The organism is Microbacterium sp. ZW CA_36 (genome assembly GCF_044987475.1).
In the GTDB taxonomy this organism is placed as follows: Bacteria; Actinomycetota; Actinomycetes; order Actinomycetales; family Microbacteriaceae; genus Microbacterium.
Map to the genome: position 1 here is coordinate 1 of NZ_JBJDRL010000034.1, position 45,063 is coordinate 45,063.

General features: G+C 71.1%; 38 protein-coding genes and 1 pseudogene. 15 read left to right on the forward strand and 24 right to left on the reverse strand.

Features of this window, described 5'->3' with window-relative positions:
• Window positions 1–250 precede the first annotated feature (250 nt).
• The 3 genes from ACI3KX_RS14255 to ACI3KX_RS14265 all read left to right on the forward strand — a co-directional run bounded on the left by ACI3KX_RS14255 (window position 251) and on the right by ACI3KX_RS14265 (window position 2,825).
• Window positions 251–1,660, forward strand: a complete 1,410-nt coding sequence (locus tag ACI3KX_RS14255; RefSeq protein ID WP_404910158.1) for an aspartate aminotransferase family protein — start codon at window positions 251–253, stop codon at window positions 1,658–1,660.
• A 144-nt stretch (window positions 1,661–1,804) separates the two neighbouring features.
• Window positions 1,805–2,212, forward strand: coding sequence for a transferase (locus ACI3KX_RS14260; RefSeq protein ID WP_308867754.1), 408 nt, complete (start codon window positions 1,805–1,807; stop codon window positions 2,210–2,212).
• Window positions 2,213–2,255: 43 nt separating this feature from the next.
• Window positions 2,256–2,825, forward strand: a complete 570-nt coding sequence (locus ACI3KX_RS14265; protein WP_404910159.1) for a thermonuclease family protein — start codon at window positions 2,256–2,258, stop codon at window positions 2,823–2,825.
• A gap of 150 nt (window positions 2,826–2,975) precedes the next feature.
• Here the strand turns inward: ACI3KX_RS14265 and ACI3KX_RS14270 are convergent, their stop codons facing one another.
• Window positions 2,976–3,374 carry a DUF1304 domain-containing protein gene (locus ACI3KX_RS14270; protein WP_404910160.1) on the reverse strand — a complete coding sequence of 133 codons (399 nt, stop codon included), beginning with the start codon at window positions 3,372–3,374 and terminating at the stop codon, window positions 2,976–2,978.
• A gap of 35 nt (window positions 3,375–3,409) precedes the next feature.
• Here ACI3KX_RS14270 and ACI3KX_RS14275 point away from each other — a divergent pair, with 35 nt between their 5' ends.
• On the forward strand, window positions 3,410–4,165 hold the full coding sequence (locus ACI3KX_RS14275; RefSeq protein WP_363356859.1) for a LysR substrate-binding domain-containing protein: 756 nt from the start codon (window positions 3,410–3,412) through the stop codon (window positions 4,163–4,165).
• 206 nt (window positions 4,166–4,371) lie between these two features.
• On the opposite strand, the gene ACI3KX_RS14280 is transcribed toward ACI3KX_RS14275, so the two are convergent.
• From ACI3KX_RS14280 to ACI3KX_RS14295, 4 genes are all read right to left on the reverse strand, one after another.
• Window positions 4,372–6,864 carry a CHAT domain-containing protein gene (locus tag ACI3KX_RS14280; RefSeq protein ID WP_404910161.1) on the reverse strand — a complete coding sequence of 831 codons (2,493 nt, stop codon included), beginning with the start codon at window positions 6,862–6,864 and terminating at the stop codon, window positions 4,372–4,374.
• A 69-nt stretch (window positions 6,865–6,933) separates the two neighbouring features.
• Complete coding sequence (locus ACI3KX_RS14285) at window positions 6,934–8,646, reverse strand: S8 family peptidase (protein ID WP_404910162.1); 1,713 nt, start codon at window positions 8,644–8,646, stop codon at window positions 6,934–6,936.
• A gap of 73 nt (window positions 8,647–8,719) precedes the next feature.
• Window positions 8,720–9,187, reverse strand: a complete 468-nt coding sequence (locus ACI3KX_RS14290; protein WP_349426261.1) for a hypothetical protein — start codon at window positions 9,185–9,187, stop codon at window positions 8,720–8,722.
• Entirely contained in the window at window positions 9,177–9,794 is a 618-nt protein-coding gene (locus tag ACI3KX_RS14295) for a sigma-70 family RNA polymerase sigma factor (protein ID WP_349426260.1), read from the reverse strand. The genes ACI3KX_RS14290 and ACI3KX_RS14295 overlap by 11 nt, the downstream gene beginning before the upstream one ends.
• Window positions 9,795–9,918: 124 nt before the next feature.
• Between ACI3KX_RS14295 and ACI3KX_RS14300 the strand changes: the two genes are divergently transcribed.
• A complete protein-coding gene (locus ACI3KX_RS14300) occupies window positions 9,919–10,662 on the forward strand; it encodes a glutamine amidotransferase-related protein (protein ID WP_363356856.1) in 744 nt (247 codons plus the stop codon).
• 2 nt (window positions 10,663–10,664) lie between these two features.
• Here the strand turns inward: ACI3KX_RS14300 and ACI3KX_RS14305 are convergent, their stop codons facing one another.
• The 4 genes from ACI3KX_RS14305 to ACI3KX_RS14320 form a co-directional block, all read right to left on the reverse strand.
• Window positions 10,665–11,465: a tryptophan-rich sensory protein gene (locus ACI3KX_RS14305; RefSeq protein ID WP_363356855.1), complete on the reverse strand. Its 801-nt coding sequence runs from the start codon at window positions 11,463–11,465 to the stop codon at window positions 10,665–10,667.
• A 76-nt stretch (window positions 11,466–11,541) separates the two neighbouring features.
• Window positions 11,542–12,027 carry a glutaminase gene (locus ACI3KX_RS14310; protein WP_404910163.1) on the reverse strand — a complete coding sequence of 162 codons (486 nt, stop codon included), beginning with the start codon at window positions 12,025–12,027 and terminating at the stop codon, window positions 11,542–11,544.
• Complete coding sequence (locus ACI3KX_RS14315; RefSeq protein ID WP_404910164.1) at window positions 12,024–13,223, reverse strand: cation:proton antiporter; 1,200 nt, start codon at window positions 13,221–13,223, stop codon at window positions 12,024–12,026. The genes ACI3KX_RS14310 and ACI3KX_RS14315 overlap by 4 nt, the downstream gene beginning before the upstream one ends.
• A gap of 45 nt (window positions 13,224–13,268) precedes the next feature.
• The gene (locus ACI3KX_RS14320) at window positions 13,269–14,444 is read right to left on the reverse strand and encodes a hypothetical protein (protein ID WP_363356853.1); all 1,176 of its coding nucleotides are present in this window, start codon (window positions 14,442–14,444) and stop codon (window positions 13,269–13,271) included.
• Between the two features lie 65 nt (window positions 14,445–14,509).
• On the opposite strand from ACI3KX_RS14320, the gene ACI3KX_RS14325 reads away from it, so the two are divergent.
• Window positions 14,510–15,100 carry a TetR/AcrR family transcriptional regulator gene (locus ACI3KX_RS14325; protein ID WP_349426254.1) on the forward strand — a complete coding sequence of 197 codons (591 nt, stop codon included), beginning with the start codon at window positions 14,510–14,512 and terminating at the stop codon, window positions 15,098–15,100.
• Between the two features lie 27 nt (window positions 15,101–15,127).
• Here ACI3KX_RS14325 and ACI3KX_RS14330 read toward each other — a convergent pair whose 3' ends face one another.
• The 6 genes from ACI3KX_RS14330 to xylA all read right to left on the reverse strand — a co-directional run bounded on the left by ACI3KX_RS14330 (window position 15,128) and on the right by xylA (window position 22,552).
• Window positions 15,128–15,913, reverse strand: coding sequence for a GTP pyrophosphokinase family protein (locus ACI3KX_RS14330; protein ID WP_363356852.1), 786 nt, complete (start codon window positions 15,911–15,913; stop codon window positions 15,128–15,130).
• A gap of 73 nt (window positions 15,914–15,986) precedes the next feature.
• Window positions 15,987–16,832 (reverse strand): transposase, encoded by an 846-nt coding sequence (locus ACI3KX_RS14335; RefSeq protein ID WP_404910165.1) that lies wholly within the window; start codon window positions 16,830–16,832, stop codon window positions 15,987–15,989.
• Between the two features lie 79 nt (window positions 16,833–16,911).
• The gene (locus ACI3KX_RS14340) at window positions 16,912–18,024 is read right to left on the reverse strand and encodes a class I SAM-dependent methyltransferase (RefSeq protein ID WP_404910166.1); all 1,113 of its coding nucleotides are present in this window, start codon (window positions 18,022–18,024) and stop codon (window positions 16,912–16,914) included.
• A 174-nt stretch (window positions 18,025–18,198) separates the two neighbouring features.
• Window positions 18,199–19,824, reverse strand: coding sequence for a LuxR C-terminal-related transcriptional regulator (locus ACI3KX_RS14345; protein ID WP_404910167.1), 1,626 nt, complete (start codon window positions 19,822–19,824; stop codon window positions 18,199–18,201).
• 121 nt (window positions 19,825–19,945) lie between these two features.
• Window positions 19,946–21,250 carry a xylulokinase gene (xylB, locus tag ACI3KX_RS14350; RefSeq protein ID WP_363356848.1) on the reverse strand — a complete coding sequence of 435 codons (1,305 nt, stop codon included), beginning with the start codon at window positions 21,248–21,250 and terminating at the stop codon, window positions 19,946–19,948.
• 114 nt (window positions 21,251–21,364) lie between these two features.
• Complete coding sequence (gene xylA / locus ACI3KX_RS14355) at window positions 21,365–22,552, reverse strand: xylose isomerase (protein ID WP_363356847.1); 1,188 nt, start codon at window positions 22,550–22,552, stop codon at window positions 21,365–21,367.
• A gap of 100 nt (window positions 22,553–22,652) precedes the next feature.
• Here xylA and ACI3KX_RS14360 point away from each other — a divergent pair, with 100 nt between their 5' ends.
• The gene (locus tag ACI3KX_RS14360; RefSeq protein WP_404910168.1) at window positions 22,653–23,816 is read left to right on the forward strand and encodes an ROK family protein; all 1,164 of its coding nucleotides are present in this window, start codon (window positions 22,653–22,655) and stop codon (window positions 23,814–23,816) included.
• Between the two features lie 16 nt (window positions 23,817–23,832).
• On the opposite strand, the gene ACI3KX_RS14365 is transcribed toward ACI3KX_RS14360, so the two are convergent.
• A complete protein-coding gene (locus tag ACI3KX_RS14365) occupies window positions 23,833–24,828 on the reverse strand; it encodes a LacI family DNA-binding transcriptional regulator (RefSeq protein WP_349426246.1) in 996 nt (331 codons plus the stop codon).
• 175 nt (window positions 24,829–25,003) lie between these two features.
• Between ACI3KX_RS14365 and ACI3KX_RS14370 the strand changes: the two genes are divergently transcribed.
• The 4 genes from ACI3KX_RS14370 to ACI3KX_RS14385 are packed head-to-tail and all read left to right on the forward strand — an operon-like array spanning window position 25,004 to window position 30,502.
• Window positions 25,004–26,293: an extracellular solute-binding protein gene (locus ACI3KX_RS14370; RefSeq protein WP_363356845.1), complete on the forward strand. Its 1,290-nt coding sequence runs from the start codon at window positions 25,004–25,006 to the stop codon at window positions 26,291–26,293.
• 17 nt (window positions 26,294–26,310) lie between these two features.
• Window positions 26,311–27,309: a sugar ABC transporter permease gene (locus ACI3KX_RS14375; RefSeq protein ID WP_349426244.1), complete on the forward strand. Its 999-nt coding sequence runs from the start codon at window positions 26,311–26,313 to the stop codon at window positions 27,307–27,309.
• Window positions 27,310–27,323: 14 nt separating this feature from the next.
• Window positions 27,324–28,202: a carbohydrate ABC transporter permease gene (locus tag ACI3KX_RS14380; RefSeq protein ID WP_363357054.1), complete on the forward strand. Its 879-nt coding sequence runs from the start codon at window positions 27,324–27,326 to the stop codon at window positions 28,200–28,202.
• Window positions 28,199–30,502, forward strand: coding sequence for a glycoside hydrolase family 3 N-terminal domain-containing protein (locus ACI3KX_RS14385; protein WP_404910169.1), 2,304 nt, complete (start codon window positions 28,199–28,201; stop codon window positions 30,500–30,502). Before ACI3KX_RS14380 ends, ACI3KX_RS14385 begins: the two co-directional genes overlap by 4 nt.
• Window positions 30,503–31,214: 712 nt before the next feature.
• Here ACI3KX_RS14385 and ACI3KX_RS14390 read toward each other — a convergent pair.
• From ACI3KX_RS14390 to ACI3KX_RS14405, 4 genes are read right to left on the reverse strand one after another with little or no spacing between them, the layout of a single operon-like run.
• A complete protein-coding gene (locus ACI3KX_RS14390) occupies window positions 31,215–32,720 on the reverse strand; it encodes an alpha-L-arabinofuranosidase C-terminal domain-containing protein (protein WP_349426241.1) in 1,506 nt (501 codons plus the stop codon).
• Window positions 32,717–33,826 (reverse strand): Gfo/Idh/MocA family protein, encoded by a 1,110-nt coding sequence (locus ACI3KX_RS14395; protein ID WP_404910170.1) that lies wholly within the window; start codon window positions 33,824–33,826, stop codon window positions 32,717–32,719. Before ACI3KX_RS14395 ends, ACI3KX_RS14390 begins: the two co-directional genes overlap by 4 nt.
• The gene (locus ACI3KX_RS14400) at window positions 33,823–34,515 is read right to left on the reverse strand and encodes a ThuA domain-containing protein (RefSeq protein ID WP_363356842.1); all 693 of its coding nucleotides are present in this window, start codon (window positions 34,513–34,515) and stop codon (window positions 33,823–33,825) included. The genes ACI3KX_RS14395 and ACI3KX_RS14400 overlap by 4 nt, the downstream gene beginning before the upstream one ends.
• On the reverse strand, window positions 34,512–35,729 hold the full coding sequence (locus ACI3KX_RS14405; RefSeq protein ID WP_404910171.1) for a Gfo/Idh/MocA family protein: 1,218 nt from the start codon (window positions 35,727–35,729) through the stop codon (window positions 34,512–34,514). Before ACI3KX_RS14405 ends, ACI3KX_RS14400 begins: the two co-directional genes overlap by 4 nt.
• Window positions 35,730–35,936: 207 nt before the next feature.
• Here ACI3KX_RS14405 and ACI3KX_RS14410 point away from each other — a divergent pair, with 207 nt between their 5' ends.
• The 3 genes and pseudogenes from ACI3KX_RS14410 to ACI3KX_RS14420 form a co-directional block, all read left to right on the forward strand.
• Entirely contained in the window at window positions 35,937–36,923 is a 987-nt protein-coding gene (locus ACI3KX_RS14410; protein WP_404910172.1) for a LacI family DNA-binding transcriptional regulator, read from the forward strand.
• A gap of 242 nt (window positions 36,924–37,165) precedes the next feature.
• On the forward strand, window positions 37,166–38,587 hold the full coding sequence (locus ACI3KX_RS14415; protein WP_331906688.1) for an aspartate aminotransferase family protein: 1,422 nt from the start codon (window positions 37,166–37,168) through the stop codon (window positions 38,585–38,587).
• A 37-nt stretch (window positions 38,588–38,624) separates the two neighbouring features.
• Window positions 38,625–38,927, forward strand: a pseudogene (locus tag ACI3KX_RS14420) (hypothetical protein); the annotation flags it as partial.
• Window positions 38,928–39,149: 222 nt separating this feature from the next.
• Here the strand turns inward: ACI3KX_RS14420 and ACI3KX_RS14425 are convergent.
• Together ACI3KX_RS14425 and ACI3KX_RS14430 are read right to left on the reverse strand one after the other, a co-directional pair.
• Window positions 39,150–39,476: an ATP-dependent DNA ligase gene (locus ACI3KX_RS14425; protein WP_349426235.1), complete on the reverse strand. Its 327-nt coding sequence runs from the start codon at window positions 39,474–39,476 to the stop codon at window positions 39,150–39,152.
• 20 nt (window positions 39,477–39,496) lie between these two features.
• Window positions 39,497–40,072 (reverse strand): helix-turn-helix domain-containing protein, encoded by a 576-nt coding sequence (locus ACI3KX_RS14430; protein WP_363356840.1) that lies wholly within the window; start codon window positions 40,070–40,072, stop codon window positions 39,497–39,499.
• Window positions 40,073–40,179: 107 nt separating this feature from the next.
• Here ACI3KX_RS14430 and ACI3KX_RS14435 point away from each other — a divergent pair, with 107 nt between their 5' ends.
• The gene (locus ACI3KX_RS14435; RefSeq protein ID WP_404910173.1) at window positions 40,180–41,211 is read left to right on the forward strand and encodes an SDR family NAD(P)-dependent oxidoreductase; all 1,032 of its coding nucleotides are present in this window, start codon (window positions 40,180–40,182) and stop codon (window positions 41,209–41,211) included.
• 117 nt (window positions 41,212–41,328) lie between these two features.
• Here ACI3KX_RS14435 and ACI3KX_RS14440 read toward each other — a convergent pair whose 3' ends face one another.
• Both ACI3KX_RS14440 and ACI3KX_RS14445 read right to left on the reverse strand, forming a co-directional pair.
• Window positions 41,329–42,888, reverse strand: coding sequence for an SLC13 family permease (locus ACI3KX_RS14440; RefSeq protein WP_404910174.1), 1,560 nt, complete (start codon window positions 42,886–42,888; stop codon window positions 41,329–41,331).
• 73 nt (window positions 42,889–42,961) lie between these two features.
• Complete coding sequence (locus tag ACI3KX_RS14445) at window positions 42,962–45,004, reverse strand: NAD(P)-binding protein (protein ID WP_404910175.1); 2,043 nt, start codon at window positions 45,002–45,004, stop codon at window positions 42,962–42,964.
• Between the last annotated feature and the right edge of the window lie 59 nt (window positions 45,005–45,063).

The following is a 45,063-nucleotide window of genomic DNA, read 5'->3' on the forward strand; positions in this document are numbered from 1 at the left end:
GGCGACGCCAAGGCCTACGGCGTCCACGGCTTCGACTTCTACACCCGCGAGAAAGCCATCACCAGCCGCTGGCTCGACCCCGCCCACCACGGCGGCATCAACCTCGGCTTCCCCCAGAACAACTGACGCGCATTCGGTCGTTGAGCGAGCGAAGCGAGACGAAACGCGCCTGACATTGCTCGCGATCAGCACGCGTTTCGTCTCGCTCGTTCCTCGCTCGCTCAACGACCGCAACAGGAGAGGACTCCTCATGACCGACACGCTCGCCGACGCCGCCGTCTACACCGACCCGGCGGGTGTCCGCCGCACGCTGCCCGACCGCGAGGCCGACGCACGCGTGCGCGCCGACGACCGCGGACACGTGTTCCACTCCTGGAGCGCGCAGGCGCTCATCGACCCGCTGCCGATCGCAGCGGGCGAGGGCTCGACGTTCTGGGACTACAGCGGCAACGCCTACCTCGACTTCAGCTCGCAGCTGGTGAACCTCAACCTGGGCCACCAGCATCCCGATCTGGTCGCGGCCATCCAGCGGCAGGCGGGCCGCCTCGCGACGATCCAGCCGTCGATGGCGAATGACGTCCGCGGCGAGCTCGCCCGCCGCATCGCGGAGGTGGCCGGCGACGGCTTCGACAAGGTGTTCTTCACCAACGGCGGCGCCGACGCGAACGAGAACGCCGTGCGCATGGCTCGTCTCGTCACCGGTCGCCGCAAGGTGCTGTCGATGTACCGCAGCTATCACGGCAACACCACGACCGCCATCTCACTGACCGGCGACCCGCGCCGCTGGCCGAACGAACCCGGCGACGGCTCGACGGCGAAGTTCTTCGGGCCCTACCCCTATCGCTCGGCGTTCCACTCGTCGAGCGCCGAGGAAGAGACGCAGCGCGCGCTCGAGCACCTCGAGCAGACCATCGTGCTCGAGGGTGCGTCGACGATCGCCGCCATCCTCATCGAGACCATCGTCGGCACCAACGGAGTGCTCGTTCCGCCGCCCGGGTACCTCGCGGGCGTCCGCGAGCTGTGCGACCGCTTCGGCATCGTCTACATCGCCGACGAGGTGATGGTGGGCTTCGGCCGCGTGGGCGAGTGGTTCGCGTTCCAGGCGTTCGACGTGCAGCCCGACCTCATCACCTTCGCGAAGGGCGTGAACTCGGGCTATGTGCCGCTGGGCGGGGTCGTGATCTCGGACCGCATCGCGGCGCACTTCGACACCGTGTCGTTCCCGGGCGGCCTCACGTACTCCGGGCATCCGCTCGCGTGCGCAGCGGGCGTGGCGACGTTCGAGGTCTTCGAGCGCGACGGCATCCTCGAGCGCGTCCGCGATCTCGGTTCGCGCGTCGTCGAGCCGCGACTGCGCGACATCGCGTCGCAGCATCCGTCCGTCGGCGATGTGCGGGGGATGGGCCTCTTCTGGGCGATCGAGCTGGTCAAGGACCGCGACACGCGCGAGCAGCTCGTGCCGTTCAACGCGAGCGGAGCGGATGCCGCGCCCGTCGTCGCCGTCGCCGCCGCGTGCAAGCGCGAGGGCGTGTGGCCCTTCACGCACTTCAACCGCGTGCACATCGCGCCGCCGCTCGTGATCAGCGAGGACGAACTGGTGCGCGGTCTGGACGTGATCGACCGCGCTCTATCGGCCGCTGACGCGTTCGTGGAACGCTGATCCGAACCGGCTTCCGGCCCCGCATTCCTCGGGATGCGGGGCCTCTTTTCCGCCGTGACCGGATCGTTCCGATGCGCGGGAATGAATCACCGCTCCCCTCGGTTATTTCTGTACTCAGCACTATGTGCTGCTCAGGAGGGGATTGTGGGCAAGAACTACATCGACATCGAGAACGACCGGGGCGAGACGCTGCGCTACCGCAAGCACGTCAACGGTCGTGGCCTCATCGCGCATGGAGCGAAGGTGCACCCGAGCGCCGTCGTCGAAGCGGGGGCGTATGTCGAACCGGGGGTTCAGATCGCCGCGGGCGCGCACGTCGGCCGTGGGGTGTGGGTCGAGACGGATGCCGTGATCGGCCCTGACGTCGAGATCGCCCCGCACGCCCACATCGGTCCGCGGGCCGCCATCGGCCCGCGCGCCAAGATCGGCGTGCGCACGCAGGTCGGCCACGATGCTCGTGTCGCCGGGGGCTCGCTCATCGGCGACGACCAGACGATCGCGGACGGCGAGCGCGTCGCCACCGACAAGCGGGGACTCCGACTGGCCGCCTGACCTCCGACCGCGGAGCGTCGCGAGCACGGCATAGGCTCGCGACGTGTTCAGACGCGTCCTCATCGGCATCCTCGTGCTCGTCCTCGCGGGCGCGGCCGTGTGGTGGTTCGCGGGGCGCGACCATGATGCAGCCCCAGTCGCCGTCGCACCCCCCGGCGCTGCTGCGACGATGCCCGCGATTCCCGCTGACGCGTTCGAGATGACCGTCGAGAGCGTGCACGACGGGGACACCCTGCGCGCCCATGTCGCGGTGCCGAACGCCGTCGTCGGTGACCTCGAGTCGACGCGCGTCCGCCTGCTCGGCATCGACACCCCCGAGATCTCTCCTGTCCTCGACTGCTGGGGCGCGGAGGCGACCGCGAACCTCTCGGCACTCGTACCGGCGGGGTCGACGATCTGGGTGGCGTCCGACGCGGAGGTGCACGACCAGTACGGCAGGACTCTGCTGTACATCTGGACGCCCGACGGCCGCTTCGTCAACGGCGAACTCGTGGCGCAGGGCGACGCGCGCGTCGAGGTCTACTCGCCCAATCGCAGCCAGGAGGCGCTGCTGCGATCGCTCGAGAAGGTTGCTGTCGCGTCGGGGTCCGGTCAGTGGGGCGCGTGCGATTGAACCCCGCGTCCGCGCATCGGCCGCGGCGAATCGGCGACGTGACACATCTCCATTTCGTCGATGAACTTCCGGTTCACACACCACGAGGCTGTGTGAACCGGAAGTTCATCGATGTTTCGGGGATGCCGTCGCCCGAGGTGAGCAGGCTCGTCAGGCGAAGAGGAACAGCACGAACCCGATGAGCGGCAGCGTCCCCTGGATGAGCGCCGGCCGCAGATACTTCATGCCTGTGGTCAGCAGCACGAGAGCGGCAGCCAGCATCGACCCGAGGCTGAACAGCACGAGCGCGAGCCCGGCCGCGCGCACGGGGGCGGCATCCGATCCCGCAAAGATCAGCACCAGACCGATCACGACGCCGATGGCGAGGAACAGGTTGTAGAACCCCTGGTTGTAGGCCATCGGCTTGGTCGTGTCGGCCGCGGCCTGGTCGGCGACGCCGAAGCGCTTCCAGACCTTCGGCTGCGTCCACTGCACGCTCTCCATCACGAAGATGTACACATGCAGCAGCGCCGCCAGCGCTGCGAAGACCGTCGCGAGGATCGTCACCATGAGCGAACGATAGCGCCCCGGCTACGCTGAACGGTATGGCGAAGGGCGGGCCGCGCGCAGGCGGGCGAGGACGAGGCGTCTCGGGCAAGCGTCCGGGCGCCGCATCCGGATCCGCAGCCAAGGGCAAGCCGACGAAGGCACGCCGGCCGCAGCCGTCGCCGGGCCCGTCGCCGACGCCTCCCGCCGAGCCGCCCATGCCGACGACGTTCCTCCTCGGCGCGATCCCCGGTGCCACACCGGGCAAGTGGATCGACACCTGGAAGGAGCGGATGCCGCACACGAGCCTCGAACTCGTCCCGCTGGCGGTCGCCGGCCAGCGTGATGCCCTCCGCGCCGGCGAGGTCGACGCGGCACTCGTCCGGCTGCCGATCGACAAGGATGGGCTCCACGTCATCCCGCTCTACGACGAGGTGCCGGTCGTCGTCTGTGCGAAGGAGTCGCACCTGACGACCGCCGACGAGCTCGATGCCGCCGACCTCGTGGGCGAAGTGCTGATCGTTCCCGAGGACGACGTGCTCGGCATCCGTCCGCCCGGCACCGTGGCACCGCGCTTCGCTCCCCCGGCCGACACGGCCGAGGCGATCGCGACCGTCGCCGCAGGGGTCGGGATCGTGGTGGTGCCGATGTCGCTCGCGCGGCTCCACCAGCGCAAGGACGTCGAGTACCGGCCCCTCCTGGACGGACCAGCATCCACGGTCGCGCTGGCGTGGGCCGCGGACCGCACCACGCCCGCCGTCGACGCGTTCGTCGGTATCGTACGCGGCCGCACCGCGAACTCCTCCCGCGGCTGATTCCGCCACGGTGCACGGATGAGGGGCGCCGCCCCCAGTCCCCGGTGCGGCACCCCTCGAAGATCGGCACCGAAGACCCGCTCCCGAGCAGCGTTTCCCCAGGAGGCCTTCTGTCCCGCTTCCCGGCCCCCAGGTCGGGCAGCGGGAGCCCATCCAGTGAGCAGGAGCCGCCGGCATCCGCCCTGATACACGCGGCGCGAGAAAAGTCAGAACCCGGCGCCGTGCACCTGGAACGGTGCGACGATGCCGGTGCTCTCGGATGCCGCAGCCAGCGCCTCGGAGGGCGCGACCCCGGCGGCGAGCCCGTGATGCATCGCCGCGAGGAGTTCGCACGCGACGTCGTCGGCGACGATGACCGGGGCGGCGACGACGCATCGAGTGCCGGCGTGCAACCACACCCGCGTCATGCCGATCGATTCGTCGCCCCAGCGCACGGCCGAACGGCCCACTTCGCAGGCGGACAGCACCACGACCTGGGGCGGACGCGTCATGAGGTCGATGTCGTAGCCGAACAGCGCGCCATCTGCGAGTTCGAGGCCCGAGAACAGAGGGTTGTCGGCCGCATGACGTCCGTGGGCAGCGATGTGCAGCACGTCGACCGTCGACGCGAGCGCCGTCACGGCGTCGGCGGTCGCGGCATCAGCGTGCAGCTGCTGTGCGTGCGCCCAGGCATCGGCTGCCATCGTGATCTCCTCATCGCCGCGTGCGACTCGCGGGCCGGCGGCGAACCCGGCAGTCGCGAGTCCTTCCGGCGCCGATCTGCGTGCCCGCACCCAACTGGATGCTGACGAGGCGAGGGTCACCGCGCGAGCGTTCAGCCCGGGAAGCATCGACCACGGGATGCCCGCGAGCACGCCGGGAGCGGTGATCAGGATGCGCCGTCCGTCCCCGTCACCGATCGCCGCGTCCACGAGCAGCCGCGAGAGCACCCGGAGCCGATCGTCGAGCGAGCTCCGCACCACTGCCGCCACCGGCCCCGTTCGGACGGATGCCGCCATGTCGAGGTCCGCACGCAGGCCCCGGAGCGCAGCTCGGACTCCGTGCCAATCCAGCGACAGGAACCGCGCTCCCGCCGCCGACGCGACCACGAGTCCGAGTCCCACACCGTCGAACACGTACGAGAGCGAGATCTCACCGGCGTCGAGCTCTCCGCGCAGGTCTTCGAGTTCTATCCGGTCGTTCAGCGTCCGTCCGGCGGTCGCGGACCATTGACGTTCCCGCGCCCGGTCACGGAGGAGAGAGGCGCGGGGCCCTGAGAGCCAGTCCGTCCCTCCGTCGTCCACGCGGAGGACCCGCAGCTCGGCGAGATCGGCGGCAAGCTCGGGGTCGGGCGGTGGTCGCAGTGGCACGATCTGCTGGTTCAAGTGACGGGCGCGCTCCGACCACTCGAAGACGACGCTCGGTCGGCCGGACCGCATCGCGGACGAGAGACCCACCGTGATGACCCCCAGCCCCTGCATCGTCGTCGACCCGGAGAGGTCGAGGCTGCCCACGGCGCGCCGAGTCGTCACCAGCAGGTCCAGGCCCCCCGCCGCGTGACGTCGGACTCCGCGTTCGTCGCCCCGAGCCCGTGCGCGCTCCGCACGGACTTCATGCACGAGCAGTCCGAGCTCCAGCGGCGCCCAGCGTGGCGTCCGGGGCACCCTGATGGTCTGCGGGTCGGCGCCCCGTCGCACGCGGGCGAGCAGCTCGCTCATCCGAAGCAGTGCCGCATCGCTGTGGTGCCCGTGTGCGTCGAGTGCATCTGCGACGTCCGCCACCGTCGTCGTGCGGGGCAGGGCTCGGGGCGTCGCCACCGGTGCACCGGACCGGTCGACACGGCCGATGGCCAGCTGCGCGCGCAGCTTGATCGCCTCCGCTCGCATCCCCCACCCGTCGCTGCCGATCGATCGGAATCGCCTCGCCGCCATCGACGCGACCCGTGCCGCACGTTCGGGCGAGTGGTTGAGCAGTGAGCGCGCGAGATGGAACTCCGCCTCGGCGCGGTCCTGTCGCGCGCCGTGCCGGGCGAACGTCTGCGCGACCGATTCGAGCGATCGCTCAGCCTCGCCGACCAGCCCGGCGTCTCGGAGCACCTCGGCGCGGTCGAGCTCATTGATCGCGGCCCACACATCAGACTCCTCATCCAGAGGCGCGCGGACTCCCTGCATCAGCCGCAGGGCGCCGACGAGATCTCCGCCGAGCATGCGAACGTAGGCACGGTTGTGCACCGCCTGGTCGGCATCGAGGTCGAGCGCGGCCCCCCGGTAGGCCGCCTCGGCGGCGAGCAGATCCGCTGAGGCGTCGTCGAGTCGTCCTCGCCGCATGTTCACCATGCTGCGGTTCATGCGCATGTTCGCCGCCCGCACCGGATCACCGCTCAATCCGTCGATGCTGCGGGTGAGCGAATCGGCGGCCGGATCCAGGTGGCCCCGCTCCATCTGAATCGAGCCGAGCTGCCCGTGGAGGATCGCCAGCGTCTCCGGGGCCAGTCCGGGCCGTGCGAGCGCTTCACGGCACAGTCGCTCCCCTTCGACCGCATCGGACTGCTGTGCGAGCAGGTAGGCGGTCGTTCCGGTGACGCGCGCCTCGAGATCCACATCGCCCGCGGCCGAGGCAGCACGGGCGGCGCGCGCCAGCACACGACGGGCGTCTGCGTAACGCCCTCGGTTCGCAAGGTGCACACCGCGCTGATACAGGTCGCGGGGGTCGGAGCTCACTCCCTCATGATGGCGAACTCCGCGCGGCTGCGGCATCCCCACGCGCGAACTGCGTGAGGATGCCGCGCTTCACGCTGTGCTGCCACCCTTGATCGAGCCATCCAATTCCTCGAGGTCGTCGATCGCCTTGCCCGTCGCGGCCTCCACGGCGGCGACACCACCCGCACCGCCGGCCATCAGCACGGGAGTGAGGTGCGCGGCGATCAACCCCGCCACATAGGGGGCCGCGAACGACGTGCCGCTCCACACTGCGTACCCGCCACGCATGTCGTCGGGGTCGATGGTCTCCCGGACGCGGCCGTAGAGATCATCGCGTGAGCCCGCTTGCACGCCGCCGTTCAAAGGCGGGACGGTACTGACCACGGATGTGCCGGGCGCGTAGGCCGTGACCCACGGGCCGATGTTGCTGTAGAGCGCGACGGATCGGAGGTTGGGGTTGAGCGCACCGATCGCGAGATGTCGTGCTCGCTCGCCCTCGGTCTCATCGATCCGCAGGTCGGTGTCGCCGGTCCACGGCCACAGCGCTGCGGGGAAGGTGGGGCGATCGGTCGCGTCATTGCCGGCAGAGCACACCACCGCGCAGCCCTGATCGCGCAAGCGCCGAAGTGCGCTGTAGAGGCGCGTGCTGTACAGACCGTCCTCCGGGGTCTCGTGGTAGTACCCCAGCGACAGATTGAGCACATCGATGTGGCGGTCCCCGCCTTCGCCGTCATGCTCGACCCAGTCGGCCAGTTCCTCGATCGCCTCGATCAACTCGCTCTCGAGGACGGTTCCGTTGCTGTCGGCGACCCGTATCGAAATGAGATCGGCGTCGGGTGCGAGCTGGCGGATGATGCCCGATACGAACGTCCCGTGTCCTGCCCCGCCATCCAGGTATCCGTCCAACGCACCTGCCTGATCTCCGTCGACCTCAGGATCCGTCGCAGGGTTCTCGACGCCCAGGATGGTCGTGCCGATGACGGTCGGCACACGCCTTCGCACGATCGGCCGGCCGGACGCTGCGACGCCTTCGCCAGGCTCCCCCGGCAGCCACTTGTGACTTCCGCAGCCGGTGTCGACGATCGCGACCACCGGCCGACGAGCGTCCTTCGGAGGGTCGTCGGACCGGCGGGGCACGGGACCGATGTACGAGACCATCTCGAGGCCGCCGGTGCCGGGGTCGGAGTATCCGCCCGTTCCACTCGGGTTGGTCTTGGAGTGCGGATTCGTCTTGGAATGCGGATTGGTCTTGGAGTGGGGGTTCGTCTTGGAGTGCGGGTTGATGCCGATGGGGTCGATCGACAGCACATGGTCGAGCCCGACCTGCCGCAGCGGGTGGTCGGCCGGCAGTTCGAAGCGCCGCCGATCCGCAGCGCGCGAGATCCCGCGCGCGGAGGCCTTCGCCGCGTCCAGCGACTGCTCTCTCCGCTCGCCGCCCCGCACCGCGAGCGCGCGCGCGTGCTGCAGCAGGCGCCACGCGTCCACCGGAGGGACGGGCTCGTCGTCGCGTCCTTCCTTCGGCGCTGGGAAGATGCGCGCGCGCGTCAGCTCGGCTCCGCTGCGTGTGCTCACGGCCTCCTCGGCCACTTCCCAGCCGAGTTCCGCTCCGGCTGCCGTGAGAGTCTCGATCGCGGCATCCGTGCGACCCGTGATGATGAGGTGTCCGGGCGCGTAGACGGTGCTGAACGCCTGGATGCCGGGCACCGGATCGCGGGTGGGCTCGAGCGGCACGCCCCTGGGCTCGTCCGCTGCCTCACGCTCACGCCACGGGCGCAACGGTCGTTCGCGGTCATCGTCAACCATGTCTTCTCCTCACACACAGCGGATCCGCGGCCCCCAGGCCGCGGCATCCGTCTCCCGTACTTCGAACTGCTTGTCAGACCTCGAACTGAGGCGTCTGGAAGTCGTGCAGCGCGCCGTCGGCGTCGCGCACGACGAGACGAAGTCGCGCCACCCCTGGCGTGACCTCGTCGAAGGCGAACCGTCCGTGCTCGCCCGGTTCGGCCGACCACTCGCGGTCGCCCTGCACCAGCCGGATGGCCAGAGCCGCGGCATCCACCCATCCGTCCACGCGCCGATCGCCGCTCTCGGTGGCGGTCACGTGCAGCAGCACGCTGGTCGTGCCGTCGCTGAACTGCAGCGTCGCGGTGTCGGTCTCACCGCGGACGGCGGCGAGGGTCCCTTCGACGAGCGTCAGCAGCGCGTACTCGCGCGACAGGTCCTCGACGGCGACGGCGGCGACCATGCGGTCGACCAGCTCGGCCGGCACCGGATCCACGTCCTCCCACATCCGGCGCATGCGTGCGAAGAGCGCGGCGTCGGCCGCGAAGTCCTCAGTTTCCATCGTCGTCACCTCTCCATCCGTCGTCCTCGAGGACGGCGCGAAGCTTTGCGAGGCAGCGCTGGCGGGTCGGTCCGATCGATCCGATGGGCATCGCGAGGTCCTCTGCGATGCGGGCATAGTCGGGGCGGTCCTCGAACGCGACGATCCGCAGCAGGCGCTGGCATCGATCGTTGAGCGTGGCGACCGCCGTCCAGAGGCGACGGTTCTCGTCGCCCTGCGCCGCGGTCTGCTCGGCGGATTCGTGGACAGGAAGGTGCGGTTCGAGCGACTCGGCCTCGGTGGCATCGGCGCGCCGATGCTGCTTGCCGACCCGCCACGCCTCGCGGCGCGCGCACATCGTGAGCCAACCCGACACCGCGAGCGGGTCGTTGATGGTCTCGTGACGGCGTACGAGCGTCAGCCAGGTCGTCTGCACGACGTCCTGGGCCAGCGCAGGGTCGACTCCGTACGCCCGCACGACGTGCCACAGCGGCGGCGTCATCAGGCGGACGAGCTCGTCCATCGCACGGCTGTCACCTTCACGCCACCGCACGAAGAGTGCGGCGGCGCGCTCCCATCGCGCCGGCTCCGCGGAGTCGACGGATGGCTCGGCGCCGGCCTGCGTCATAGCGCCCATTCTGTCCACACCATGCCCGAGCGCGATAGTGCGGGTTTGATACACGAATACCGGGCAAAGTCGGCGGATGTCGCCGCTTTCGCGCGTGCTCGGACCGGAGACCTAGAATTCCTGCATGACGACCGCGCCGCTGCTCTATGTCTGCGTGCGCCCGCAGCTGGGCGCGGCAGCCGCCGAGTACGAGTCGTTCCGGGCCGCGATGCGCCTCGACGAGAGCCTGCTCGGACGTCACGACCTCGTGCGCGAACCGCTGCCCGACGACGTCTTCGAGCGGTACTCGGGCTTTCTCATCGGCGGCAGCCCCTTCAACGTCACCGACCCGGAGTCGACGAAGACCGACGCGCAGCGCCGCCTCGAGGCCGACCTCGCGCGCATCGCCGAAGCCACGGCCGACGGCGCAGGGCCCGCGTCGCTGTTCACCTGCTACGGCATCGGCATCGCGACGCGCACGCTCGGCGGCACCGTCAGCCGCGCGTTCCCCGAAGACACCGGGCCGGTGGCCGTGCAACTCACCGCGGGTGCCGCGACCGACCCGCTGTTCGGCGCCCTGGCGCACCGCTTCACCGCGCTCACCGCGCACAAGGAGGGCACCGAGTCGCTCCCGCCCGGTGCGGTACTGCTGGCGCGGAACGACGGGTGCCCCATCCAGGCGTATCGCGTGGGAGACAGGCTCTACGCGACCCAGTTCCACCCCGAGCCGACCGCCAAGGCGTTCACCGAGCGCATGGCCGTGTACCGCGACGACGGCTACTTCGACTCCGCGGACTACGACGCGATCGCGGGCCGCGTGCTCGCGGCATCCGTCAGCCAGCCGGCGCGTCTGCTGCGTGCGTTCGCCGAGCGTTTCGGTCCCGCCTGACCTCACGCCTCGGCGTTGCGGACCGCCGTCGCCTCGCGCAGGATCGTGCCCACGACCGCCGAGCCGAGGATCAGGACGGCGACGACCACGGCCGTCCAGCCGATCGCAGCGCTGGAGGGCTCGCCCGTGAGGCGGCCCACCGCGAGCCAGATCAGTCCCCAGGCGAGGGCCAGCGCGGGGCCCAGCCGCCATCTGCTCGCGGCCTCGATGCCGAGCCCGACGACGGCGACGACGACGAGCACGATAACGCCCCACAGCGCGGCGGCGTCCTCCCACTCCGGCGGCGCGATGGACGTCAGCCACGCGGTGATGTTCGCGACGGTCGCCAGCGTCACCCACCCGAGGTGCAGGCCGGTGACGCCGTCGACGAGCAGCCGGTCGGCCCAGCCGTCGGCCGGTTCGATGACGGTGCGGTGGAAGGTGACGCCGAGGAGGGCCAGCAGCACGATGATCGCCAGCACGGTGAGTGCCAGCGAACCGAACTGGGCGGTCACCAGCCACAGGCCGTTGAGAGCCATGGTTCCGGCGATCAGCCAGCCGAGCGCGCGCTGTCGTTCACTGCCTCGCTGCCGCGGCAGCGCCTGCCAGATCGTGTACGCGAAGAGGCCGAGGTAGATCGCCGACCAGATGGAGAACGCGGGTCGCGCAGGTGCGAGGTAGGAGCCGTCCTGGTCCAGAGCGCCGTCCTGCAGATCCTGCACGGCGGTGCCGCCGAACAGCCCGGTGCCGACCATGGCGGCGACGATCATGAAGCAGAACGCGCTGATGACGACGATCTGTCGTGTGAGATCCCGTGCAGCCATGCTCACACGCTACGGCGCACCCCCATCCCGGACGAGCGCATTGACAGTCTGCCCTCCGGCCGATATCGGACCGGCGTCACGCGCCGGCCGGAGGTTCGAGCAGCAGTGCCACCCGCTCGGCGAGATACGCCTCCAAGGGCATGAGTCCTCCTGCCGCGCTCCACCGCACCTGCGCGACGCCGACGGCCGCGACGAGCGGTCCTGACTCTCCGCCAGCATCGACGAGGTCGGGCTGCAGCATCCGCCATCCGATGTGCACGGTCTCCCCCTCGGCGAACCCGCCCCGGCGCGCGGCCGCCGCGAGCTCGGCGCGCTGCCGCTGAGACTCGGCGGTGTAGCCGCGCCGGGCCTCCTGTCGGGCGCGGACGATGTCTCCCGTCGCGAGCACGCCGTCGTCGGTGAGCAGCAGCACACCCAGGTGCCACGCGGCACCGCGGCGCTCGACGCGGGGGGCGCGCGCGACCCCGAGGATGCGCCGCGGCACGACGAGCTCGCCGAGCGCTTCGCGCGGCGCCTCGGCGAGCCGCGCGCGGGCGGCGTTGAAGAGCTCGAGGGCCCTCACGCCATGTCGTCCTCGAGAGCCGGCGTGGCCTTCAGCCGCTCGCCGCGCAGCGCCATGCCGATGAGGGGGAACAGGAGGACCGACAGCATGCCGCCGGCGACGAGCACGGTCTGGTGCGAGGTCGTCAGGATGTCCTCGTCGACGCCGATCTGCGTGACCGCGACGATGATGGGCAGCCCGGTGGCGCCGAGCAGCGCGATGGACAGCCGATCGCGCCGTGACGATCCTTCGGGTGCGGCGAGGGTCGACGGCAGCCCACGCACCAGCAGCAGCGCCACGAGCACGACCGGGACCAGCAGGAACGTGGCCGGCTCCTCGAGGAGCGCCTCGAGGTCGAAGGTGACACCCGTGTAGATGAAGAAGATCGGCACGAGGAAGCCGAACGCGACGCCCTCGATCTTGCTCTCGACCGCCTCGCGGTCGGGTTCGGACGCATCGCGCATGAGGAGGCGCCAGATGATGCCCGCGGTGAAGGCGCCGAGCAGCATGTCGAGGTCGAGGACGATGCTGAGCGCGACGAGCGCCGCGAGGATGACGAAGACCACTCGGATCGCGAACTGCCCGGACGTGTGCAGGGTGGAGCTCACGAACGCGTGCATCGCGCCCCGCGGCACTCTGAAAGCGAGCAGGATGGCGAGTGCCGCGAACCCGGCGAAGACGGCGAGCACGACGGTGGACAGGCCGGGCTCGCGGCCGCCGAGGAAGATCGAGATCGCGATGAGCGGGCCGAACTCGCCGACCGCGCCGATGGCGGCTACGGCCTTGCCGAACGGCGTGGGCAGCTCGCCGGCGTCGCGGAGGATGGGCAGGAGGGTTCCGAGCGCCGTCGAGCACAGGGCGACGCCGATCACGATCGCCGCCTCCCCGGAAGCGAGCAGGAAGCCCGCGGCGATGCCGGCGGCGAGGCTGATGAGCCACCCGAGGGAGGCGCGGCGGCCCAGGCGGCCGCGGAAGGAGCCGAATTCGATCTCGGTGCCCGCGACGAAGAAGAGCATCGCGAGCCCGAACTCCGACAGCGCGTCGACGAACTCGCTCGGCACCGCCCACCCGAGAACGGCAGGGCCGACCAGGATGCCGAGCAGGAGCTCGAACACCACCACGGGGACGCGCATCCACCGACCGATCCCCCGCGCCAGCAGCGGCGCGAGGACCGCCAGGATCGGGATCACCAGCAGTGTCGGTTCGAGGTCGTCCACGCGAACAGACTAGCCAGCGCGAGGCGCTCGGATACGAGCGACGGGTCAGCGCACGAGCGGCTCGGCGGGTTCGAGCGGCGCCGCCGAGGTCGCCGGCTCCGCGGGCTCGAGCTGACGCTCGGGCGGCGTGAGCTCGGCGCGCGTGCGCTGGTGTCCGATGAGCGCGAGCACGACACCGCCCACGAGCCAGGCGCCCAGGATGATCCACTGCGCCGCGGTGGCGGCATCCGGGAAGTACATCACCGACCGCAACAGCGTCGCCGACGCGCCCGGCACGAAGAACTGGCCGACCGCACCCCACGGCTCGGGCAGGAACTGCGGTGGCATCGCGGCACCGGCGATCGGGTTGGCGATGAACATCGTGATGATTGCGCCGACAGCGATGCCGGGAGGACCCATCAGCGCCGCGAGGCCGATGATGAGCGCCGACGTGGCGCTCACGCCGAGCCCGATGACGGTGGCGTTCAGCAGCCAGTCGCCGGTCAGCATCCCGAACCAGGTCTGCATGACGAGCGTGATCAGCGCACCTGCGGCGATGCCGAAGACGACGAGGCCGATGAGGCGCCGCACGACGCCCTGCACGAGCAGCGTCAGCAGGATGCCGCCGAGCATGCCGCCCAGCACGAGCGGGAACACGGATGCCGCAAGCCCTGCACCCGTGCTGTCACCCTCGGCGAGAGGGACGACGTCGGTGACGGTCACGGTCGGGATCTCGGGCGGTGCGCCCGCAGCGCCCTCGGGCAGCTGCGGCCGCTCGCCGGATTGCAGTGCGCCGACGATCGCCTGCAGCTGATCGGTGAGCGCCGTCTTGGCCGCGGTGTCGATCTGCGACTGCAGCTGCGTCGCCACACCGCGCAGCGCTTGCGCGGCGACGGGGCTCGCAGCGGTCGCGATCAGCACCTCGGGCTCGTCGCCGAGCAGGATGGCGCCGTAGAGCTCGCGGGATTCGATCTGAGCCACGGCGTCGTCGCGGGAGTCGACCTCGCTGAGGTCGAAGGGCGCAGGGTCCTGCTCGGCGAGCTTGTCTTCGACGGCACTCACGGCCTCGGTCGGTCCGGAGATGCCGGCGGGCAGGTTCTGCGGCTGCGATGTGGCGGCCGGCCAGACGAAGGCCATCACGATGACGGCCACGATGACGGATCCGAGGAGCCCGAACGCCGCAGCGACGGGCCAGCGGGTGGGGCGCGCCGGGGTGTCCCGGCTCTCGCGATGAAGGGACATCGCGACCTCCTTAAAGAGAATGACGGTTCTGTTTGCAACCATAACAGAATCGCTATTCTGTTTCCATGCCCAGAGTCTCGGACGCGTACCGCGAAGCCCGCCGTGACGAGATCGCCCGTGCCGCCCTGCGGGTCCTCGAGCGCAACGGCGTGCGCGACACCTCCATCGCCGACATCGTCGAAGAGTCGGGTCTGTCGACCGGGGCGATCTACTCGCACTTCTCCAACAAGGCCGAACTCGCCCGCTACGTCGTGGGGCGCTTCCTGCTGCCTCGCATAGACGCCCTGGAGGCGGCCGGCGCTCGCGGCGAGATGGTCACGCCGCGCCAGGCGCTGCGCGGCATGCTGTCGACCTTCAGCGAGGCCGGGCTGTCAACCCCGCTCGTGCTCCAGTTCTGGGGCGAGGCGATGGTGGAGCCCGGACTGCACGAAGAGATGCTCCGCACCGCCGGGCGCCTCCGTGCGTCGCTCTCACTCGCCATCGGGCCATGGGCGCGTACGCAGACGACGGACGAGGCGGATGCCGAGACCCTGGCCGCCGACACCGCGCGGTCGATCGCGGCCCTGGCGCAGGGCTACATCGCGAACACCGCGGTGTTCGGCGCGCGCGCCGTCGACGACTACCTCACCAGCGCCGGCGCCGTCCTCGCGAGCTGACCTCGCCCGCCGGTCCGTCGACCGGTGTCAGACCGGGCGGACCTCGTCGTCGCCGTGCGGGGCCGCGGGCGACGGAGCGGGAGCGATGCGCTCGGTGATCTCGCGGACGGCCAGCGGTGCCGTCTGCCCGGCGCTGCCGCCGCGGATCTGCCGGTGCAGGCGCTCCATGCGGGCGTCGAGCTCGGCGGCGGTGTCGGCGGCGTCCTTGAGGCTCGCCAGCAGCTCATCGGGCACGCGCGTGGCGTACTTGTAGTAGATCTTGTGCTCGAGGCTCGCCCAGAAGTCCATCGCGATGGTGCGGAACTGCACCTCGACCGGCACCTCGATGCGCCCGGTCGAGAGGAAGACCGGCACCTCGAGGATCGCGTGCAGGCTCTTGTAGCCGTTGGACTTGGGCGAGGCGATGTAGTCCTTGACCTGCAGCACCCGCACGTCGTCCTGAGCGGTCAGCAGGTCGAAGAGACGGTACACGTCGGCGGTGAAGCTGCACGTGATGCGGATGCCCGCGATGTCGGTGATGCGCCGCCGGATCGACGCGAAGTCGCCGTCGATGCCCTTGCGCTGCACCTTCTCGACGAGGCTGTCGGGCGACTTCACGCGACTCGAGACGTGCTCGATCGGGTTGTAGTCGTGCGTGAGCAGGAACTCGTCGCGCAGGATCCCGATCTTCGTCTCGACTTCCTGCAGCCCGAAGCGGTACTCCATCATGAAGCGCTGCAGTTCGTCGCGCAGCTCCCTGAGCTCGCTCGGGGAGACCGTGATCTCACCCTCGTCGGACGCCGTCGCGGGCACCAGAGGTGCGGGAGTCGCCATGCGATTCACGCTAGGCGGCGGCCCTACGAGAGTCCTGTGAATGACGGATGCCGCGCCCCGGCGCCGCAGGACCTCACTCGTCGTCGAGGGCGCGCCGCGCGCGCTCCGACTCCTTCGCCGCATCGCGCGCCTTCGCCGCCGCGTCGGAGTGCTCGCGCTCGACGGCGTCGAGCTTCTCGGCGGCGGCCTGCTCGTCCTTCTCGAGTGCGGCGAGGTCACGGCGGAGGTCGTCGATGCGCTCGCGCACGTGATCGATGCGCTCCTGCGCCTTCGCGCGGCGGGCGTCGACGCGGGCGAGCTCGCGCTCGGCCTCGTTCGCCAGGCGCTCCGCCTCCCGTGCGGCCTTCTCCGCAGCCTTGCGGGCGCGGCGCTCCGCGAGGTCGTCGCGCGGCGGCGGCGTGACGACGCCGGGCACCGACCCGCCCACCGCGTCGGCGATCGTGTCGGGCTCGATGTCACCGGCCTCCAGCGGCGTGACGAGACGGCCCGTCAGGACGGCAGCGGCGGCTGCGGCATCCATCACCGCCGCATTGATGGTCTTCTCGACATCCTCGCGCGCGGCGGCACTCAGCGTGCCACCGGCGTCCTCGGCCAGGCCGACCGCCTGCTTCGCGAGCGCGGCGACGAGCTGGCGCCGCTGCTTGCCCAGGCGCGCCAGCTCGGCTCCGTCGAGATCGTCCTGCGCCTCGCGCAGGGCCGCCGACAGCTCGATCGCGTCGGCGAGCTGCCCATCGCGGGCGAGCAGGTTCACCGCCCACGCCGAGATCGTCGGCTTGCGCAGCGCCTTGATCCGCTTGGCGACGGCTCCGGCAGCCATGCCGGCGCGCGCATTGCGTTTGGCCGTGAACTCCGACGGCGGCAGGGCGTAGAGCTCGGCTGCTACCGCGTCGAGCTCTGCGTCTGCGTCGGCCTCCGGCATCCGTCCATTCTTGCGTTCGGAAACCGCCGAAGACCAGACCTCCGCACGTACTCGACGCGCGGAGGCCTGCTCTCCCGCGTCAGACGATCTCGTAGAAGCGCCAGAGCCCGAACTCGGGGACGAGCACGCGGATGTCGCTCCAGCCCGCCGCGTGCGCATACCCGCGCAGCGTGGCGGGACGCATCACGGTGCCCGTGGCGGCGCTCGGGCGATGCGACCTGCCATCGGGCAGGCAGACGAAGAGACTGAAGCCGTACAGCAGCCGCTCGAGCTCGCTCGCGTCGGGGCTGAAGCGCTCCTCGGTCGCCTCGTCCATGATCACCACGACGCCGTCGTCTCGCACAGCCTCCCGCGCGGCGGCGAGGACCGCCACGGGGTGGGGCATGTCATGCAGGCACTCGAACGCGAACACGGCGTCGAAGCGGCCCTGCGCGGCGACGAGTGCGGCGTCGGAGAGCAGGAACTCGACGCGGTCGGCGACCCCGGCCTCGACGGCGTTCCGCCGCGCCATCTCGACCGACGCATCGTCGATGTCGAACCCGACCACGCGCAGCTGCGGATAGGCCTTCGCGAGCGCGATCGACGACCAGCCTCCGCCAGCACCGAGATCGGCGATGCGAGCCTGCGGACGCCGCAGCACGTCGTCGAGGCGATCGATCCCCGCGAAGACGGACGGCAGCCGGTCGAACCACGGGCGGTTCATGTCCGCCTGGGCCTCACGGGCGTGCGCGCCGAGCTGCTCCCAGCTCACCCCGCCGCCCGTCCGGTACGCCTCCAGCAGAGCGTCGAGCTGTCCGGAGACGGCCGCCGCCATGCGTGCGAGGGGCTCGAGGTACGACAGGCTGTCGCGGTCCAGCAGGACCTCGCCCACGCCGGGCGCGAGGAGGAAGCGCCGGGAGTCGGCGAGGCTCCCGCCAGAGCCTTCCTGCGACGGCGCTTCGTCGGACCGCAGAACGCCGCTCGCGGCCTGCTGCTCGAGCCACTCCCGGGCGTAGCGCGCGTCGCAGCCCGTGCGCGCGGCGAGCTCACTCGCGGTGAGTCCGCCGCTGCGCGACAGCTCGGCGTACCACCCGAGCTGGGAGCCCAGGTGGATGGCCATGATGTCGAACCAGCCGAGCGTCGCGCCCATGAGCCGGTCGGCGAACTCGGCCGTCGCGTCCGGAGCTGTTTCGGTGATCGTCGTGGTGGACATCGTCGTCTCCTTCGTGAATGTCCTTCGGATGTCTGGACACGACGCTACGGAGCGCACGGTCGTCGGCGCGTCGGGCGAACCACGCAACCTCGCACGCGCGCTCTGCACCATTCGGTGCACGTTGCTGCGCTCCGACGCGGTGCCGCGGCGGCGATCAGCGGGACCGACGACGGATCAGCGCCCGCGGCGGCGGGTCTGCTCGTGCCACCACGCGGCCGCCGCCGTGCGCGAGCCCACCTCGAGCTTGATGTAGATGTTGGCGAGGTGCCGGCTCACCGTCTTCTCGCTGATGTAGAGCTCGTCCGCGATCTGCCGATTCGCCTTGCCCTGCGCGACGAGCTCGACGATCTCGCGCTCTCGCGCCGTCAGGGGACCGCCGTCGACCGGAACCGAGCTGGAGCGGACGACCACCGGCGGCGCGCCGAGACGCTCGAAGATGACGCCCGCCTGGTCGCGCAGCTGCCCGGCGAGCGCCGCATCACCGCGCTGCTCCTGCGCGGAGGCGAGCCAGTACAGCACGTTCGCCTGCTCCCACGGCTGCCGCAGCCGCCGGAAGAGCTCGAGGGCGGCGTGCAGCCGGCTGATCGCGCCATCGGCATCGCCGGCGTGGAGCATCGCCATACCGCCGGCGTGCGCGGCCCAGGCCCGGAATCCGTCGCTGCCGAAGACGCTGGCGTCGGCCTCGAGCTCGTCGAGCAGCTGCCGCGCCCATTCCGGCCGCCCGGTGGCGAGCGCGATCTCGACACCCGGACGCAGCAACCGTGCACGCCCCATGCGGTCGCGCTGCTCGAGCGACGTCGTGATCATCGCCGCGGCGCGCGCCGGCTCGCCTTCTGCGAGCACGAGCAGGGCCTCACCGGGGACGGGATCGACGCCCGCCGATCGCGCCTGGCCGTACGCGGCGCGCGCCCCCGCCGCGTCACCGCGCAGCCGGCGGATCTCGCCCAACTGGTGCCAGCCCTCGCCCGCGACCCACGGATGGTCGGATCCGAGGTCGTCGCATGCCCGCTGCAGCGCCGCCTCGGCGGCATCCCACTCCCCGCTGGCCGACTGCAGCTCGAGCCGGTGCACGCGGCAGACGCCGGCGTACACGACATGTGCGCCGCGCGCGGCGCACCATGCCTCGGCGGCGCGCGTCCAGTCGGCCATGCGGCGGAAGTCGGCGAGCTCGTGGCAGACGTGGATCGTCGTGCAGAGCACGTCGCCCGCCCACTCCGGCTCGAGCTCGTCCGAGACGACGCACAGCATCGCCTCGTCGAGCTGGGCGAAACCGTCCGCGGTGCGTCCGGCGCGGATCGCGTGCATTCCCGATACGACGGCGCTCAGCGCCGACACCGCCGGAAGCTGCAGCTCGCCGGCCAGCTGCTGCATGCGCGAGACGCTCTCCGCGGGCCAGAGGGCTCCGGTGCCGTCGAGATCCATGCTCGCGGCCAGGTAGACGTCGTACGCGTGGCCCCGCCCGTCGGGGAGGTCGGCGAGAATCCGATGGGCCCGCCGAGCCCACGCGGTGCCGACGGTCAGCTCGGCGCGCGTGAGCCGCACCAAGGCGATGACGAGAGCCGTTTCGGCCGCGGCCATCTCGGCGCCGTCGCGCGAGAGCATCCGGAAGGCGGACTCGAGGTGCTCCAGGCCCGCCTCCTGGCGACCGAGCCACCACTCGCACGACGCGAGCGCGCGCACGTCGTCGCCGGTGGCCGCCTCCCCATCCCGGGCCGCCGCGAAGCCGTCCCGTGCCGTCTCCCAGTCACCGGACCGATATGCCGCCCGAGCCCGTTCGAGCTCGGCGATCGTGTCCGCCATGCGGGAATGGTACCGCCGCACCGCCGCCACCGTCCGGTGCGGACGCAGGCCCGGGCGCGCGACCCTCGACCCTTTGCAGAGGATGAGGGCGCTCGCGCCGTACGACCGGAGTCGCCGGCGATCAGGCGGAGAGGACGGATGCCGCCTGCCGCGCGGCGCCGAGGGCGACGTACTCGCCCGGCTCGGGCACCTCGACGGGAAGCTCCAGCACCAGCGGCGCGATCTCGCGCACGGCCGCCGACTGGGCACCGCCGCCGATGAGCAGAGCGCGCTCCAGCGGAACGCCCAGGCCGCGCAGCGCCGCGAGTCCGGCGGCGAGGCCCGACAGCATGCCCTCGACCGCGGCACGGGCGAGATTCTCGCGCGTCGTCGAGGCGAGGGTCATGCCGGTGAGCGATGCCGTCGCGTCGGGCAGGTTCGGCGTGCGCTCGCCCTCGAAGTACGGCACCAGCTGCAGGCCCGCCGCGCCCGGCTGGGCGGCGAGGGCCAGGCGCGAGAGCTCCGCGTGGTCGACGCCGAGCACGCGCGCGATCGCGTCGAGCACGCGTGCGGCGTTGAGCGTCGCGACCAGGGGCAGGAATCGTCCGGTGCAGTCCGCGAACCCGGCGACCGTGCCGGTCGGGTCGATCGTGCGCTCCTCGCTCACCGCGAAGACCGTTCCGCTCGTGCCGATCGAGACGACCACATCGCCGGGCCCCGCCGCGAGGCCGAGCGCCGCGCCCGCGTTGTCGCCGGCACCGCCGCCGACACGGCGGCCGTCGGCATCCGTCACCCATTCGTCGGGACCGAGCACCCGCGGCAGCACCGCATCGTGACCGAGCGCCGCGACCAGGAGCTCGCGATCGTAGCCGCCGGTCGCAGGGTCCCAGTAGCCGGTGCCCGAGGCGTCCGACCGGTCGGTGACGAGCTCGTCGAGGACCGGGCCCCGTGGCGACTCGCCCGCGGGGCCGAAGCCGCGCAGGCGCCAGGTGAGCCAGTCGTGCGGGAGGGCGACGGCGGCGACACGAGCCGCGTTCTCGGGCTCATGGTCGCGCAGCCACCGCAGCTTCGTGATCGTGAAGGATGCCACCGGCACGAGCCCGGTCCGCCGCGCGAGCTCATCCGCGCCGAACTCCGCCGTGAGGTCGGCCGCCGCCTGCGCCGAGCGGGTGTCGTTCCACAGCAGGGCGTCGCGGACCACGCGCCCGTCGGCATCGAGCGCGACCATGCCGTGCTGCTGCCCGCCGACCGCCCAGGCCCCGACGTCGTCCACGCCTCCGGCATCCGCGATCGCCGCCTGCAGCGCCGTCCACCACGCCTCGGGATCGACCGAGGTGCCGTCGGGGTGCGACGCACGCCCCTGCCGCACGACGGCGCCCGACGCGGCATCCGTGATCACGATCTTGCACGACTGCGTCGACGAGTCGACGCCCATCACGAGGGTCATCTGCGCTCCTTCACGCGTCTTCTCCCCCGTTCACTTGCGCTGAATGTACGTCGCGAACGCGATTCGCGTACGTTCAGCGCAGGTGAACAGGGAGGGAGAGGGGAACCGGGTGCGTCAGCGGGCGCCGAGCAGGTGCTCGGTCGCGAGCTGCTGCAGCCGGACGAAGCCGAAGCCCTTGCCGCCGAGGTACACGTCGGCGTCGAAGTCCTCGTACGCGGAGCGGTCGGCGAGGAAGTCGTCGTACGACTCGCCCTCGTTGAGCGTCGGGATCGACAGCTCGGCGACGCGGGCGGCCTCGAGCGCCTCCTGCACCTCGGGGTCGGCGCGGAAGGCCGCAGCGCGCTCCTTGAGCAGCAGGTAGGTGCGCATGTTCGCGGCGGCCGAGTCCCAGACGCCCGTCTCGTCCTCGGTGCGCGACGGCTTGTAGTCGAAGTGACGCGGGCCGTCGTAGGCGGGGACGCCGCCGGGGCCGCCGTTCTCGAGCAGGTCGACGAGCGCGAACGCGTTGTGCAGGTCGCCGTGGCCGAACACGAGGTCCTGGTCGTACTTGATGCCGCGCTGGCCGTTGAGGTCGATGTGGAAGAGCTTGCCGTGGTACAGCGCCTGAGCGATGCCGGCGGCGAAGTTGAGGCCCGCCATCTGCTCGTGGCCGACCTCGGGGTTGAGGCCCACGAGCTCGGGGCGCTCGAGCGAGTCGATGAAAGCGATGGCGTGCCCGAGCGTCGGCAGCAGGATGTCGCCGCGGGGCTCGTTGGGCTTCGGCTCGATCGCGAAGCGGATGTCGTAGCCCTTGTCGGTGACGTAGTCGCCGAGCAGGTTCACGGCCTCGCGGTAGCGCTCGAGCGCCGCGCGGATGTCCTTCGCCGAGTCGTACTCGGCGCCCTCGCGGCCGCCCCACATGACGAAGGTCTTGGCGCCCAGCTCGGCACCGAGGTCGAGCTGGCGGAACACCTTGCGCAGCGCGAACCGGCGCACCTGGCGGTCGTTCGACGTGAACCCGCCGTCCTTGAAGACGGGGGCCGAGAAGAGGTTGGTCGTCACCATCGGCACGATGAGGCCGGTGTCGGCGAGTGCGCCCTTGAGGCGGTCGATCTGGGTCTGGCGCTCGGCATCCGTCGAGCCGAAGGCGAACAGGTCGTCGTCATGGAAGGTGAGGCCGTAGGCGCCGAGCTCGGCGAGCTTCTCGACGGCGTGGACGACGTCGAGCGCGGGGCGGGTCGGTCCGCCGAAGGGGTCGGTGCCGTTGTAGCCGATGGTCCAGAGACCGAACGAGAACTTGTCGGCGCGGGTAGGGGTGGGCATGACGCTCCTTTGCGAGAAATGTTGCTGACGACAACCTATACCAGAACCGATGCCGCGTCCACTGTGCGATCGCGTCCCGGGTCGCCTCTACAGTGAGGGTATGAACGAGCCGGTGGGCAGTCGCCAAGCGAACCTGTCGCGGCTGCTGCGCCTGGCGCACCTGGACGGTCCCGTCTCGCGCGCGACACTGACCGGAGCGACCGGCCTCAACCGCTCGACGATCGCCGACCTCGTCGGAGACCTCGTCGCCCTGGGAGTCGTGGAGGAGCGCGCGCCCGACCCGAGCCGCCGCGTCGGTCGGCCGTCTCCGCTGGTGGCGCCGCACCCGCGCGTCGTGACGATAGCGGTGAACCCAGAGGTCGACGCGCTCTCGATGGCGGCCGTCGGGCTGGATCGCACGGTGCGGCGGCGCGAGCGCCTCGAGATGTCCGGTCTGCTGGGCCCCGAGCGGACCGCGCAGCTGATCGGCGAGCGCATCGACGCGTGGCGCGAGGACGACCTCGCCGGGGCGGCGATCGCGGGTATCGGCGTCGCGGTGCCGGGACTCGTCCGGGCTTCCGACGGCCTGGTGCGAGACGCGCCGCACCTGAGGTGGAGCGACACCGCCCTGCGCGAGCTCATCGAGACCGCGACGGGCCTTCCCACCGTGGTCGGCAACGACGCGGCGCTGGGCGTGCTCGCCGAGCACCTGTTCGGCGCCGCGCGCGGCATCGACGACGTGGTCTACCTCAACGGCGGCGCGAGCGGCATCGGCGGCGGCTTGATCGTGCACGGGATGCCCGTGGCCGGCGCCTCGGGCTACTCCGGCGAATTCGGGCAGAACCGCCCCGGCATCGCGTCGAGCGCCGATCGCCGCGCGAGTGGCGGCGTGCTCGAGGACGAGGTGAGCCGCGCACGCCTGCTCGCCGTCCTCGGTCGCGACAACGCCGACGAGCCGGCCCTCGCCGAGATGCTGCGCGCGGCGCGCTCGCCCGAGGTCCGCGACGAGATCGCACGGCAGCGCCGCATCCTGTCCACAGCTCTGGCCAACGCCGTCAACGTGCTCAACCCGGCCGTCGTGGTGCTCGGCGGGTTCCTGGCGATGCTCGCCACCGATGACCTGGACGGGTTCACCGAGGCGGTCGTCGCCCAGACCATGCCGGCGAACGGCGAGGACCTCGAGATCCGGCCGGCGGCACTCGCCGAGGATCGCCTGCTCATCGGCGCCGCCGAGGCCGCGTTCGCGGAGCTGCTGCGCGATCCGGCGGGCGTCGCGCTGAACTGAGCGGGCTCCGTCGTCGTCAGAGCGGCGGAGCGGTGGTGCCCCGCGGGATGAGCCGCGTCGGCAGCGTCACGTGCGTCGCCGCCGGCGTCTCGCCGTCCATGAGAGTGACCAGCAGCCGCGCCGCTTCGGCACCCAGGGTCTGCATGGGCTGGCGGACCGTCGACAGGGCCGGCGTCGACTTGGAGGCCTCCGGGATGTCGTCGAATCCGATGATGGAGAGGTCACGCGGCACACCGAGCCCCAGCTCCGCGGCGACCTTCACGATCTCCATCGCCGAGATGTCGTTGGCGGCGAAGACGGCGGTGGGGCGATCGCCGCGTCGGAGCATCTCGAGTGCGGCGACGCGCACGGCGTCCTGGCGGTAGCTCCCCGAACCGACCAGAGCCGGGTCGACCGTGATGCCGGCATCCGTCAGCGCCCGCCGGTACCCGGCGTCGCGCGCGATCGACGAACGCAGGTCCGGGCGACCGGCGATGAAGCCGATGCGCGTATGGCCGAGCTCCAGGAGGTGTCGCGTCGCCTGCAGGGCGCCGCCGTAGCTGTCGGATTCGACGGTGGGCAGGTCGGCCGGCCCGGTATGCGGATCGATGGCGACCACGGGGACCTCGGCGCCGACGTTGACCACCGTGGGCGTGACCATGATGGCGCCGTCGATGAGCGTGCCGCTCAGGCGGGAGAGCGAGCGCCGCTCCCATCCCTCCGCCGAGCCGTGCGAGCCCGAGTACGCGAGGAGGTCGTAGCGCGAGTCGCGCAGCGCCTGCCCGACGCCCTTCAGGATCTCGGCGCTGAACGGCTCGAAGTCGGCGACCAGCACCCCGATCACACCCGTCGTGCGCGAGCGCATGCTGCTGGCGATGAGGCTCGACTCGTAGCCGAGTTCCGCGACGACGGCGAGGACGCGGTCGGCCGTTTCACTGGCCACGCCGTAGCGGCCGTTGACCGCCTTCGACACGGTGGCGACGGAGACGCCGGCCGCAGCGGCGACATCCGTGATGGTGGGACGACGCTTCATGATCTCGATAGCGTAACGGCATTGAAACCGTTTTCGAAAACGTTTGACAAACTATTTGTTGCGCACGCACACTTTTGCTTGCTCGGTCGCAGCGCCGAGCAGTGCGCGACCCGATCGCGCCGACCACCGCACCCCGGAGCAGAGGTGCTCCTCGATGAAGAGAAACGGGAATCACATGATGGGCAAGAGAATCCTCGCGGGTTCCGCAGCACTCGTCGTCGGCGCGCTCGCGCTCGCCGGCTGCAGTGCCGGCGGCTCCGACGAGAACAGCGACGGCAACGTCGAGATGACGCTCTGGCAGAACTCGACGACCGGTCCTGGCCAGCAGTTCTGGAAGGACGCGATCGCCGCGTTCGAGGAGGAGAACCCCGGCGTCACGATCAAGATGCAGTCGGTCCAGAACGAGGACATGGACGGAAAGCTGCAGACGGCTCTGAACGCGGGCGACGCGCCCGACATCTTCCTGCAGCGCGGCGGCGGCAAGATGACCGCGATGGTCAACGCCGGCCAGCTGATGGATCTGACCGACCTGATCGCGGACGACGTCAAGAGCGAGATCCCCGAGGGCTCGTTCGCCGCAGAGACGTATCAGGACAAGGTGTGGGCGATGCCGCTCTCGGTGCTGCCCGGTGGGTTCTTCTACAGCCAGGACGCCTTCGACAACGCCGGGATCACCGAGACCCCCGAGACCATCGACGACCTCAAGACCGCGGTGGCGAGCCTCGAGGAGACGGGCATCGAGCCGATCGCCCTCGGCGCGAAGGCCGCGTGGCCTGCCGCCCACTGGTACTACTTCTTCGCGATCCGCGAGTGCAGCCCCGAGGTCATCGAGGAGACGGGCGACACGAAGGACTTCAGCGACGAGTGCTGGCTGCGCGCCGGTGAGGACCTGGAGGACTTCGCGGCGATCAACCCCTTCAACGACGGGTTCCTCACCACCGAGCCGCAGCAGGGTGCAGGCAGCTCGGCCGGCCTCATCGCCAACCGCCAGGCCGCGATGGAGCTCATGGGCGCATGGGACCCGGGTGTGATCGCCTCGCTGACGCCCGACGAGAAGCCGCTCCCCGACCTCGCGTGGTTCCCGTTCCCCGAGATCTCGGGCGGCGACGGTGAGCCGGGCTCGATGATGGGCGGCGTCGACGGATACTCGTGCTCGGTCGATGCCCCGGAGGAGTGCGCGGACTTCCTGAACTTCGTCGCCAGCGCCGAGCAGCAGACGGCGTACTACAAGGCGTTCAACTCGCCGCCGGTCAACACGGTGGCGCAGGAAGCGGTCACCGAGCCGTACCTCCAGCAGATCCTCGAGGCGTACAACAACGCTCCGTTCGTCTCGCAGTGGCTCGACACGGTGCTCGGCCAGAACGTCGGCAACGCCCTCAACGTCGCAGTCGTCGACATGCTCGCCGGCAACAGCGACCCGCAGAAGCTCGTCGACGCGGTCAACGCGGCAGGCAAGCAGGGCTGATCGTGTCTACCCGCGAGATGTCTTCTGACGCTCGCGGCCTTGCAGAGCACGACGGGGGCGGCACCACGCCGCCCCCGTCGGTGCCGCAGGGCCGCCGGCGCCCCCGAGGCCTAGGCTGGGCCGGCCGCCTCGAGGTCATGATCCTGGTGGGGCCGGCCCTGATCTTCTTCGTCGGCTTCGTGATCTTCCCGGTCATCATGGCCGCGTACTACGGGTTCTTCCGCTGGTCCGGCTTCGGCCCGGCGACCGAGTTCATCGGCCTGCAGAACTACGTCACGATCTTCACCGATCCGATCTTCCAGCAGGCGCTGGGGCACAACGCCTTCATCGTCGTCGCATCGCTCGTGCTCCAGGGCCCGGTCGCGATCCTGCTGGCGCTGCTGCTCAACCGCAGGATGCGCGGTCAGTCCGTGATCCGTGTGCTCATCTTCGTCCCCTACGTGATCGCCGAGGTCATCGTCGGCACCGGGTTCAGCCTCATGCTGGCCACGAACGGAGCGGTGAACGGCTTCCTCGAGAAGGTCGGACTCAGCTGGCTCGCGCAGGACTGGCTCGCCGACCCCAGCATCGCGATCTGGACGCTCATGGCGATCCTCACCTGGAAGTACATCGGGTTCGCCGTGATCCTCTTCCTCGCCGGGCTCCAGGGGATTCCGCAGGAGCTGTACGAGGCCGCCGCGATCGACGGCGCGTCCTACTGGCAGATCCAGCGGACGATCACCCTCCCGCTGCTGGGGCCGACGCTTCGCATCTGGGCGTTCCTCTCCATCATCGGCGCGCTGCAGCTCTTCGACCTCGTCTACATCATCTGGGGTCAGTACGTGTCGTCCGTCGCAGGCACCAACACGATGGCGATCTACATGGTCGCGACCGGACGCAACTCCGGGAACTTCGGGTACGGCAGCGCCGTCGCCGTCGTCATCTTCGTCATCTCCCTGGTGGTCGCCCTGATCTACCAGCGCACGATCCTGCGCCGTGACACCGCGGGTGCCATCACAGAGAGGGGCGTCAAGTGAGCTCCACGGACTCGATGAGCACCCGGACCATCACCCTTCGCGACACGGTGCCCGGACGCCGCCGCGACGTCAACAAGCTCCCGTGGGGCAGCCCGGCGGTGTACTTCATCGCCCTGGTCATCATCGCGCTGATGCTCGGGCCGGTGCTGTACATCATCATCGGCGGCTTCCGCACGAACTCCGAGATCACCGTCGACCCGTCCGGCCTGCCGGTGAACTGGAACCCGCAGAACTACATCGACGTCCTCACCAGCGGACTGTTCTGGACCGAGGTGCTGAACTCGACGATGGTCGCCCTCGCGACGACCGTCGGCGCGGTCGCGCTGGGGCTCATGGCGAGCTACGTCATCGCCCGGTACAGCTTCGCCGGTCGCGGGGCGCTGTACGCGCTGTTCGCCGCCGGCCTGATGTTCCCGATCACGGTGGCGATCACGCCGCTGTACATCGTGGTGCGCAACCTCGGGCTCATGAACACGCTCCCGGGCGTCATCCTGCCGCAGATCGCGTTCGCACTGCCGACGACGATCATCATCCTCGTCCCGTTCCTGAGGGCGATCCCCGACGAGATCCAGGAGGCCGCCTACATCGACGGATGCGGACGCCTGTCGTTCTTCTGGCGCATGGTGCTCCCGCTCGCGGTGCCCGGTGTCATCACCGTCGGCATCCTCGCCTTCATCGGAAGCTGGAACGGCTACCTGCTGCCGCTGTTCATCCTGAACGACGAGGCGCAGTTCACCCTCCCGCTGGGTGTCCAGGCGTTCTCGTCGCAGTACTCCGTCGACACGGCGAAGGTGCTCGCCTTCACGTCGCTGTCGATGCTGCCCGCGCTGGTGTTCTTCAGCCTCTTCGAGCGGCGGATCGTCGGCGGCCTGACGGGGGCGGTCAAGGGATGAGCGACGTCGTGATGCCCGCGGTCTCGCCGCGGGTGCAGTCCCTCCACGCGCAGATGACGCTGGACGAGAAGCTCGCACAGCTCGTCGGCTACTGGGTCGACAAGGGCGGCGAGGTCGTCGCGCCGATGGCCGGCGAGCGCGGCAACACCGGCCCGTACGAGGAGGCGACGGCCCATGGCCTCGGTCACCTCACCCGCGTGTACGGCACGCGTCCGGTGGATCCGATCGCGCGGGCCGAGTGGCTCTGGGCGGAGCAGCGGCGCCTGCGCGCCGAGACCCGCCTGGGCATTCCGGCGATCGTGCACGAGGAGTGCCTGACCGGGCTCGCGGCGTGGAAGGCCGCGACGTTCCCGACGCCGCTGGCGTGGGGCGCCGCGTTCGACCCGGAGCTGACCGAGGAGGTCGGTGCGGCGATCGGGCGGTCCATGGCCGCACTGGGGATCCACCAGGGTCTCGCCCCCGTGCTCGACGTCGTCACCGACCCCCGCTGGGGCCGCGTCGACGAGTGCATCGCCGAGGATCCGTACGTCGTGGGTACGATCGGCACCGCCTACGTGCGCGGGCTGCAGTCGGCCGGCGTCGATGCGACCCTCAAGCACTTCGCCGGATACTCCGCGTCGCAGGCAGGCCGCAACCACGCCCCCGTGCAGATGGGGCGACGGCGGCTGCAGGACGTCGTGCTGCCTCCGTTCGAGATGGCGATCCGCGACGGCGGCGTGCAGTCGGTCATGAACTCGTATGCCGAGATCGACGGGGTCCCCGTGGCCTCCGACCCCACCCTGCTCACCGGACTGCTGCGGGACGAGTGGGGGTTCGAGGGCACGGTCGTCGCCGACTACTTCTCGGTCGCGTTCCTGCACTCGCTCCACGGTGTCGCCGCCGATCTCGGCGAGGCCGCGGTGCTCGCCCTCCGCGCCGGCATCGACATCGAGCTGCCCACCGCGGACGCGTTCGCGGCGCCGCTGCGGGCCCGGCTCGCCGCGCATCCCGACGAGGTCGAGCTCGTCGACCGTGCCGTGCTGCGCGTCCTCGCACAGAAGGAGCGTCTCGGTCTGCTCGATGCCGACTTCGAGTCGCCGCCGACCGAGATCGATCTGGACGATCCCGCGCTGCGTGCCCTGGCCCGGCGGGCCGCCGAGGAATCGGTCGTGCTGCTGACCAACGACGGACTGCTGCCGCTCTCGGCTCCCGGACGGATCGCGCTGATCGGCCCCAACGCCGACTCGGCCGAGTCGCTCATGGGGTGCTACTCCTTCGCGAACCACGTCCTCGCCCATCACCCGGGCACGCCGCTCGGCTTCGAAATGCCGAGCGTCGCCGAGGCGCTGCGGGGCGAGTTCGCCGGTGCGCACGTGGTGCTGGAGCGCGGCTGCGAGGTCGAGGATCCCGACACCAGCGGGATCGCCGCAGCGGCGGAGGCGGCGTCAGCCGCCGACGTCGCGATCGTCGTCGTCGGCGATCGGGCCGGCCTGTTCGGCCGCGGCACCGTGGGCGAGGGCAACGACGTCGACGACCTCGAGCTGCCCGGCGCACAGCGCCGTCTCGTCGAGGCGGTCATCGCGACCGGCACGCCGACGACCGTCGTGATGGTCTCCGGACGTCCGTACGCGATCGGCTGGATGCTCGAGGGACCGGGCGCCGCGAGCGCCGTGCTGCAGGCCTTCTTCCCGGGCGAGGAGGGCGGTCCGGCCATCGCGGGGATCCTGTCCGGCCGTACGGAGCCGTCGGGGCGCCTCCCCGTGTCGCTCCCCCGGTCGGCGGGCGCCCAGCCCTACACCTACCTGCACCCGGTGCTGGGCGGCCCGACCGAGATCACGAGCGCCGACAACACCCCGGCCCTGCCCTTCGGCCACGGTCTGACGTACACGACGTTCGAGCGCGGATCGCTGATCGCGACGGATGCCGCGACCGACGGCATCCTGGATGTGTCGGTCGTCGTCACCAACACCGGAGACCGGCCGGGAACGGATGTCGTCCAGCTGTACGCGCGGGACCGGGTGGCGTCGGTCACGCGTCCGGTCGCGCAGCTGCTCGCGTACCAGCGGGTGTCGCTGGAGCCCGGCGAGTCGGTGTCGGTGAGCTTCGCCGTGCCGGCCACTCGCCTGGCGTTCACCGGGCGCGAAGGTCGCCGCATCGTCGAGCCGGGCGACATCGACCTCTGGGTCGGCCCCTCGTGCGCGCAGCGCGACGCAGAGGTCCGGGTCGAGCTGACCGGCGACGTCCACGTCGTCACGGCAGCAGATCCCCGGGCCGCGACGGCCACGGTCCGGACGGGCGCGGACGCCCTGCCCGTGCGCTGACCCGGATTGCGAAGAGGGCCCCGCGGCGATGCGCCGCGGGGCCCTCCTCGCCTCTTCAACAGGTCAACCGCGCTTCCACAGGAGATCCCAGCCCCCGGTTCTCCTGCACAAGGCCGGTTGACCTGTCGGCGAAGGGACCGTGGGATGCCGCGAGCCCGCGCTCCGGCATCCCGGCCGGCCGCGATGCGATGCGATGCGCCGTGAGGCCCTCATTCACGCGCCTTCAACAGGTCAACCGCGCTTCCACAGGAGATCCCAGCGCCCGGTCTCCTGCACAAGGCCGGTTGACCTGTCGGCGAAGGGCCGAGGGATGCCGCGAGCCCGCGCTCCGGCATCCCGGCCGGCCGCGATGCGATGCGCCGTGAGGCCCTCGTTCACGCGCCTTCAACAGGTCAACCGCACTTCCACAGGAGATCCCAGCGCCCGGTCTCCTGCACAAGGCCGGTTGACCTGTCGGCGAAGGGACCGTGGGATGCCGCGACCGCGGCTCCGGCATCCCGGCCGGCCGCGGCGATGCGCCGTAAGGCCCTCGTTCACGCGCCTTCAACAGGTCAACCGCGCTTCCACAGGAGACCCCAGCGCCCGGTCTCCTGCACAAGGCCGGTTGACCTGTCGGCGAAGGGCCGAGGGATGCCGCGAGCCCGCGCTCGACCAACAGAACAAGGCCCCGCGGCGATGCGCCGCGGGGCTCTGTTCGTGGCGCGTACGCCCGCTACGCCAGGTCGAGCTCGACGGTGGCGAAGGAGTGCGGCGGCAGCGAGACGGTCAGCACACCCGCGTCGAGGGACGTGTCGAGCGGCGCCGGCGCCACGGCGTCGGGGGTCTCGGGCGTGTTGTGGGAGGCGGCATCCGTCCCCGTCAGCACCCGGGCGCGCCGCACGGTGGCCGTGCGCCCGCGCAGGTCGACGCGCACGTCGAGCGGCGCGTCGAGCGACAGGTTCGAGAGCGACACGAGCGCTGAGCCGTCGGTGGTCGACGCCGACACCGACAGGCCGGGCACATCGTCCGCCGCCGTCGGCGACGACAGCACGTGCGCCGCCAGCGCGGTCGCGTCGTGGTGCCCGCGGTTCATCTCGAACACGTGGTAGGTCGGGGTGAGCACCATCGCGCCGTCGTCGTCGGTGAGGATCATCGCCTGCAGCACGTTCAGGGTCTGCGCGATGTTCGCCATCTTGAGGCGCCCGGCGTGGCGGTGGAAGGCGTCGAAGTGGACGGCGGCGACCAGGGCGTCGCGCACGGTGTTCTGCTGGAACAGGAAGCCGGGGTTCGTGCCGGGCTCGACGTTCCACCAGGTGCCCCACTCGTCGAGGATGAGGCCCACCTTGCGGTCGGGGTCGTACGAGTCCATGACGGCCTCGTGCCGGCGGATGACCCGCTCGATGTCGATCGCCTTGCGCATCGTGCCGTAGTACTGCTCGGCGTCGAACTCCGTAGCCGGCTCGGTGTTGATGCCCGCGCCGGCGTGCGAGTAGTAGTGGAACGAGACGCCCTGGAACACCGGCGACGGGTTCGACCCGCAGGTGAGGCATCCGAGCGACTCCATGAGCGCGCGGGTCCAGGTGATGTCGTCGTCGGAAGCGCCGGCCGCGATGCGGTACAGGTCGTTGCCGCCGTGGTTGCGGCAGAACGTGCCGTAGCGGCGAGCCTCGAGCGCGTACTGCTCGGCGGTCATGTTGCCGCCGCAGCCCCACGCCTCGTTGCCGATGCCCCAGAACGGCACCTTCCAGGGTTCGTCGCGCCCGTTCTCGCGCCGCAGCCGCGCCATCGGGCTGTCGCCGTCGCGCGTGAGGTATTCGACCCACTCGCTCATCTCGCGCACCGTGCCGCTGCCGACGTTGCCGTTGACGTACGCGTCGGCGCCGAGCATCTCGCACAGGTCCATGAACTCGTGCGTGCCGAAGTGGTTGTTCTCGACGACATCGCCCCAGTGCGTGTTGATCATCTGCGGACGGTTCTCGCGGGGTCCGATCCCGTCGCGCCAGTGGTACTCGTCGGCGAAGCAGCCGCCGGGCCAGCGCAGATTCGGGATGCCGAGCGCCCGCAGCGCCTCGACCACGTCGGAGCGGATGCCGCGCACGTTCGGGATCGCGGAGTCCTCGCCGACCCAGAACCCGCCGTAGATGCAGCGGCCGAGGTGCTCGGCGAAGTGGCCGTAGAGGTGGCGGCTGATGACGTCGCCGGGGACGTCGAGGTCGATGACGGCGCGGGCCGTGGTCACAGGCTTCTCCATTCGGATGCGGGGGTCAGGGGGACGAGGGACGGGCGCTCCCCCGTGCTGCGCAGCGGGACGCGCACGCCGGACGCGGCGGAGTCCGACAGTGCCGTCATGATCTCGAGGACGTGCAGCGCGATCGCGCCACTCGCTCTGCCCGGCCCGGCGACGAAGTCGAGCAGGCCGATGCCCCGGCCGGCATCGGCGTACCCGGCCGACGGCTCCAGGGTCTGCCACGAGCCGCCACGGGGGTGGAGCTGCACGTCGCCGGCGAACATGTTGGGGTCGGGCACGATCAGCGACCCGTCGACGCCGTGCACCTCGATCGGCGCCGCGGTCGAGCGGACGCCGTCGAAGCTCATGGTCACGGTCGAGATCGCTCCCGATGCGTGATGCAGGATGCCGGTCAGGTGGGTGTCGACGTCGACGCCGATGCTCTCCCCCGCCCGGGGCCCGGCGCCGATCACACGGACGTCGCGCGAGCGCGACGCGGCGCCCGAGACGGCCTCGACGGGTCCGAGCAGCTGCACGAGCGAGGTGACGTAGTAGGGACCCATGTCGAGCAGCGGCCCGCCGCCCTCGCGGTAGTAGAAGTCGGGATGCGGATGCCACGACTCGTGGCCCGCCGAGATCCACATGGCGGATGCCGACACCGGCCGCCCGATCCGCCCGTCGTCGATCGCCGCGCGCGCGGTCTGCACGCCGGTGCCGAGCACGGTGTCGGGCGCACCCCCGACGCGGACGCCCGCGGCGGCTGCGGCATCCATCACCCGCGTCGCATCCGCGAGCGTCGCCGCCAGCGGCTTCTCGCCGAAGACGTCCTTGCCGTGCGCGATGGCGGCCAGCGCAACCTCGGCGTGCGCGGCGGGGATCGTGAGGTTGAGGACCGTGCCGACGCCGGGATCGGCGAGCAGCTCGTCGGTGCCGAGCGCGCGGCAGCCGGGGATGCTCTCGGCCGCTGCCTGCGCTCGGGAGGCGTCGAGGTCGGCGACCGCGGCGATCCGCACGCCCTCCGCGCCGAGGAGCGTGTCGAGGTACTGGCGCGAGATGACACCCAGCCCGACGATGCCGATGTCGGTCGCGGTACCGGGGCCGACGCTGCCCGGGGTCATCGCGCCGCCCACAGGATGCCGCGCTCGATGATGGTGCGGACGTTGGCGTCCTGCAGCACGTCGAGGCTGTGACCGGGCGTCGACACGAAGACGCGCCCCTGGCCCCAGTCCCGCGTCCACACGGCCGGCGACGTGATGGGCCGGTGCCACGGGTGATACGGCTGCACCGGGTGAGTGGTCGTGGCGAGCACGTCGATGAGGTCGTCGTGGAGCACCCAGTACTGCTCGGTGGTGAGCGGGAAGTCGTCGATGCCGGCGGTGATCTCGTGCCGGCGGCCGAGGTCGGTGATCTCGACGGTGTAGTCCAGGTAGTTGTCGGTCTGGTCGCCGTGCACCTCGTCGGGGTGCTTCGAGGGGTGGGTGGCGAACTGGCCGCCCACGAGCTGAAGGTAGTCAGAGCTCGCGCGGAACGAGTCGGCGATGCCGCCGTGCCATCCGGCGAGCCCGGTGCCGGCGGCGACGGCCTCGCGGAGCCCGCGCACCGCCTCGTTCGACGCCTGCGACATCGTGACGGACTGCAGCACGAGGTCGGTCCCGGCCATGCGGTCGGCGTCGGCATACACCTCAGGGTCCTCTTCGACGGTGACGTCGAAGCCGCTGTCACGGAGGAACGGCAGGAACAGCTCGGTCGCCTCGACCGGGTGATGGCCGTCCCATCCGCCACGGACGACGAGGGCGGTGCGGGTCATGAGAGGTTCCCTTCCACGGGGCGTTCGGGGGCGTCGACGGCGCCGGCGGCGACCGTCGTCAGGATGCTGTCGTGCGCGGCGCTCTGCTCGACCGCGGCGAGCACGCGCTGCACCTGGGTCGCGTCGGCGAAGGTGGGCGACACGGGGATCTCGCCGGCGACGGCGCGCACGAAGTCGACGGCCTGGTGCGTGAACAGGTGCTCGTACCCGAGTCCGTGACCCACGGGCCACCATGCGCCGGCATACGGATGCTGCGCCTCGGTGACCTGCACGCGCCGGAAGCCCTGCGCGACATCGTCGGCGGCGTCGTACACCTCGAGCTCGTTCATCCGCTCGAAGTCGAACGCGATCGCGCCGCGGTCGCCGTTGATCTCGATGCGGTTGGCGTTGCGGCGTCCGGTCGCCAGGCGCGTCGCCTCGAAGACGCCGAGGGCGCCGCCGTCGAACCGGGCGGTGAACGCCACCGCGTCGTCGACGGTGACCGGGAGCCGGTCGGAGGTGTCGGCGGCGACGCCGCCCAGGCCCTCCACCGCCCCGCGACGCGGTCGCGAGGTGACGAAGGTGCGCAGGGTCGCCGAGACCGCCGTGATGTCCTGACCGGTGAGCCACTGCGCGGTGTCGATGCTGTGCGCGCCGATGTCCCCCAGCGCGCCGGAGCCCGCCCGATCACGGTCCAGGCGCCAGGTGTGGGGCGCGTCGGGGTCGCTCAGCCAGTCCTGCAGGTACTGCGCCCGCACGTGCCGGATCTCGCCGACGCGGCCCGCCGCGATGAGCTCCCGCGCGAGCGTGAGTGCGGGGGTGCGGCGGTAGCTGAAACCGCACATGGCGACGACGCCGGCGCGGGAGGCGGCATCCGTCATCTCCTCCGCCTCGGCGACCGAGTTCGCCAGCGGCTTCTCGCACAGCACGTGCTTTCCGGCGGCGAGCGCGGCGAGCGCGATCTCGGCGTGGGTCTGGCCGGGGGTGCAGATGTCGATCACGTCGATGTCGTCGCGTTCGACGGCCTCGCGCCAGTCGACCGAGTGCTCCGGCCACTCCCAGCGCGCTGCGGCCTCGGCGGTCGCGTCGGCGCGATGCCCGACGAGTAGCGCCGGCTGTGGAGTCAGCGGCAGGTCGAAGAAGCGCGGCGCGGTGCGCCAGGCGTGGGTGTGCATGCGGCCCATGAAGCCGGTGCCGATCAGTGCGATCCGCAGCGGCGATGTCGTCGTCGTCATCGGGTGTGCCCTTTCCAGCCACAGACGATGCCATCGCCCGCTCGGCGTCGCGACAATGTTGCGCAAAACCTCCGGCGTGCGCGAAAGTGATGCAGTGCCCGTGAGACGTCATCCGATCGCCGAGACCGTGGGGTCCACCCGCGGTCTCGGCGGTCGGATGACGTCTTACGGGGAAGCGTCAAGGGCAGGCGGCCGGTGTCTGCGCGCGTGAGCCTCGCAGCCGTGGCGGCGGCAGCGGGGGTCAGCGTGGCGACGGCATCCCGCGCGCTGTCCGGCCGCGGAGACCTCGCCCCCGCGACCCGGCGTCGCGTGCTGGCGACCGCCCGCTCCCTCGGCTACACGCGCGACCCCGCCGTCGGCGGGCGGCCTCCGGGTTCCGCGCGCCTGGTCGACCTGGTTCTCGGGTGGTTCCACAACGCCTACTCCGACGAGGTGACCGCCGGCGCGCGCAGCGCCGCGGCCGCCGCGGGCTACGACCTCGTGCTGACCGAGGAGCGCGACACCCCCGACGACGACTGGCCGATGCGCATCCGCAGGCGCGGCTCGGCGGGCGTGGTGCTGGGACTCATCTCGCCGACGGCGTCGCAGCTCGCGGCGCTGAACGATGCCGAGATCCCGGTCGTGCTGATGGATCCGCAGGCCGAGACGTCGCGCGGGCTCACGAGCGTTCGCACGACCGACCGCGAGGGCGGGGCCGCAGCGGCGATGCACCTGGCAGAGCGCGGCGCCACCCGCTTCGCGGTGGTGCTCGGATCGCCGCCGTACCGCTACGGCCGCGCACGCAATACCGGCTTCCGCGAGGCGCTGCGACTCGTCCGCCCGGACGCCGACCTGGTCGCGGTGCAGGCCGACTGGGGCGGAGCGGCGGCGCGCGAGGCCGCGCTGCCCGTCCTGCGCGGGCTCCGGCCGGGCGATCGGCTCGGCGTCTTCGCGTGCTCCGACGAGATGGCGGCGGGCGTGTACTCCGCAGCCGCGGCGACGGGGCGGCGCATCCCCGAAGACGTGCTCGTCGTCGGCTTCGACGACCTGCGCGGCGCCCGCTGGCTCACCCCGCCGCTCACCACCGTGCGCCAGCCGATCCGCGAGATGGCGGCGGCCGCCGTCACGGCGCTCACCGAGGCCGCCGCCGGCGCTCCTCTGCCCCCGTCGCCCCTCGTGCTCGCGACGCAGCTCATCGAGCGCGGCTCGACCTGAGTCGCTGACCCTGCCCCGCGACCCTCCTCGCGCGTTCGGGGCGCACGAGTATCGTCCGGGGCGTACGGCGTGCGCCCCGAACGTCACTCCCACGCCCCAAACCACCCGAAGGACGATGGATGCCGGAGACCCGGAGGTCCGGACGGTCCGGCGACTGCGGCATCCGAACCGGACGAAACGTCCCATCCGCGCCCGCGGGGCACGCGAGTAGCGTGGGAAGCACGTCCGACGGAAGGCTCCACATGTCGATCTCGACCGAACGCCACGCCCGCACCGACCGCGCCGCGAGGAGCGAGTCCGAGCTGCAGCAGATGGCGAAAGACCACCTGTGGATGCACTTCGCCCGTCAGTCGGTGATGACGGACGGCCCCGGCGTTCCGATCATCGTCAAGGGCGAGGGCCACCACATCTGGGACTCCCAGGGCAAGCAGTACATCGACGGTCTCGCCGGCCTGTTCGTCGTGGCCGCCGGTCACGGTCGCCGGCGCCTTGCGGAGGTCGCCGCGAAGCAGGCCGAGCAGCTCGCCTTCTTCCCCATCTGGTCATACGCGCACCCGGCCGCCATCGAGCTCGCCGACCGCCTGGCCGACTACGCGCCCGGCGACCTCAACAAGGTGTTCTTCTCCACCGGCGGCGGCGAAGCCGTCGAGACCGCGTTCAAGCTCGCCAAGTACTACTGGAAGATCCAGGGCCAGCCCACCAAGCACAAGGTCATCTCGCGCTCGGTCGCGTACCACGGCACGCCGCAGGGCGCCCTCGCGATCACCGGCATCCCGGCCATGAAGTCGATGTTCGAACCGGTGACGCCCGGCGGCTTCCGGGTGCCGAACACCAACTTCTATCGCGCCGCCGACATGGGCGCGCCCGCCGACGACCTCGAGACCTTCGGCGTGTGGGCCGCGGACCGCATCGAGGAGATGATCCTCTTCGAAGGCCCCGACACCGTGGCGGCGGTCTTCCTCGAGCCGGTGCAGAACTCCGGCGGCTGCTTCCCGCCTCCCCCCGGATACTTCCAGCGGGTGCGTCAGATCTGTGACAAGTACGACGTGCTGCTCGTCTCGGACGAGGTCATCTGCGCCTTCGGCCGCATCGGCCACATGTTCGCCTGCGACGCCTACGGCTACGTGCCCGACATGATCACGTGCGCCAAGGCCATGACCAGCGGCTACTCGCCGATCGGCGCGACCATCGTGAGCGACCGGATCTACGAGCCCTTCGCCCACGGCGATCGCGCGTTCTACCACGGCTACACCTTCGGCGGTCACCCGGTGTCGGCCGCGGTCGCGCTCGAGAACCTCGACATCTTCGAGGAGGAGGGGCTCAACGAGCGGGTGCGCGAGTACTCGCCGGTGTTCCGGTCGACGCTCGAGAAGCTCAACGATCTTCCCATCGTCGGCGACGTGCGCGGCGACGGCTACTTCTTCGGGATCGAGCTCGTCAAGGACAAGGCGACGAAGGAGACCTTCGACGACGACGAGTCCGAGCGGCTGCTGCGCGGGTTCCTCTCCAAGGCGCTGTTCGATGCCGGTCTCTACTGCCGCGCCGATGACCGCGGCGACCCCGTCATCCAGCTCGCGCCGCCCCTGACGGTCGGCCCGAAGGAGTTCGACGAGATCGAGCAGATCCTCCGCAGCGTGCTCACGGAGGCGTGGACGCGGCTCTGAGGCATCGGCAGGCGGTCTCGAGGGTTATTGTTGGCGCGTGGGCACGATCTACTACGGCGGCGGCGCGATGCCGATCCATATCGAGGACCGCGCATTGGCGCACCTCAAGGTCGTGATTGCGACCAAGCTCCGACGCGATGAGAGCTTCACCGTCTCGTGGGCCCACCCCGAGGATCAGCCGCGGGGGCGCAGCACGATCTGGCTGCACCCGTCGATCCCGCTCCGGTTCGTCTTCGACGACCCCGAGCCCTCCGAGCTCAGCCGCCAGTGGATCGAGGAGCTTGCGAACTCCGCCAGCTCGACCGGCGGCATCCTGCTGGTCGCAGAGCACTTCGACACCGGTCCGGTGCCGGTCGCCGAGGGCGCAGGAGCGGCGGCGCTCGAAGCGGGAGCGGACGTGTCACTCGGCAAGGTGGACGTGGAGCACATCGACGTCGACCGCCTCACCGTCGGCGGCACCGAGGTGACAGGCGAAGACGTCCCGTCCTAGGCGACCACTCCGTCGCCCGCGCCGGTCACCGATCTCGGCGGGGATCGGCATCCCGAAGGTCGCGGCGCACCCTCAAGAGGGCTCGGGCTGCGACGACTCGTCTCCTTCGGCGGGCTCGGGGAGGATCGTGAGTCCGTTCGGCCCGCTCGCCGCGAGCATCAGCTCCTCGACCCAGCGGCGGTTGATGCGCGGCTGACGGCTTCCGAAGAAGTGGAACTGGATCGGCACCGACGGGTGGATCCAGAAGCTGCGGCGACCGCTGCCGTCGCCGATCTCGACGTCGAACATGAAGGGCTCGGAACGGCGCAGCTTGTTCATCACGACGATGCGGAGATGGGCCAGCGTGCGGTCGTCGATGTCCACCGAATTGGCGTTCGTGTCGTAGATGAACCGTCCCATGGCAGGAGCCTAGCGCTGCATCACCGCGGTGCGAATGCAGCGGCGAAGAGGGCGCGGGCACGGCGCGCGACGACCGGTCGCTGCGCGGTGTCGGCGCGGGCGAGCTCGGTCGCCAGCATGCCGGTCGCCAGCGTCACGTCGTCCGTCTCGATGTGGTTCCCGATGCGGCCGGCGGCACGGTCGCGGGCGACGAGACGCTCCACCAGGGCCCGGAACCGGGCCCCGAGCACAGCCACCCTCGTATCGGTGAGATCGGCGGTGATCAGCTCGATGAAGGCTGTCGAGACGACCACCTGGTCGACGACCCGGTCCAGCAGGTCGTCGACCGTACGCTCTGAGGCCGATGTGTACTCCTCGAGCTCGCGCACGTTGTCTTCGAAGACGGCGACGGCGAGGGCGGTGCGGTCGGGGAAGTGGCGGTAGAGGCTGCCCTGCCCCACGCCCGCGCGCTTGGCGACGGCGCTGAACGGCGCGCCCAGGCCGCCTTCGGCGTACACCTCGCGCGCGGCGGCGATGAGGGCGCGACGGTTGTCGGCGGCGGCGGCGGGGCCGCGATTCTGGCGGGGCCGCGCACGGGGGGATGCGGTGCTGGGCACGGGTGTAGCCTAGTACCGGACAAAGTTGTCCGGTAGGAGCCGCCCCGAAGGATCCTCATCCCCGGACCCGCAGCCCCATGCATGCACGAAGAAAGGGAAGAACGCCCATGAGCACCACCACCGCTCCCCTCACCGGAGCCTCCACCATCCAGTCATGGCTCGACGACCCGGCCGGCGGCGCCGCACTGCGCGGTCTGCTCGCCCAGGGCGGCCAGAGCGCGGAAGCGCTCAGCCCCATCGCCTCGCTCCCGATCTCGAACCTCGTCGCGATGAGCGGCGGCGCCTTCCCGCAGGCCGCGCTCGATGCCCTGATCGCGCAGGTCAACCCCGACGGCATCGCGGATGCCGGTGCCACCGCCGACGAGACCCCGAAGGCGGAGTGGGCCGAGAAGGTCACCGCGGGTCGCTTCACGGGCCAGACGGTCATCGTCACCGGCGCCGGCTCCGGCATCGGCCGCGCCACCGCCTCGCGCGTCGCTCGCGAGGGCGGTCGAGTGATCGCCGTGGACGTCAGCCAGGACCGCCTCGACGAGTTCGTCGCAGCGCACACGGGTGCCGATGTCGTCGCTCTCACGGCCGACATCACCGACGACGAGGGCGTTGCCCAGATCATCGAGGCGGCCGGCGACCGGATCGACGCTCTCGCCAACATCGCCGGGATCATGGATGACATGACCCCCGTCGGCGAGGTCACCGACGCCGTCTGGGATCGCGTGTTCCGCGTGAACGTCACCGGCACCATGAAGCTGATGCGCGCCGTCATCCCCGCCATGCTCGCGCAGGGCAGCGGGTCGATCGTGAACACCTCGTCCGAGGCATCCCTGCGCGGCTCGTCCGCGGGCGCCGCCTACACCGCGTCGAAGCACGCCGTCGTCGGCCTCACGAAGTCGAGCGCGTTCATGTACGGCCCCAGCGGCATCCGCGTCAACGCCGTCGCGCCGGGCGCCGTGATCACCAACATCGAGGCGAAGTTCAACTCGGCGCTGGGCGCCGACCGCGTGCGCACGGGCATGGCTGTCATGGCGCCGCCGGTGACGCCCGACCGCCTCGCCGCGTCGATCACGTTCCTGCTGAGCGACGACGGCGTCAACGTCAACGGCCAGAACCTCGCCAGCGACGGCGGCTGGTCGGCCGCGTAAGAACCCGCGACGTCCCGGCTGACCCGAGCCGCCGGGGCGTCGCGCACCACGTGCTCCCCTGTCGCGACCTGCGACGCCGATCCGCGGATCGCGACAGGCGAGCGCACAACTGGACGGCTAGAACGGCCAGATGAGCGGCACGTAGAGGACCGCGACCGCCAGGAAGAACAGCGCGAGCGGCAGCCCCAGCTTCCAGTAGTCGCCGAACCGGTAGCCCGCCGGCTCCATCACCATGAGGTTCGCGGGCGTCGCGATGGGCGTGAGGAACGCCGCCGCACCCGCGACCGCGAGCGCCATCATGAAGGGCTGCACCGACAGGTCCAGAGCGTGCGCGACCGAGATGGCGATCGGCGCCACGATGAGCACCGTGGCGGTGTTGCTGATCAGCTGACCGAGCACCAGCGTGATCCCGCACAGCGCGAGCAGCGCCACGTGGGGGCCCGCCTCGCCCAGCAGCGACAGCATGCCCTCTGCGACCAGGTCGGCCGTGCCGGTGCTGATGAATGCCGTCGACAGTGGGATCATGCCCGCGATGAGCACGACGGTCGTCCACGAGATCGCGTGGTAAGCCGCCGTCACCGTGACGGTGCGCGTGAGCACGAGTGCGCACGCCGCCAGCAGCGCGGCCACCGCCGGCGGTACGAGGCCGGTCGCGAGGAGCACGATCATCGCCAGGAGGATGCCGATCGCGCGCTTGGCGCCGCGCCCGAGCGGCACCGACCGGCGCAGCTGCGCCGGATCGTCGACCACGAGCACACCGGGGTCCTGCGTCCGCCGCGTCAGGTCGTCCCACGCTCCCTGGAGCAGGAGCGCGTCGCCGGACTGCACGATGAACTCGGTGCCTTTCAGGTGCTCGTCGCCTCGTCGCGCCGCCAGCACGACGAGGTCACCGTCGGGCGTCGTCATCCCGGCGCACACCCGCTCGCCGATCAGCGGCGACCGCGGCGCGACGACGACCTCTGTCACCCCGGAGTTCGGGCCGAGGAGCACGCCGGTGTCGAGCGTCAGCGAATACTGCTGGCGCAGCATGCGCGCGTGCCGCACCAGGTCGACGGGCATGATCGCACCCTTGCGCTCCGGCACCAGTCGACCGCCGAGCAGCAGGATCACGACGGTGCCGAGCAGCACCGGGATGCCGACGAGCGCGAACTCGAAGAACCCGAACTCCCTCCCTCCCGCGCCGGCGGCGAACTCCGAGACGATGATGTTGACCGGCGTGCCGGTCAACAGGAGCAGCGAGCCGGCGGACGCCGCGAATGCGAGCGGCATGAGCAGCTTCGACGACGCGATGCCGGCACGCGATGCGACCACGACGACGAGCGGGAGCAGCGCGGCGACGGCGCCGTTGATGCTGATGAGGGCGGTCAGCACCGCCACCAGCAGCGAGATCACAGTGACGAGCGTGGTGCGCTTTGTGCCGGCGCGGCCGATCACCTTCTGGCCCGCCCATGCCGTGACGCCCGTGGCGTCCAGGGCCTCGCTCACGACGAACAGCGCGGCGATGAACAGCACGGTCGGATCGCCGAATCCCGCCAGGGCCTGCGGCAGCGTGAGGACGCCGGTGAAGAACAGGGCGAGCGCGACGCCGATCGCGACGATCCCGATCGGCACGCGGTTGCTCACGAACGCGATCACCGCGAGCACCAGGATGACGAGGGTTGCGGTGACGGGGTCCACGCGCCCAGCGTAGCCACCGGCCCGCGCCAGGTCGGTCGGCCGTCTGCTCGCTGGGCTTGGTCGGACCGCCGCGTCAGCCGCGCAGCGTCGCCAGCCCCGCGACGTCGTACGCGAGCTCGACGGCCTCGAAGACCGCCGCATCGATCGTGCGAGGTGCGAACGCATCGCCGATGGTGACGACCCGCGGTGCGGCTGGCGTGTCCGTGACCAGGCCAGGGATGCCGACCGACGCACGCGGCTCGACGGCCACCACCGCGTCGACGCCCGGGATCATCTCCACGGCGCCGGTCAGCGTGTCGCGCACCGTCACGGCGCCCGGCTCGATCCGCTCCACGAGGTGTGCCGGGCGGCGCTGGAACCCGCCGTGCGCGCCGAGACGCTCGAGCAGCAGCGGCCGGTCGTATCCGGCCCCGATGTGCGGGAAAACGGTCTCGAACGGCGTCACGAGCTCGAGCTCGTCGACGCGCTCGAGCAGGGTCAGCACGATCCCGGCGGCGTACGCCGTGCCGTCGGCATCCACCACCGCGATCCGCCGGCCGAGCGGCACGCCGGCCCCCGCCGGGGCGACCGCCGCGAAGGCGTCGGTCGTGCCCTCGGCAGGGAAGCCTCCGGAGTACGCGCCCCCGAGGGCGAGCGAGGTGGTCACCGGGGCGATGGCGCCGGTCGCGACAACGATGCCGTCCGCACCTTCGGCCCGCAGCAGGCCGGCGTCCGCGTCGACCCCGAGCCGCACCGTCACGCCGAGGGCCGCGAGGTCGCGCTCGAGGTCGTCGACGAGCAGCCCGACGCTCTCGCGCCCCGGCACCCGGCGGGCGAGGCGCAGCTGGCCGCCGAGTTCGTCCGCGCGCTCGACGAGGGTGACCGCATGCCCGTCGGTGGCGAGCTCGACGGCGGCGCGCATCCCGGCCGGGCCGCCGCCCACGACGATCCACCGCTGCGGCGACGACGCGCGCGGCCGCTCGCCCCGCTCGAGCTCGCGCCCGGCGAGCGGGTTGACCGTGCACGACATCGCGAGTCCGCGGCTGCCGCGGCCGAGGCATCCCTGATTCAGGCGGATGCAGTGACGGATGCCGGACTCGCCCCTGTCGACGGGCTCGACTCCGATCAGCTTGCGGCCGAGGTCGGGGTCGGCGATCTGGGCGCGGGTGAGCGCGACCATGTCGGCGATGCCGGAGGCGACGACCTCCTCCGCGTCCTCGACCGAGCGGGCGGCGCCGACGCCGAACACGGGGACGTCGGGGTTCGCGGCCTTCACCGCGGCGACGTCGTCGCGCAGCCAGGCGTACGGCATGGGCGAGGACGGGAACACGTAGTGCACGTTGTGGTAGCCGCCGGCCGCGAGGTCGAGGAAGTCGATGCGGGCCTCTGCACGCAGGCGTGCGACGACCTCGCGCATGCCGGCGCCGTCGATCCCGTCGGGGTGGAACTCGTTCGCGACGATGCGGATGCCGACGGTGAAGTCGTCGCCCACCCGCTCCCGTACGGCGCGCAGCACCTCGCGCGGAAATCGCGTGCGTCCTTCGAGGTCGCCGCCGTACTCGTCTCCGCGGGCGTTGTAGAGCGGCGAGAGGAACTGATGCAGCAGGTAGCCGTGCGCCATGTGGATCTCGACGCCGTCGAATCCGCCGTCGCGCGCGTGCACCGCCGACAACGCCCAGCCGTCGATGAACGCCGCGATGTCGGCGCGATCCATCTCGCGGGTCGCGTGCGCGGTCGACGGCGACAGGACGCGCGACGGCGCGTACACCGCGCGCGGACCTTCTGGACCGTCGGGCTGCGCCTGCGCGCCGTGGTGGTTGAGCTGCACGAAGATCTTCGCGCCCGCCTCGTGGACGGCATCCGTCATCCGCTTCGACGCGGCGACGCCCTCGGGGCGGTACGCGTCCTCGAAGCCGCGGATCGAACCGGTCGGGTGCACGAAGTGGTTGCCTGCCACGAACAGCCCGCAGCCGCCCTGCGCACGGCGCACGTAGTACGCGGTCTCGCGGTCGGACTCGACCCGGTCGGAGTACTGCTTCGAGTGCGCGGTCTGCATGATGCGGTTCGGCACCTCGACGGCGCCGATCCGCAGCGGCTGCGCGAGGACGGAGGAGCGGATGCCGGGGCGCGCGGTCATGCCTCCGAGCCTAGGACCGCCGCCTCCCGCCTCCCCGCCCCCGCGCCTCACGGCTCGCC

Coding starts and splice junctions, on each gene's coding strand:
- ACI3KX_RS14395 (WP_404910170.1), bottom strand. CDS start 33,826: ATGACCCCGGGCAGCGTCGGCCCCGGTACCGCGACCGACATCGGCATC.
- ACI3KX_RS14270 (WP_404910160.1), bottom strand. CDS start 3,374: ATGGTGACGATCCTCGCGACGGTCTTCGCAGCGCTGGCGGCGCTGCTG.
- ACI3KX_RS14340 (WP_404910166.1), bottom strand. CDS start 18,024: ATGTCCACCACGACGATCACCGAAACAGCTCCGGACGCGACGGCCGAG.
- ACI3KX_RS14425 (WP_349426235.1), bottom strand. CDS start 39,476: ATGGGACGGTTCATCTACGACACGAACGCCAATTCGGTGGACATCGAC.
- ACI3KX_RS14325 (WP_349426254.1), top strand. CDS start 14,510: ATGCCCAGAGTCTCGGACGCGTACCGCGAAGCCCGCCGTGACGAGATC.
- ACI3KX_RS14445 (WP_404910175.1), bottom strand. CDS start 45,004: ATGACCGCGCGCCCCGGCATCCGCTCCTCCGTCCTCGCGCAGCCGCTG.
- xylA (WP_363356847.1), bottom strand. CDS start 22,552: ATGCCCACCCCTACCCGCGCCGACAAGTTCTCGTTCGGTCTCTGGACC.
- ACI3KX_RS14275 (WP_363356859.1), top strand. CDS start 3,410: ATGGCGAAGGGCGGGCCGCGCGCAGGCGGGCGAGGACGAGGCGTCTCG.
- ACI3KX_RS14435 (WP_404910173.1), top strand. CDS start 40,180: ATGAGCACCACCACCGCTCCCCTCACCGGAGCCTCCACCATCCAGTCA.
- ACI3KX_RS14320 (WP_363356853.1), bottom strand. CDS start 14,444: ATGTCCCTTCATCGCGAGAGCCGGGACACCCCGGCGCGCCCCACCCGC.
- ACI3KX_RS14400 (WP_363356842.1), bottom strand. CDS start 34,515: ATGACCCGCACCGCCCTCGTCGTCCGTGGCGGATGGGACGGCCATCAC.
- ACI3KX_RS14305 (WP_363356855.1), bottom strand. CDS start 11,465: ATGGCTGCACGGGATCTCACACGACAGATCGTCGTCATCAGCGCGTTC.
- ACI3KX_RS14295 (WP_349426260.1), bottom strand. CDS start 9,794: ATGACGCAGGCCGGCGCCGAGCCATCCGTCGACTCCGCGGAGCCGGCG.
- ACI3KX_RS14365 (WP_349426246.1), bottom strand. CDS start 24,828: ATGAAGCGTCGTCCCACCATCACGGATGTCGCCGCTGCGGCCGGCGTC.
- ACI3KX_RS14415 (WP_331906688.1), top strand. CDS start 37,166: ATGTCGATCTCGACCGAACGCCACGCCCGCACCGACCGCGCCGCGAGG.
- ACI3KX_RS14345 (WP_404910167.1), bottom strand. CDS start 19,824: ATGGCGGACACGATCGCCGAGCTCGAACGGGCTCGGGCGGCATATCGG.
- ACI3KX_RS14385 (WP_404910169.1), top strand. CDS start 28,199: ATGAGCGACGTCGTGATGCCCGCGGTCTCGCCGCGGGTGCAGTCCCTC.
- ACI3KX_RS14375 (WP_349426244.1), top strand. CDS start 26,311: ATGTCTTCTGACGCTCGCGGCCTTGCAGAGCACGACGGGGGCGGCACC.
- ACI3KX_RS14255 (WP_404910158.1), top strand. CDS start 251: ATGACCGACACGCTCGCCGACGCCGCCGTCTACACCGACCCGGCGGGT.
- ACI3KX_RS14290 (WP_349426261.1), bottom strand. CDS start 9,187: ATGGAAACTGAGGACTTCGCGGCCGACGCCGCGCTCTTCGCACGCATG.
- ACI3KX_RS14335 (WP_404910165.1), bottom strand. CDS start 16,832: ATGCCGGAGGCCGACGCAGACGCAGAGCTCGACGCGGTAGCAGCCGAG.
- ACI3KX_RS14405 (WP_404910171.1), bottom strand. CDS start 35,729: ATGACGACGACGACATCGCCGCTGCGGATCGCACTGATCGGCACCGGC.
- ACI3KX_RS14370 (WP_363356845.1), top strand. CDS start 25,004: ATGATGGGCAAGAGAATCCTCGCGGGTTCCGCAGCACTCGTCGTCGGC.
- ACI3KX_RS14285 (WP_404910162.1), bottom strand. CDS start 8,646: ATGGTTGACGATGACCGCGAACGACCGTTGCGCCCGTGGCGTGAGCGT.
- ACI3KX_RS14360 (WP_404910168.1), top strand. CDS start 22,653: ATGAACGAGCCGGTGGGCAGTCGCCAAGCGAACCTGTCGCGGCTGCTG.
- ACI3KX_RS14300 (WP_363356856.1), top strand. CDS start 9,919: ATGACGACCGCGCCGCTGCTCTATGTCTGCGTGCGCCCGCAGCTGGGC.
- ACI3KX_RS14330 (WP_363356852.1), bottom strand. CDS start 15,913: ATGGCGACTCCCGCACCTCTGGTGCCCGCGACGGCGTCCGACGAGGGT.
- xylB (WP_363356848.1), bottom strand. CDS start 21,250: ATGACCCTCGTGATGGGCGTCGACTCGTCGACGCAGTCGTGCAAGATC.
- ACI3KX_RS14380 (WP_363357054.1), top strand. CDS start 27,324: ATGAGCACCCGGACCATCACCCTTCGCGACACGGTGCCCGGACGCCGC.